Annotated in this window: 45 protein-coding genes, 1 tRNA gene and 1 pseudogene (1 of these 47 only partly in view); 34 read left to right on the top strand and 13 right to left on the bottom strand. The window is 40.6% G+C overall.

All coding sequences use genetic code 11. From position 1 onward, the window contains the following. From EZL74_RS02300 to EZL74_RS02285, 4 genes and pseudogenes are all read left to right on the top strand, one after another. Window positions 1-217, top strand: a pseudogene (locus EZL74_RS02300) (integrase core domain-containing protein); the annotation flags it as partial. Window positions 218-508: 291 nt separating this feature from the next. Further along, complete coding sequence (metG, locus tag EZL74_RS02295) at window positions 509-2,593, top strand: methionine--tRNA ligase (RefSeq protein WP_131474968.1); 2,085 nt, start codon at window positions 509-511, stop codon at window positions 2,591-2,593. A gap of 12 nt (window positions 2,594-2,605) precedes the next feature. Further along, a complete protein-coding gene (locus tag EZL74_RS02290) occupies window positions 2,606-3,295 on the top strand; it encodes an HAD family hydrolase (protein ID WP_131474967.1) in 690 nt (229 codons plus the stop codon). A 2-nt stretch (window positions 3,296-3,297) separates the two neighbouring features. Then, complete coding sequence (locus EZL74_RS02285) at window positions 3,298-3,924, top strand: chloramphenicol acetyltransferase (protein ID WP_131474966.1); 627 nt, start codon at window positions 3,298-3,300, stop codon at window positions 3,922-3,924. 79 nt (window positions 3,925-4,003) lie between these two features. Here the strand turns inward: EZL74_RS02285 and EZL74_RS02280 are convergent, their stop codons facing one another. Beyond that, entirely contained in the window at window positions 4,004-4,441 is a 438-nt protein-coding gene (locus EZL74_RS02280; RefSeq protein ID WP_161971679.1) for an HRDC domain-containing protein, read from the bottom strand. Between the two features lie 16 nt (window positions 4,442-4,457). Next, entirely contained in the window at window positions 4,458-4,790 is a 333-nt protein-coding gene (locus EZL74_RS02275) for a single-stranded DNA-binding protein (RefSeq protein WP_131474964.1), read from the bottom strand. Window positions 4,791-5,097: 307 nt separating this feature from the next. Here EZL74_RS02275 and EZL74_RS02270 point away from each other — a divergent pair, with 307 nt between their 5' ends. The 4 genes from EZL74_RS02270 to EZL74_RS02255 are packed head-to-tail and all read left to right on the top strand — an operon-like array spanning window position 5,098 to window position 8,888. Beyond that, window positions 5,098-5,448: a hypothetical protein gene (locus tag EZL74_RS02270; protein WP_131474963.1), complete on the top strand. Its 351-nt coding sequence runs from the start codon at window positions 5,098-5,100 to the stop codon at window positions 5,446-5,448. Window positions 5,449-5,458: 10 nt separating this feature from the next. Beyond that, window positions 5,459-7,846, top strand: coding sequence for a M20/M25/M40 family metallo-hydrolase (locus EZL74_RS02265; protein ID WP_240034543.1), 2,388 nt, complete (start codon window positions 5,459-5,461; stop codon window positions 7,844-7,846). Beyond that, complete coding sequence (locus EZL74_RS02260) at window positions 7,843-8,646, top strand: NAD(P)H-binding protein (protein ID WP_131474962.1); 804 nt, start codon at window positions 7,843-7,845, stop codon at window positions 8,644-8,646. Before EZL74_RS02265 ends, EZL74_RS02260 begins: the two co-directional genes overlap by 4 nt. Beyond that, window positions 8,643-8,888, top strand: coding sequence for a CBU_0592 family membrane protein (locus EZL74_RS02255; RefSeq protein ID WP_131474961.1), 246 nt, complete (start codon window positions 8,643-8,645; stop codon window positions 8,886-8,888). Before EZL74_RS02260 ends, EZL74_RS02255 begins: the two co-directional genes overlap by 4 nt. Window positions 8,889-8,915: 27 nt before the next feature. Here the strand turns inward: EZL74_RS02255 and EZL74_RS02250 are convergent, their stop codons facing one another. Continuing rightward, window positions 8,916-10,970 (bottom strand): M13 family metallopeptidase, encoded by a 2,055-nt coding sequence (locus EZL74_RS02250; protein WP_131474960.1) that lies wholly within the window; start codon window positions 10,968-10,970, stop codon window positions 8,916-8,918. Between the two features lie 140 nt (window positions 10,971-11,110). Here EZL74_RS02250 and EZL74_RS02245 point away from each other — a divergent pair, with 140 nt between their 5' ends. From EZL74_RS02245 to EZL74_RS02230, 4 genes are all read left to right on the top strand, one after another. Continuing rightward, window positions 11,111-11,785: an SCO family protein gene (locus EZL74_RS02245; RefSeq protein ID WP_131474959.1), complete on the top strand. Its 675-nt coding sequence runs from the start codon at window positions 11,111-11,113 to the stop codon at window positions 11,783-11,785. A gap of 74 nt (window positions 11,786-11,859) precedes the next feature. Then, the gene (locus EZL74_RS02240) at window positions 11,860-12,096 is read left to right on the top strand and encodes a FeoA family protein (protein WP_131474958.1); all 237 of its coding nucleotides are present in this window, start codon (window positions 11,860-11,862) and stop codon (window positions 12,094-12,096) included. Window positions 12,097-12,102: 6 nt separating this feature from the next. After that, window positions 12,103-14,205, top strand: coding sequence for a ferrous iron transport protein B (feoB, locus tag EZL74_RS02235; protein ID WP_131474957.1), 2,103 nt, complete (start codon window positions 12,103-12,105; stop codon window positions 14,203-14,205). Continuing rightward, window positions 14,205-14,330, top strand: a complete 126-nt coding sequence (locus EZL74_RS02230; RefSeq protein ID WP_131474956.1) for a FeoB-associated Cys-rich membrane protein — start codon at window positions 14,205-14,207, stop codon at window positions 14,328-14,330. Before feoB ends, EZL74_RS02230 begins: the two co-directional genes overlap by 1 nt. Here the strand turns inward: EZL74_RS02230 and EZL74_RS02225 are convergent. After that, a complete protein-coding gene (locus EZL74_RS02225; RefSeq protein ID WP_131474955.1) occupies window positions 14,327-16,204 on the bottom strand; it encodes an Nramp family divalent metal transporter in 1,878 nt (625 codons plus the stop codon). The two genes, EZL74_RS02230 and EZL74_RS02225, sit on opposite strands and share 4 nt — an antisense overlap. A gap of 3 nt (window positions 16,205-16,207) precedes the next feature. Next, the gene (locus tag EZL74_RS02220) at window positions 16,208-16,861 is read right to left on the bottom strand and encodes a metal-dependent transcriptional regulator (RefSeq protein WP_131474954.1); all 654 of its coding nucleotides are present in this window, start codon (window positions 16,859-16,861) and stop codon (window positions 16,208-16,210) included. 80 nt (window positions 16,862-16,941) lie between these two features. On the opposite strand from EZL74_RS02220, the gene EZL74_RS02215 reads away from it, so the two are divergent. The 3 genes from EZL74_RS02215 to EZL74_RS02205 all read left to right on the top strand — a co-directional run bounded on the left by EZL74_RS02215 (window position 16,942) and on the right by EZL74_RS02205 (window position 19,365). Continuing rightward, on the top strand, window positions 16,942-17,685 hold the full coding sequence (locus EZL74_RS02215; protein ID WP_131474953.1) for a transporter: 744 nt from the start codon (window positions 16,942-16,944) through the stop codon (window positions 17,683-17,685). A gap of 2 nt (window positions 17,686-17,687) precedes the next feature. Next, window positions 17,688-18,836 (top strand): lycopene cyclase family protein, encoded by a 1,149-nt coding sequence (locus EZL74_RS02210; protein ID WP_131474952.1) that lies wholly within the window; start codon window positions 17,688-17,690, stop codon window positions 18,834-18,836. Window positions 18,837-18,954: 118 nt separating this feature from the next. Next, entirely contained in the window at window positions 18,955-19,365 is a 411-nt protein-coding gene (locus tag EZL74_RS02205) for a BrxA/BrxB family bacilliredoxin (protein WP_131474951.1), read from the top strand. A gap of 66 nt (window positions 19,366-19,431) precedes the next feature. Here EZL74_RS02205 and EZL74_RS02200 read toward each other — a convergent pair whose 3' ends face one another. Then, window positions 19,432-19,779: a toxin-antitoxin system YwqK family antitoxin gene (locus EZL74_RS02200; protein ID WP_131474950.1), complete on the bottom strand. Its 348-nt coding sequence runs from the start codon at window positions 19,777-19,779 to the stop codon at window positions 19,432-19,434. 209 nt (window positions 19,780-19,988) lie between these two features. Here EZL74_RS02200 and aspS point away from each other — a divergent pair, with 209 nt between their 5' ends. From aspS to EZL74_RS02105, 19 genes are all read left to right on the top strand, one after another. Beyond that, complete coding sequence (aspS, locus tag EZL74_RS02195) at window positions 19,989-21,740, top strand: aspartate--tRNA ligase (protein ID WP_131474949.1); 1,752 nt, start codon at window positions 19,989-19,991, stop codon at window positions 21,738-21,740. A gap of 222 nt (window positions 21,741-21,962) precedes the next feature. After that, on the top strand, window positions 21,963-22,163 hold the full coding sequence (locus EZL74_RS02190; protein WP_131474948.1) for a cold-shock protein: 201 nt from the start codon (window positions 21,963-21,965) through the stop codon (window positions 22,161-22,163). Between the two features lie 206 nt (window positions 22,164-22,369). Continuing rightward, on the top strand, window positions 22,370-22,735 hold the full coding sequence (locus tag EZL74_RS02185; protein WP_131474947.1) for an NADH-quinone oxidoreductase subunit A: 366 nt from the start codon (window positions 22,370-22,372) through the stop codon (window positions 22,733-22,735). Between the two features lie 32 nt (window positions 22,736-22,767). After that, window positions 22,768-23,313, top strand: coding sequence for an NADH-quinone oxidoreductase subunit B (locus EZL74_RS02180; RefSeq protein ID WP_131474946.1), 546 nt, complete (start codon window positions 22,768-22,770; stop codon window positions 23,311-23,313). A 1-nt stretch (window position 23,314) separates the two neighbouring features. Continuing rightward, complete coding sequence (locus tag EZL74_RS02175) at window positions 23,315-23,833, top strand: NADH-quinone oxidoreductase subunit C (RefSeq protein ID WP_131474945.1); 519 nt, start codon at window positions 23,315-23,317, stop codon at window positions 23,831-23,833. 17 nt (window positions 23,834-23,850) lie between these two features. After that, entirely contained in the window at window positions 23,851-25,086 is a 1,236-nt protein-coding gene (gene nuoD / locus EZL74_RS02170; protein WP_131474944.1) for an NADH dehydrogenase (quinone) subunit D, read from the top strand. A 6-nt stretch (window positions 25,087-25,092) separates the two neighbouring features. Beyond that, window positions 25,093-25,623, top strand: coding sequence for a complex I 24 kDa subunit family protein (locus EZL74_RS02165; RefSeq protein WP_131474943.1), 531 nt, complete (start codon window positions 25,093-25,095; stop codon window positions 25,621-25,623). A 4-nt stretch (window positions 25,624-25,627) separates the two neighbouring features. Next, window positions 25,628-26,995, top strand: coding sequence for an NADH-quinone oxidoreductase subunit NuoF (gene nuoF, locus EZL74_RS02160; RefSeq protein WP_131474942.1), 1,368 nt, complete (start codon window positions 25,628-25,630; stop codon window positions 26,993-26,995). A gap of 83 nt (window positions 26,996-27,078) precedes the next feature. Next, on the top strand, window positions 27,079-28,134 hold the full coding sequence (locus EZL74_RS02155; RefSeq protein WP_131474941.1) for a 2Fe-2S iron-sulfur cluster-binding protein: 1,056 nt from the start codon (window positions 27,079-27,081) through the stop codon (window positions 28,132-28,134). After that, window positions 28,127-29,158 carry an NADH-quinone oxidoreductase subunit NuoH gene (nuoH, locus tag EZL74_RS02150; RefSeq protein WP_131474940.1) on the top strand — a complete coding sequence of 344 codons (1,032 nt, stop codon included), beginning with the start codon at window positions 28,127-28,129 and terminating at the stop codon, window positions 29,156-29,158. The genes EZL74_RS02155 and nuoH overlap by 8 nt, the downstream gene beginning before the upstream one ends. A gap of 12 nt (window positions 29,159-29,170) precedes the next feature. Continuing rightward, window positions 29,171-29,722: a NuoI/complex I 23 kDa subunit family protein gene (locus EZL74_RS02145; protein WP_131474939.1), complete on the top strand. Its 552-nt coding sequence runs from the start codon at window positions 29,171-29,173 to the stop codon at window positions 29,720-29,722. Next, window positions 29,722-30,237, top strand: a complete 516-nt coding sequence (locus EZL74_RS02140; RefSeq protein WP_131474938.1) for an NADH-quinone oxidoreductase subunit J family protein — start codon at window positions 29,722-29,724, stop codon at window positions 30,235-30,237. The genes EZL74_RS02145 and EZL74_RS02140 overlap by 1 nt, the downstream gene beginning before the upstream one ends. After that, window positions 30,237-30,557, top strand: coding sequence for an NADH-quinone oxidoreductase subunit NuoK (gene nuoK / locus EZL74_RS02135; RefSeq protein WP_131474937.1), 321 nt, complete (start codon window positions 30,237-30,239; stop codon window positions 30,555-30,557). Before EZL74_RS02140 ends, nuoK begins: the two co-directional genes overlap by 1 nt. Window positions 30,558-30,563: 6 nt before the next feature. After that, on the top strand, window positions 30,564-32,450 hold the full coding sequence (nuoL, locus tag EZL74_RS02130) for an NADH-quinone oxidoreductase subunit L (protein ID WP_131474936.1): 1,887 nt from the start codon (window positions 30,564-30,566) through the stop codon (window positions 32,448-32,450). A gap of 10 nt (window positions 32,451-32,460) precedes the next feature. After that, on the top strand, window positions 32,461-33,897 hold the full coding sequence (locus EZL74_RS02125; RefSeq protein ID WP_131474935.1) for a complex I subunit 4 family protein: 1,437 nt from the start codon (window positions 32,461-32,463) through the stop codon (window positions 33,895-33,897). Between the two features lie 7 nt (window positions 33,898-33,904). Continuing rightward, window positions 33,905-35,275, top strand: coding sequence for an NADH-quinone oxidoreductase subunit N (locus EZL74_RS02120; protein WP_131474934.1), 1,371 nt, complete (start codon window positions 33,905-33,907; stop codon window positions 35,273-35,275). Window positions 35,276-35,374: 99 nt separating this feature from the next. After that, window positions 35,375-35,848, top strand: coding sequence for a hypothetical protein (locus tag EZL74_RS02115; protein ID WP_131474933.1), 474 nt, complete (start codon window positions 35,375-35,377; stop codon window positions 35,846-35,848). 23 nt (window positions 35,849-35,871) lie between these two features. Next, on the top strand, window positions 35,872-37,161 hold the full coding sequence (locus EZL74_RS02110; protein WP_317125792.1) for a Y-family DNA polymerase: 1,290 nt from the start codon (window positions 35,872-35,874) through the stop codon (window positions 37,159-37,161). Next, window positions 37,152-37,586: a LexA family protein gene (locus EZL74_RS02105; protein WP_131474932.1), complete on the top strand. Its 435-nt coding sequence runs from the start codon at window positions 37,152-37,154 to the stop codon at window positions 37,584-37,586. Before EZL74_RS02110 ends, EZL74_RS02105 begins: the two co-directional genes overlap by 10 nt. Window positions 37,587-37,927: 341 nt before the next feature. On the opposite strand, the gene EZL74_RS02100 is transcribed toward EZL74_RS02105, so the two are convergent. The 7 genes from EZL74_RS02100 to EZL74_RS02075 form a co-directional block, all read right to left on the bottom strand. Then, window positions 37,928-39,439 carry a T9SS type A sorting domain-containing protein gene (locus tag EZL74_RS02100; protein ID WP_131474931.1) on the bottom strand — a complete coding sequence of 504 codons (1,512 nt, stop codon included), beginning with the start codon at window positions 39,437-39,439 and terminating at the stop codon, window positions 37,928-37,930. A 59-nt stretch (window positions 39,440-39,498) separates the two neighbouring features. Further along, the gene (locus tag EZL74_RS13330; RefSeq protein WP_131474930.1) at window positions 39,499-39,633 is read right to left on the bottom strand and encodes a T9SS type A sorting domain-containing protein; all 135 of its coding nucleotides are present in this window, start codon (window positions 39,631-39,633) and stop codon (window positions 39,499-39,501) included. A 149-nt stretch (window positions 39,634-39,782) separates the two neighbouring features. Continuing rightward, window positions 39,783-39,932: a hypothetical protein gene (locus EZL74_RS13080; protein ID WP_154669974.1), complete on the bottom strand. Its 150-nt coding sequence runs from the start codon at window positions 39,930-39,932 to the stop codon at window positions 39,783-39,785. Window positions 39,933-40,182: 250 nt separating this feature from the next. Beyond that, a complete protein-coding gene (locus tag EZL74_RS02090; RefSeq protein WP_131474929.1) occupies window positions 40,183-40,902 on the bottom strand; it encodes a hypothetical protein in 720 nt (239 codons plus the stop codon). A gap of 305 nt (window positions 40,903-41,207) precedes the next feature. Continuing rightward, a tRNA-Asn gene (locus EZL74_RS02085) sits at window positions 41,208-41,281 on the bottom strand. Window positions 41,282-41,364: 83 nt separating this feature from the next. Continuing rightward, window positions 41,365-42,708 (bottom strand): RIP metalloprotease RseP, encoded by a 1,344-nt coding sequence (gene rseP / locus EZL74_RS02080; protein WP_131474928.1) that lies wholly within the window; start codon window positions 42,706-42,708, stop codon window positions 41,365-41,367. Window positions 42,709-42,786: 78 nt separating this feature from the next. Then, window positions 42,787-44,347: the 3' portion of a M1 family aminopeptidase gene (locus EZL74_RS02075; protein WP_131474927.1), read on the bottom strand. Its footprint extends 359 nt past the window's final position; only the last 1,561 of its 1,920 coding nucleotides appear in the window; its start codon lies beyond the right edge, outside the window; it ends in the stop codon at window positions 42,787-42,789.

Here is a 44,347-nt window from a genome sequence, read left to right as displayed (position 1 = left end):
CATCATTAAAACAGAGTTCAACCTTTACAGTAGCTCATTAGGCTTTGATCAAACAAAACATAGAATAAGTAAAAGCATTAAGTCTTATAATGAACTAAGGCCACATGCCAGTTGTGATTATTTAACCCCTAACCAAGCACATTTACAATCAGAAATATTAAACAAGAGATGGAAAAACTATAATAGAAGTTTTAATCATGAAAAAGCAATTGTATAGCAACTTTAGGATTAAAAAGTATATTTGTATAGCTATAATAGGATTTATTTAATAACCTGTATAGTTATTTTAGGACGGGTCACTTTGTCGTATTACGCATGGTTGGGGTATGGATAAAGCATACCAAAGGCATAGATAATGTATGAGGAGTGTATGAAAACCATTATGTAAAATAAAAAACAGACTTGCCGTTTCTAATCAGAAATCACAATCTTTTTCCAAACTATAATGACTGCAAAAGTTATGATTTCGGTGTAAAAGACTTATTTTTGCACTCTATTCTTATCGATTATGTTAGAAAATCAAACCCGAGGCTTTGCCAATCTGAGCGAAGCTAAACGATATACCGTTACCGCGGCATTGCCGTATACGAATGGCCCAATCCATATCGGTCACTTGGCCGGAGTTTACGTGCCATCCGATATTTATGCCCGCTATCTGCGCCTGCAGGGAAAAGATGTGGCCTTCATTTGCGGAAGCGACGAACACGGGGTAGCCATCTCCATGAAAGCCAAAAAAGAAGGCATCACACCACAACAGGTAATTGACAAATACGACGGCATCATTCGGCAGTCTTTCTCCGATTTTGGTATTTCATTCGACAATTATTCGCGAACTTCCTCCAAAATTCACCACGAAACCGCTTCGGCGTTTTTTAAAAAATTATACGATAACGGCGACTTCATCGAAGAAGTGACCGAACAATTATACGATGCCAAAGCCGACCAGTTTTTGGCCGACCGCTTCGTAACCGGAACCTGTCCGAAATGCGAAAACCCGGAAGCCTATGGCGACCAATGCGAACGCTGTGGCTCTACGCTAAACGCCACGGATTTGATCAATCCGAAATCAACCATTACCGGAGAAACGCCTATATTAAAATCAACCAAACACTGGTTTTTGCCGTTGGACCGCTACCAGGATTTCCTGCAAAAATGGATTTTGGTAGACCATGCTAAAGACTGGAAAGTGAACGTATTGGGACAAGTAAAATCATGGTTAGACGATGGCTTAAAACCCCGCGCCGTAACCCGTGATTTAGACTGGGGCATCGACGTTCCGGTAGAAGGAGCTCAAGGCAAAAAGTTATACGTTTGGTTTGATGCGCCCATCGGCTACATTTCTTCTACCAAAGAATGGGCGGCTCGCGAAGGTAAAAACTGGGAACCGTACTGGAAAGATGCCGACACCAAACTGGTGCATTTCATCGGAAAAGACAACATCGTATTCCATTGCATCATTTTCCCGGCCATGCTCAAAGCGGAAGGCAGCTTCATCTTACCGGATAACGTTCCGGCCAACGAATTTTTGAATCTGGAAGGGAACAAACTCTCCACTTCAAAAAACTGGGCGGTTTGGTTGCACGAGTATTTAATAGACTTCCCAGGCAAACAGGATGTATTGCGCTACGCCCTGACAGCCAACGCACCCGAAACCAAAGACAACGATTTTACCTGGAAAGATTTTCAGGCGAGAAACAACAACGAATTAGCGGCCGTTTTTGGCAATTTCATCAACCGCGTGGTGGTGCTGACCAACAAATATTACGATGGTATTGTCCCTACACCGAATGAATTGACCGAAGTTGACGAACAAACGTTGGCCGAATTAAAAGCCTATCCGGCGGTAATTGCTTCTTCGATAGAACGCTACCGTTTCCGCGAGGCGCAAGGCGAATTGATGAATGTAGCGCGTTTAGGAAACAAATATTTAGCCGACGAAGAACCGTGGAAAATGGTAAAAACCGACCCGGCACGTGTACAGACACAAATGTATGTCGCGCTGCAGATAGCCACAGCACTGAGTGTTTTGGCCGAACCCTTTTTGCCGTTTACAGCGAAAAAACTCAGCTCTATTTTAAAAACCAATATCCCGTGGAGTTCCGTTTCGGAAACCTCAGACTTGTTACCGGCCGGTCACCAAATTGGCGAAGCTGAAATTTTATTTGCCCAAATTGAAGATGCCGAAATTCAGAAACAAATAGACAAACTCGAAGCCACTAAAAAAGCCAATGTAATGGAAAACCAAGTTGTTGAACCCCAAAAAGCCACGGCAACTTTTGAAGATTTTGCCCAATTAGACTTGCGTGTCGGCACCATACTGGAAGCTGAAAAAATGCCGAAAGCCAACAAACTTTTGGTGTTAAAAGTAGATACCGGCATTGACGTTCGCACCATCGTGTCGGGTATAGCCGAACATTTTTCTCCGGAAGAAGTAATTGGCAAACGCGTAACGGTTTTGGTGAATTTAGCCCCGAGAGCCTTACGTGGTGTGGAAAGTCAGGGAATGATCCTGATGACCAACGATGCCGAAGGCAAGTTGGTTTTTGTCAACCCCGAGGGTGAGGGCGTAAAAAATGGCGCTTTGATTAGTTAAAAAACACCAGCTATGAACTTAAAAGTAATTGCTTTCGATGCCGACGACACTTTGTTCGTCAACGAACCGTATTTTCAGGAAACGGAAGAGAAATTCTGCGCTTTGATGAGCGATTATTTATCTCATCAGGGCTTGTCACAGGAGTTGTTCAAAACCGAAATCGGCAACTTGGAATTGTATGGATATGGCATCAAGGGGTATATCCTTTCGATGATTGAAGCCGCAATGAAAATTTCAAACAACACCATTTCGGTCGAGGTCATTGAAAAAATTACGGAATACGGAAAAGAACTGTTACAGAAGCCTATCGAATTGCTCGAGGGCGTGGAAGAAACGTTGGAAGCCTTAAAAGGCAAATACAAACTGGTTGTGGCCACCAAAGGCGATTTGTTGGACCAAAGAAGAAAATTGCACAACTCCGGGTTGGGCCATTATTTTCACCACATCGAGGTGATGTCAGACAAAAAAGAGAAAGACTACGAAGATTTGTTAAAGCGTTTGGAAATCAAAGCCGAAGAGTTCTTCATGATTGGCAATTCGCTGAAATCTGATGTTTTGCCGGTGCTGAACATTGGAGGATCCGCCGTTCACATTCCGTTTCACACGACTTGGGAACACGAAAAAATCAGTCACAAAGTAGAACATCCTAATTTTAGGGCTTTAGAAAAAATAACTGAAGTACTGCCCATATTATTACCATAAAAGTGAGACAGAAACTCAACCTCGATACTTGGAACCGAAAAGAGCATTTCCTGTTTTTTAAACAAATGGAAGAGCCGTTTTTTGGCATTACCACTACTATAGACTGCACCAAAGCCTATGCAAAAGCAAAAGAACTGGGCATTTCCTTTTTTACCTATTATTTACATAAAACTTTGCTTGCCGTCAACGCTGTAGAAAATTTCCGTTACCGAATAATTGAAGATGAAGTGTACCTGTACGACACTATAGACGTTTCGGCGACTATTTTGAGGGACGATAAAACATTTGGGTTTTCGTTGATGACATTCGCGGAAGACTTATTTGAATTTGCAGAAATTACGCGAAAAGAAATTGAAAGAGTAAAGGCAACACCGGGTTTGATAACCCGTGATTTCGAAATTAATTTGATTCACTTTTCGGCTTTGCCCTGGATCAACTTCAGTGCTTATTCCCATGCCCGTAGTTTTACATTTCCCGACAGTTGTCCTAAAATTTCTTTTGGAAAAATGACCGAAGAGAACGGTATAAAGACCATGACAATGGCCGTTCATGTGCACCACGGTTTAATTGACGGCTATCACGTGGGAGAACTCATTCATCACTTTCAGGAAGAGATGAATCGTTCATGACTTTCGGATTTTGATACAAAATGTTCAAAAATAGAAAAGGCGGAGAAATGCTATTTCTCCGCCTTTATTGCTTCCGGTTTTAAAGCGCATTTAATACGGCTAGTATATCATCACCGTATTTCTCGGTTCTTGCTTTTCCGAATCCCGGCACCCTTTCCAACTCATGCATCGTTTGGGGATTCCTTTTAGCAACCGCGATTAAATGCGAATTATGACAAATTCTGAAAGCAGTCCAATCCAGTTTTTGAGCTAAATCATTCCTCCATTGGCGTAAAGCGGTGAAAATTTTGAGTTCTTGTTGCGACAAATCTGCTTCTGTAAACTTTTTCCCGTCAGCTTCCTGAGCTGATTTGGGCACATAAAAAACCGTGGCCGACCAAAAATCTGTAGTTCCTGTTGTGACAAAATTGGTCGAAGTTAATTTGACCTCAACACGATCCAGGAATTCATTCATTCGGTCTTGATCGGCCTGACAAAATTCTTTGTTGAGCCGAATGTTGAAGACTTTAATGTTCATGATTTCCGGTTGGCGTTTATTTTCCCAACAACAGGATGTCATTGGCCACAACCTCGGTAATGTAGCGTTTGGCACCGTCTTTATCTTCATAACTGCGGTGGGTTAGCTTGCCTTCTATGCAAATTTCTTTGCCTTTGGTGACATACTTTTCGATGATGTCAGCTACTTTTCCCCAAGCACTTACACGGTGCCATTCGGTTTGTTCTACTTTTTCTCCTTTGTCATTGGTGTAATAATCGTTTGTAGCGATAGTAATATTGGCTACTTTTTTGCCTCCTTCGAAGGTTTTTACTTCCGGTTCTTGTCCTACGTGACCGATTAACTGTACTTTGTTTCTCATGGCATTCATGGCGTTTCAATTTAAATGTTATTGTTATGTTACGTTGTCGGTTTCTCATTTCCGACGAGGCAAAGTTGCAGTGGTTGACGAAAATTATTCGGTTGTTATTCATTTACTTTCGGTTGTAACTATTTGTAACCGTTTGTAAACGGAAATATTTTCTTATATTTGGTTGAGAAAAAGACAACAAACACAAAAGACAATTCTCTATTAGCCCTGATGGGAGCGGCACCGAAGTAGAGCGGACAGCAGGAAAACAGCTAACAGATAAAGCCCAAGCCATTCGCTCCTAACTTGCAACAGTAATTAAAAAAACATGCAAAAAACTTGTTTAGAATGTGGCGAAAAAATTGTGGGTCGCGAGGACAAAAAGTTCTGCAGCGACGGTTGTCGGAATGCCTATAATAACAAAATCAATAAGGACAGCACCAATTACATGCGGAACATCAACAACAAGTTGCGCAAAAATTACCGCATTTTAATGGAGTTGAACGTGGAAGGAAAATCGAAAACCACCAAATCAAGATTGCTGAGTAAAGGTTTTGATTTTGATTTCTTTACTAATATTCTGAACACCGCAAACGGCAACACTTATTATTTTGTGTACGACCAGGGGTATCGTTTGCTGGAAAACGACTTCTTTATGTTGGTCAAAAAAGAACACTAATTTTATCCTGATGAGAAAAAACTACGCTTCTGTTTATTCGCTTTTGGTGCTTGCGGCACTTATTTTTGGGGTGTATTACTTCATGATGCCGCAGTGCTATGATAAAACCGAAGCACCGCTTTCGGAATTTTCCACTCAGCGTGCGTTGGAAACTGTCAAAAAAATGTCGGCTAAACCCCATTTTGTAGGTTCGGAAAACCATGAAGTAGTAGCCAATTATCTGCAAATGGCTTTGCGAAATTTGGGACTGGAGCCATCTGTTCAGGAGGGTTTTACCATGACCGAAAAGGGAACTTTGGTCAAATCGAAAAATATTTTGGCCCGCATCAAAGGGTCTACTAATGGCAAAGCTTTACTGCTCTTATCACATTACGACAGTGCCCCGCATTCATTCTCAAAAGGCGCCAGCGATGACGCCAGTGGTGTGGCTACGATACTGGAAAGCATACGGGCTTTCTTGCACAACAAAACAGCACATAAGAATGATGTCATCATACTGTTTACAGATGCGGAAGAACTGGGTTTAAATGGTGCTGCACTATTTGTAACACAACACCAATGGGCCAAAGAAGTGGGATTGGCACTCAATTTTGAAGCGCGCGGTTCTTCGGGTCCGAGTTATATGTTGATGGAAACCAACCAAGGCAACGCCAAAATGGTAGAGGCTTTCAAAGCCGGAAAAGCAACATATCCTGTTTCAAATTCACTGATGTACAGCATTTATAAAATGTTGCCGAATGATACCGATCTGACCGTCTTCAAAGAATCGGGAAAAATACAGGGGTTTAATTTTGCTTTCATCGACAGTCATTTTAATTACCATACCCAACAGGACAATTACGAGAATTTAGATCGAAATACGCTCGCGCACCAAGGAAGCTACCTGTTTCCGCTGTTGCAGTATTTTTCAAACGCCGATCTCACCGACTTAAATTCAACCGAAGATCAGGTTTATTTCAACGTTCCGTTTGGATTTGTGACGTATCCGTTTGCCTGGATTTTACCGATGCTGGTCATTGCTTTCATTTTGTTTGCGTTGTTTATTTTCATCGGTTTAGGCAAAAGAACGATGCGGGTAGATGAAATTATCAAAGGATTTATTCCGCTTTTCGGAGCAATGGCAACCGCCGGTTTGGTGACTTATGTGGGTTGGAAGTTGCTGTTGCATTTTAATCCGCAATACAACGACATTCTCCAAGGATTTACCTATAACGGTCACGATTATATTTATGCGTTTGTGAGTTTGACCTTAGCGATTTGTTTTCTTTTTTATCAAAATGACAGTAAAAGAAATCCTGAAATGAGTCAACTGGTTGCCCCTTTATTTCTTTGGATTTTGATCAATCTGGGCATCGCCTTGCAGTTGCCGGGAGCCGGATTTTTAATCATACCGGTGCTGAGCAGTTCGTTAATGTTAGGTTTTTTTGTGCTTACGCAAAAATCACGCTGGCTGCTCAATGTCTTCTTAGCGGTTCCAACCGTAATCATTATTGTTCCGTTTATCACCATGTTCCCGGTTGGGTTAGGATTGAAGATTATGTTTGGCAGTTCCATACTGACCGTTTTGGCCTTTACGTTATTGTTGCCGATTTTCGGTTCGTTTTCACAAAAAGGAATTTGGGCCGGACTTTGTTTTGCAGTAGCACTGGGATTTTTCATCAAAGCCCATCAATCTGCCGATTATACAAATAAAAAAGCCAAACCCAATAGTTTGGTTTATCTCTTGAATACCGATACAAACAAAGCCAATTGGGCGACATACGACACTAATTTAGATGAATGGACGAAAAGTTTTTTAGGCGAAAATCCTAAGCCTGCTACGACTCTTAATTCGGATAAATTATACAGTAAATACGGTTCGGAATTCACCTTCATGGCCGAAGCTCCGGTTAAAAACATCAACAAACCCACCATCGAATTTTTACGCGATACCATTAAAGGCAACCAACATTTATACAAAATCAGGATTACCCCAAACAGAAATGTCAACCGGTACGATATTTTTTCCAACAATAGCATTCAGTTGCATAATTTCAGAGCAAACGGGGTGCAGTCCATCAACTTTAACAGCAACATTGCCTCTAAAACCACTGGTAAACTGCTGACGTATTATGTAACAGGCAATCTTCCGCTGGAAATTGAATTTTCAATCAATGCAAAAGAAAAACTGGATTTGGAATTACTCGAAAGTTCCTTTGATTTGATGAGTCATCCACAGTTTAATTTGGCCAAACGAAAAAACTGGATGATGCCGACGCCTTTCGTATTGAACGATGCCGTAATTCTCAAGCAACAAATAAAACCATCGCCCAAAGCAGTGGAGGTGAAACCTGCTTTCAAGAGAAATAAGGCGGTCAAAGACAGTTTAACCATTGCTGTTGACTCACTACAACCATGAAACAAATCAGCATTTTAGGTTGCGGGTGGCTGGGATTGCCATTGGCAAAATCATTACTGAAAAAAGGTTTTTCGATAAAAGGATCCACTACATCGGTAGCAAAAATTCCTGTTTTGGAAGCAGCCGGAATCAAGGCTTTTCAAATAGAGGTAAAAGAATCCATGATTGAAGGTGCTATCCAATCATTACTCGACCAAAGCGAAATTCTGATTATTGATATTCCGCCAAAGTTGAGGGGATTAGCTGCTGAGAATTTTGTAAAAAAAATGGAAAATCTGACTTCCTTTATCGAGCAATCTTCCGTTGAAAAAGTGATTTTCGTGAGTTCAACCGCCGTATATCCGGACGACAACAATATTGTTACCGAAGAAACCCAACCCAAACCCGATACCGAAAGCGGTCGGCAATTACTGGAAACGGAGTTGCTTTTACATCGCAATTCTAACTTTAAAACCACAGTAGTTCGCTTTGGTGGTTTGATAGGCGAAGACCGTCATCCGGTTCATTTTTTGTCCGGGCAGGACAACATTGAAAATCCTGAAGCCCCCATAAATCTTATCCATCTGGAGGATTGCATCGGTATCATTGAAAGCATAATCGAAGAAAAATGTTGGGGACAAACGTTCAATGCTGTAGCGCCATTTCATCCGACAAGAAAATACTACTACACTCAAAAAGCTCTTGAATTAGGATTACCTTTGCCCGGGTTTAGTGAAAATAGGATTTCTGCCGGAAAAATAATTCAGGGGAACCTCATAGAATCTGAACTGAATTACACCTTTAAAAAACCTAATTTATGAGTACAACAGATATTGTCGGGACGATTGGAGTCAGCTTAATATTGATTGCCTATTTCCTGAATATTTTTTCGTTAATCAAAAAAGACGGAAACTTGTTTTATGTACTGAACATTTTCGGTGGCGCGATTGCCTGTTTTTCTTCTTATCTGATTTCGTTTTGGCCCTTCGTGGTTCTTGAAGGCACTTGGGCTGTTATCAGCATTATTGCTTTAGTAAAAAGTATAAAAAAACCTCAAGCATAACTTGAGGTTTTTTTGTGGTTTAAATTCTTACCAAATTTTTACTTGCTTATCCGGTGCCAAATACATACCATCACCCGGTTTAATACCAAAGGCTCTTTGGAACGTATCTAAATTTAACAAAGGCACATAAGCTCTGTACATTCCCGGTGAGTGTGGGTCAGTCTTCACCTGATTTTTGATGGCTTCATCGCGCATTTTGCTTCTCCAGATGGTAGCCCAGGAGATAAACAAACGCTGTTCAGGCGTATAGCCGTCAATCAAGCCCGGATTTCCGTTTTCTTTTAAATACAACTGTAATCCGTCGTAAGCAGCATTGATTCCGCCCAAGTCACCGATGTTTTCACCCAAAGTAAATTTACCATCAACGTGAATTCCGGGAAGTGGTTCCAAAGCCGAATATTGGTCGGCCAAAGCAGTTCCCAAAGCCGTAAATTGTTTCAAGTCTTCAGCAGTCCACCAATCTACCAGATTACCTTCCGCGTTGTATCTTGAACCTTCGTCGTCAAATCCGTGAGAAATCTCGTGACCGATAACTGCTCCGATTCCACCGTAGTTCACCGCTTCATCCGCCTGATAGTTATAGAAAGGAGGTTGTAAAATAGCTGCCGGGAAAACAATCTCGTTGTAAGAAGGATTGTAGTAGGCGTTTACTGTTTGCGGTGACATTCCCCATTCGGTTTTATCTACCGGTTTGCCCAATTTCGCCAAATCTTTTTTCCAACTCCATTGTGAAACGTTTTTGATGTTGTCAAAATAAGTACCGCCTTCTTCCGGACTTTTTACTGTTAAAGCAGAATAATCTTCCCATTTATCAGGATACCCAATTTTAATGGTCAGTTTATCCAACTTTTCGATGGCTTTGGTTTTAGTTGCCTCAGACATCCAAGCTAAATTATTGATTCTTTTTTTGTAAGCTCTGATGATGTTTTGAATCATTTTTGAAGCTTTTTCTTTGGCTTCAGCCGGAAACATTTTTTCGACATACAATTTTCCTAAGGCTTCACCTACCGTTCCGTTAACTACCTGAAGTGCTTTTTCATGACGCGGTCTTTGTTTCAATGCCCCGGTTAATGTTTTACCGTAAAATTCCCAATTCGCGGTTTCAATATCGGTTGATAATTGTCCTGCCGAACTTCTGAGCAGCATCCAACGCATGTAAGCTTTCCACGATTCTACTTTGTTTTCGGTAAAAATAGTTTGCAAAGCAGCCATGTATCGGGGTTGCGATACGATGATGGTGTCTAATTTGGCAATGCCTACTCCTTTGATATAATCATCCCATTTCACCACCGGCAACATTTTCTGCAAATCGGCAATTGCTGTAGGATTGTATTGTTTACGGGCATCTCTTCGTTCTACGCGGTCTAATCTGGGTTGAGACATTTGGATTTCAAGCGCCAAAATTCTATCGGCATCTGCCTTGGCTTGTTCCGGTTTTTCTCCTAAAAACTGCAGCATTTTGGCTACATGCAGTACGTATTTTTCACGTTTTTCTTTTGAATCTTTGTCGTCGGAAACATAGTAATCCCTATCAGGAAGTCCCAGTGGGCCGGGTCCTAAGCTTACTATATTACGGTTACTGTTTTTTTCATCCGCTCCGATTCCAACACCAAAGAAACCTACTCCGCCTCCTACAGCTTCCTGCTCCATCATCAGTTTTTGCAAATCCTGAATGTTTTTCACTGCATTAATTTTAGCCAAATACGGTTTTAAAGGAGTAATCCCCTGTTTGTTTCTGGCCACAGTATCCATCACTGATTTGTACATGTTGATGGCTTTACCCTGATCGGTATTGGAAAGGTATTTTGGATTTTTGGCAGCATCTTTTAAAATAGCCAAAGCGTCTTTGTCTGTGTTTTGACGCAATTCATCAAAACTTCCCCAACGGGTTTTATCAGCAGGAATTTCGGTATTTTTCAACCAGGTTCCGTTTACAAATTTGAAAAAATCAGTTGAAGGACTCACCGTTTTATCCATTAAAGAGGTATCGATGCCGGGGGTCTTTTTTTGTGCGTTGCTTTCCGAAACTCCGGCAAGTACCAGAGCGGCCAACAACGTTTTTGAAATAGCATTTATTTTCATAAATCGATTTGTGTTTGTTAAGGTTGTAAATTTATAGATTCTGAAGCAAAAGAAACTTTTTATCAGGAAAAGATAAGTCTTTATTAACTTTTAAATGTTACAAGCTAGCACTTGCTTTTGTATTTTTGCAAAAAAAAGACATGTTGCCCATCCTAAAGAAATACCGAATTCTCATTGGAACTTTTTTGGTTTTTTCCGTCATTACCGTTTCCTTGTTTTACCATGTTCTCAAACCCGGCAAAGTGTTGCCAATATACAATCCGGCGGATGTAAACCCGGAATTGGTTGACAGTACGATGCAGTATGTTGAAAAATACCACACCATAGGCGATTTCTCATTCATCAATCAAAACGGGAAAGTCATCACACAAAAAGACTACGAAGGGAAAATTTACGTGGCCGATTTTTTCTTTACCACTTGCGGTTCCATTTGTCCGAAAATGACCGCTAATATGGTTGATGTGCAAAAGGCCATTTTAAACAACCCAAAAGTTATGTTGCTTTCGCATACCGTAACTCCCGAAATTGACAGCGTTCCTGTACTCAAAAAATATGCATTAGAAAAAGGAGTGGTTGATTCGAAATGGAACTTGGTTACCGGCGATAAAAAAGACATTTACAGTCTGGCCCGAAAATCGTATTTGGCAGTAAAATTGGGCAAACCCGATGAATTGTATGATATGGTGCATACCGAAAACTTTGTACTGGTAGATGCTCACAAAAGGGTTCGCGGATTTTACGACGGTACTAAAAAAGAAGAAATCAAACGACTCTTAGACGACATTGATTTGCTTTGCAAGGAAGATAAAAATTAGTTAAACTGACATTTATCAGTTGATATTCTTTTTTTATGCCTATTTTTGCAATCTTAATTCAATCTAAATAAGCATTGAAAACCACTGTTGATTTATTACCCATTGGAGCCAAGGCAACGATTCTTAATGTTGATTTGGATAAAATTCCGCTCAAGCTCCTAGAAATGGGCTGTTTGCCCGATAACGATTTGGAAATTATTCAAATTGCACCGCTGGGCGATCCCATATATTTGAATGTAAACAACGGCTCTCATTTGGCTATCCGAAAAGAAACCGCTCGTGAGATTGAGGTTGAAATTCATGAGAAATAACAAAAGATGAGCATTCAAAACATCACAGTAGCTTTAATCGGAAATCCCAATACCGGAAAAACCTCGGTATTCAATCAACTTACGGGTCTGAATCAACAAGTGGGAAACTATCCCGGAATTACTGTGGAAAAAAAATTGGGTTTTTCTAAACTGCCCAATAATATCAAAGCCAATATTCTTGATTTACCGGGAACATACAGCTTAAACGCCAGTTCGATTGATGAAAATGTTGTCATCGAGTTGTTGCTGAACAAAAACGACAAACTCTACCCTGATGTAGCCGTAGTAGTTACAGATGTTGAAAATCTGAAACGAAACTTATTGCTTTTCACCCAAATCAAAGATTTAGAAATCCCTACGATTTTAGTCATCAACATGACTGATCGAATGAAACCCAAGGGAATTACATTGGACATTCCGTATCTGGAAGAACAATTAAAAACCAAAATCGTTTTGGTAAGTACCCGAAAAGGAATTGGGATTGAAGAATTAAAAAAGCAGATTGTTGAATACAAATCGTTATCTACAGAACCTTGCCTGAATGCTTCGGTTATTGATGTAGAGTATTTTGATAAACTTCGAAAAGCTTTCCCGAACCAATTGCTTTACAAACTTTGGCTGGTCATAACGCAGGATGTTAACTTTTTGAATTTGGATCGAAATGAAATCCGAAGTTCGTTTACCAAATCGCATTCCGATTTAAAACGACTGCAGCAAAAAGAAACCATCAAGCGCTACCAATTCATCAATGAAACTTTAAAAATAGGACAAAAAATAGATACCGCAAATGCCACTGATTTGCGTTCTAAACTAGACAAGGTCCTGACTCATAAAATTTTTGGCTATGCTATTTTCTTTGGGATATTATTACTCATTTTTCAATCTATATTTGATTGGTCGAGTGTTCCTATGGAGTTCATTGACCAAACATTTGCCGACTTGGCTGCTTATGCCAAAAACCAACTGCCGCCGGGTGAATTTACCAATTTAATAAGCGAAGGAATCATTCCGGGTATTGGTGGCATCGTGATTTTTATTCCGCAAATCGCTTTCTTATTCCTCTTCATTTCGGTGCTCGAAGAAAGTGGTTACATGAGTAGGGTAGTATTCCTGATGGACAAAATCATGCGTCGCTACGGTCTTTCGGGCAAAAGCGTTGTGCCTCTTATCTCGGGAACAGCCTGTGCCATCCCGGCCATTATGAGTGCCCGAAATATTGAAAACTGGAAAGAGCGATTGATTACCATGTTGGTTACTCCGTTTATTACCTGTTCGGCTCGTTTACCGGTTTATGCCATCATCATTGCTTTAATCATTCCCGAAAAAAGACTTTTGGGATTATTCAGTTTACAAGGTGCCACCCTGATGATTTTATATCTTCTTGGTTTCGGAATGGCGATCTTTTCGGCTTTTATTTTAAACAAATCTCTGAAACTGAAAACTAAATCGTATTTCGTGGTAGAAATGCCCAATTACAAATTGCCGCTGTTCAAAAATGTAGCCATCAACGTAATTGAAAAAACAAAGGCATTTGTTTTCGGTGCCGGGAAAATAATCTTAGCCTTATCTGTTATTCTATGGTTCTTGGGCTCTCACGGTCCTAAGAAAGATTTTGTAAAAGCAGAATCGATAGTGCTGGAAAAAGCCAAAATTGAAAAACAAACCGATGCCAATTACATTGCCGACGAAATCAGTTCCTACAAACTGGAGCACTCTTACATAGGCATCATTGGAAAATCGATAGAACCAATTATACGCCCTTTGGGTTATGATTGGAAAATTGGGATTGCCGTGGTAAGTTCGTTTGCCGCGCGTGAAGTTTTCGTTGGGACCTTAGCCACTATTTATAGTGTCGGAAGCCACAACAGCGAGGAAACCACCATCAAAAACCGAATGGAAGCCGAAGTATATCCCGATGGTAAAAAGGTTTTCAACTTCGCTACCGGGGTATCTTTATTGCTGTTTTATGCCTTTGCCATGCAATGCATCAGCACCTTGGCTATTGTAAAAAAAGAAACCAATTCCTGGAAATGGCCATTGATCCAGTTGGTATTTATGAGCGGTTTTGCTTATATAACTGCGCTTATTGCGTTTCAAGTTTTAAAATAATGAACATTCAGGAAATATTAGTTTACGTAGCACTTGGCATTGCCATTGGTTTTTTGGGACAAAAATTCATCGGCTCCAAAAAATCTAAAAAAGGGTGTGGCAAAGACGATTGTAGTTGTCATTAGAATTTCACCAAGAAAAGCGGTATGTCAATTCGGTGACGCACATTATTTACTGTCGTACCAAAAATTAAGTCTTTAAATCCGGTGTGACCGTGGGTTCCCATAATTAACAAATCATAGTTGCCTTCGTTGATGATTTTCGGGATGATTTTCCCGGGTTTTCCAAAGCCTAATTTGGTTTCTACTTCAAAACCTTTCTCTTGAATCATGTTGTGGTAATCCTGCAATAACTTTTCATCAATAGTAGTTTCATGATCACTGATTTTATTTCCGTAGAACATGGCTCCTACGGTTTCGACTACGTGAATTAAGGTATACTTAGCCTCTTTTCCACCCAAATCTAAAGCGTGTAAGATGGCTTTTTCATCGGCAGTGGAAAAATCAACCGAAACGGCAATATTTTTCTTTTTGTAATTTTTATGCTTCTCTATTTTCAGCAATAAAGTGTGAGGCGAATGGTTATCAATTCCTTTTTTACTTTTCGCCACAAAAGGTTCAAAGATGATGTAGAGTAACAAAATCAAAAAACCAATGGTCAAAGGAACTACCGTAAACCAGAGCACTGTTGGATTTTCAGAACTTTCGAGCCAGCCTTTGATTTCATCAAAAACCAATTTGGCATTCAAGGAAACAATTGTAGTAGCAATTAACCATGCGGCAATTTGAGTAGTTTTACTAATGTGAAAGCCTTTCATTTTGGTCTTATCGCTCACAAAATGAATCAAAGGAATAATAGCAAAACCGAGCTGTAAACTCAAAATCACCTGACTTAAAATCAAGAGTTTTCCGGTGACGCTTTCGCCAAAATACATAATCGCAACTACAGCAGGAACAATAGCAATTAACCGAGTAATGATGCGACGTACCCATGGCTGAATCCTTAAATTCAAATAGCCTTCCATGATGATTTGTCCGGCGAGAGTTCCGGTAATGGTTGAGCTTTGTCCGGCAGCTATAAGTGCCACTGCAAATAAAATAGGAGCCCACTGTGTTCCTAGCAACGGAGCTAATAATTGATGCGCATCCTGAATCTCGGCCACGTTAAACATTCCGTTTTTATGAAATGCGGCAGCAGCCAAAATCAAAATAGCGGCATTGACAAAAAAAGCCAGATTCAAAGCAATGGTGCTGTCGATAAAATTATATTTCAGTGCCTGCTTGATGCCTTTATCACTTCTGTCAAATTTTCGGGTTTGTACCAAGGAAGAATGCAGGTACAAATTGTGTGGCATCACTGTAGCACCAATAATTCCGATGGCAATATACAGAGCATCTGAATTGGGTAAACTCGGCACCAAACCTGCAAATATTTTTCCCACTTCGGGCTGCGCAAATATCATTTCAAAAACAAAAGAAAACCCAATGATGGCTACCAAAGCAATGATAAATGCCTCCATTTTTCGGATGCCTTTATTGATTAAAAACAACAGTAAAAAAGTGTCTAAAACAGTAATTAAAACGCCTTCCATCAACGGAATGCCGAAAAGCAAATTAATACCGATAGCCATTCCCAATACTTCTGCCAAATCACAAGCGGCTATGGCCACTTCGGCTAAAAAGTAAAGTACGTAATTAACAAATTTTGAATACGTTTCGCGCGAGGCCTGAGCCAAATCGTGCTGAGTAACTATTCCCAATCGGGCACTCAGACTCTGCAGCAACAAGGCCATGATATTACTCATCAGCAAAACCCAGATTAAAGCGTAGCCAAACTGACTTCCACCTGCGATATCCGTAGCCCAATTGCCGGGATCCATATACCCAACACTAATCAAGTAGGCAGGTCCAAGAAAGGCCAATATTTTTCTGAAACCAGTGGCTTTCCCTTCGGTAGCTACCGACTCATTTACTTCCTCAAGTGATTTTGATTTGCTCATACTTTAAATCGTTTTAACAAAAAGATTACCGGCTATTTTATTGGTGATTAAAAGTTTGTTTCCGTTGATTTCTATAGTTAACGAGTTGTCGAAACTTTCCTTTTCAATAACTTTTATTTGGGTTCCCAATGCTATTTTTTGCTTGTCTAAATATTGTAAAAAACTTGTTGACGAATCTTTTACACCCACACATATCCCGGTTTTGTTAATAGCTAATTCGGAGAGCAACTGCTTTTCTACTTTGGGGAGATTTCCATTTCTGTCCGGTATCGGATCACCGTGTGGATCTTTGGACGGAAAATCTAAAAACTCATCCAGTTTATTAATCAGTTTATCCGATTGGATATGTTCTAACTCTTCCGCAATTTCATGCACTTCATCCCAGGTAAAGTTTAATTTTTCGACCAAAAAAACTTCCCACAAACGGTGCTTTCTCACAATCATTTTGGCGGCAAAGAAACCCTTTTGCGTGAGCGAAACCCCTTGGTATTTTTGGTAACTCACCAATTCTTTTTCGGCCAATTTTTTCAACATATCGGTCACCGAAGAAGCTTTGGTTTGCATTTCGTGTGCTATAGCATTGGTAGAAATATCCGCTTTGGAAACTACTGACAAATGGTAAATAATCTTCAAATAATTTTCTTCAGAATAAGTCATACTCTCGTTTTTGATGTGACAAAAATAGTGATTGTTTTGGAAATAGAAATATATTTTTAGTTTTGTCTAAAAATTAATTTATGGAACCAAAAATATTACTGCTGGTATTCTGCCTAACAACAACCTGTTTTGCTCAAAAATCAAAACCTATAGAAGCCGATCGTCCCGATCAAACGGAAACACCGGCTATTGTGCCCAAAGGAATGTTTCAGGCTGAAACAGGCTTTACATTTCAAAAAAATAATTTGCAAAACCAAAGCTGGAACTTGCCTTCAACACTTTGGAAATACGGCTTAAATGAAAATTTGGAAGTCCGCCTGATAACCGAATTGGTTTACGAAAAAACAAATGATGAAAAGTCTTTCGGTCTATCTCCTGTTTGGATTGGATTTAAAGTCAGGCTTTGTGAAGAAAGTGGCCTCATCCCCAAAACATCTTTCATAGGACATATGTCTTTACCTCATGCAGCTTCATCAAATTTTAAGAAAGATTTTTCAGCCCCGGAATTCCGATTCACTATGCAGCACACCCTTTCCGACAAGATGACTTTGGGCTACAATCTGGGTTGTGAATGGGATGGCATCACACCGTTGCCCACCTATGTATATACCTTGACAACAGGATTGGCAGTTACGGACAAGCTGGGCATTTATACCGAAGTATTTGGATTTGCGTCGCAAGCAGAGAGCGCCAATCACAATCTTGACGGAGGTATGACCTATTTGATTACCGATAATTTTATGGTAGATTTGTCTTCGGGTGTGGGTCTTACCGATATCGCTCCTGAATATTATTTTGCATTAGGATTTTCATTCAGATATTAAATATGAAACACTATCATTACATTTTTACAGGTACAGGCTTAGCGGCGCTGATGACGGTTTATGAAATGATACGCTCCGGAAAATTTGAAGATAAAACGATTTTATTGTTAGATGAAAATCCGAAACAAACCAACGACCGTACTTGGTGTTTTTGGGATGAAAACAAGAACTTTGATACTATAGTTTCTAAAAAATGGGACACTGCTTATTTCAAAAACGAGAATTTTGAAAGAGCCATGATGTTAAACCCTTATCAATATAAAATGGTGAAAGGGCTTGACTTTTACCGTCTGGTTTTTGATTTAATTGCCAAACAAAAAAACATCCATTTTGTGAATCAAAAAGTAATTGATTTTCAAGAATTGGACAACCTTTGTGTAGTGAAAACCGAAACTGAAAGTTACAGTTGCAATCAAATTTTCAATTCCGTTTTTAATCCGCAAAAAGTTAAGAATCAAACCAAATATCCGCTGATACAACAGCATTTTGTGGGTTGGTTCATCAAAAGCAAAGAGGTCATTTTCAATCCGGAATGTGCAACTTTCATGGATTTTTCGGTCACTCAAAAAGGCAATACTCGATTCATGTATGTACTGCCCACTTCAGAAACAGAAGCCTTATTAGAATATACTTTATTCTCAAAAGAATTGCTGCCCAAAGAAGAATATGAAACCGAAATAAAAAACTACCTTCAAAAACTGGGAGTAACTAATTATGAATTAATGGAAAAAGAACAAGGCAGTATCCCGATGAGCTGTTATCCTTTTTGGAACCAAAACACAAAAAACATCCTCAATATCGGTTCGGCCGGTGGCTGGACAAAAGCCAGTACGGGTTACACATTTGCCTCTACCATAAAAAAATCAAAGGCTTTGGTACAATTTCTCATCACAGAAACCGACCTCAGAAAATTTCACAAAACCACTAAGTTTTGGTTTTACGATTTACTGTTGCTGGATATACTCAACAAAAAAAATGAATTAGGTTCCCGTATTTTTTCAGCCATGTTTCAAAAAGGAAATCCAACCGTAATCTTCAAGTTTTTGGACGAAGAAACCTCTTTTTGGGAAGATTTACACGTAATCTGGAAATGTCCTAAAGGTCTTTTTATTAAAGCTTTCCTGCAAAGAATACTTCGCTTCAGGTTTTGAAATAAAGACATCGAAAATCTTTATGACTTCTTTAAAACATCACTTTAGAATTCTCATTATCTTTGCAACAGATTTTTAAAATCTAATTTCGTATATCTAAAATCTAATAGTCAAAATTATGTATCCAGAAGAAATGGTATTACCAATGCGCGCCGAGTTGGCCGAAGTTGGTTTTCAGGAATTATATACTGCCGCCGAGGTTGAAAATGCACTCAAAGCAGATGGAACTACTTTAGTCGTAATTAATTCGGTTTGTGGCTGTGCTGCACGTAATGCACGTCCGGGCGCGAGAATGAGTCTAGACGGAGCTAAGAAACCAGACCATTTGGTAACGGTTTTCGCCGGAGTTGATAAAGAAGCCGTTGATGCTGCCCGTCAACACATGTTCCCTTTTCCTCCTTCATCTCCAAGTATGGCCTTGTTCAAAAACGGTGAATTAGTACACATGTTAGAACGTCACCACATCGAAGGCCGTCCGGCTGAAATGATTGCCGAAAACCTGAAAGATGCTTATGCTGAATTTTGTTAATTCAAACGAATCATAAAAAAAGGAACTCATTTGAGTTCCTTTTTTTATTTGGAAATAAAATTAATGCTAATTTCTGTTTACCAATGCGTCTTGTTTCCAGGCTTTTACAGAAGCAATTCTGCTGTTTGAATAATCCACTTCGCTTAGCGCTTTGTCATTCCAAAAAAACCATTTTCCGGTTTTTTGTCCGTTGGTATATTCTCCCATTGATGCTTTGTTACCTTGTTGATCATAAGCAACCCATTTTCCTTCCAGTTTTCCGTCTTTGAAGTATCCCTGTTGCTGTATCTGACCGTTATTGTAGTAGTAAGTTGCCTTAACCAAATTGCCTTCTTGTTCTAATACTGGCTTTACCGCTTGCGCAAATGTGAATCCTGAAAAGATTAATGCGCCTAAAATTAATAGCTTTTTCATAGTCGTAGGTTTTAATTGCTTGATATTATGTTTCAAAGTTACTCTTTAATTTACATTAAAAAAACTTTTACTTAACAATTTGGTAACATTGAGTAAAAATTTAACATTGGAAATCTGATTCCGGAGCTTAATTTAAATCAAAATACAAGCCTTTCAGCAGCAATAACTTGAAACAATATGCTATTTTTGCACTCAAATTTTAAATGAAAATGTACAGAAGTCATACCTGTGGTGAGTTAAATGCGTCACACATCAATACCGAAGTAACCTTAGCCGGCTGGGTTCAAAAATCAAGAGATAAAGGATTCATGAATTGGGTGGATTTGCGCGACCGCTACGGAATTACGCAATTAATTTTTGACGAAAGCCGCACAGACAAAGCTGTCTTCGAATTGGCTAAAACCCTGGGACGCGAATTCGTGATTCAGGTTAAAGGAACTGTTATTGAGCGTGAAGCCAAAAACAAAAATATCCCAACCGGTGACATCGAAATTTTGGTGTCCGAATTACACATACTGAACGCCGCCGTTACGCCACCATTCACCATTGAAGACGAAACCGATGGCGGAGAAGACATCCGAATGAAGTACCGTTACTTGGACATCCGCAGAAATCCGGTAAAAAATGCGCTGCTTTTCCGTCACAAAGTGGCTATGGAAGTGCGCAAATATTTATCAGACCAAGATTTTTGTGAGATAGAAACCCCTTATTTAATCAAATCTACTCCGGAAGGAGCCCGTGATTTTGTGGTGCCAAGCCGCATGAATGAAGGACAGTTTTACGCTTTGCCACAATCGCCTCAAACCTTCAAACAGTTATTGATGGTAGGCGGTATGGACAAATATTTCCAAATTGTGAAGTGTTTCCGCGACGAAGATTTACGCGCTGACCGTCAACCCGAATTTACCCAAATCGACTGTGAAATGGCCTTCGTAGAACAGGAAGACATTCTAAACGTTTTCGAAGGATTGACCCGCCATTTATTGAAAGAATTAAAAGGCATCACTGTAGATAAGTTCCCGAGAATGACTTACGAACACGCCATGAAAACTTACGGAAACGACAAACCGGACATCCGTTTCGGAATGGAATTCGGTGAGTTGAATGCGGTGGCCCAACACAAAGAATTTGGCGTTTTCAACTCGGCTGAATTGGTCGTTGGTATCGCCGCTCCGGGTTGTGCATCCTACACCCGCAAAGAAATAGACGCCTTAATTGACTGGGTGAAACGACCACAAGTAGGTGCTTCGGGCATGGTCTATGTAAAATGCGAAGAAGATGGCTCGTTTAAATCATCCGTCGACAAATTTTACGACCAAACCGATTTGGCCAACTGGGCAAAAGCCACCGGAGCCAAAGCCGGCGATATGATTTTTGTGCTTTCGGGCCCGGCCCATAAAACCAGAGCCCAGCTTTCTGCACTTCGTATGGAATTGGCAACACGCCTAGGATTGCGAAATCCGGAGGAATTTGCACCGCTTTGGGTAGTCGATTTCCCGTTATTGGAACAAGACGAAGAAAGCGGCCGATGGCACGCCATGCACCATCCGTTTACGTCACCAAAACCGGAAGACATGCAATTGTTAGCTACTGATCCGGGCAAAGTAAGAGCCAATGCCTACGACATGGTCTTAAACGGCAATGAAATTGGGGGTGGTTCCATTCGTATCCACGACAAAGCCACGCAGCAATTGATGTTTAACTATCTCGGGTTTACCGAAGCTGAGGCCTACAACCAGTTTGGCTTCCTGATGGATGCCTTTCAGTTTGGCGCCCCACCTCACGGTGGATTGGCATTCGGACTCGATCGCTTGGTAGCCATTTTGGGCGGACAGGAAACCATACGCGACTTTATTGCGTTCCCGAAAAACAACTCAGGGCGCGATGTCATGATCGATGCTCCTTCGGCAATTGACAAGGCTCAATTGGACGAATTACATATTAAGTTGAATTTGAGCTAAATACTGTCAAATTCACAGAATTTTAAGAAGCAATTGTTGAAATAATTAAAAACAATTGCTTTTTTTATTAAATAATTTAAAATATCTCAACTAATTCATTATTGAGTTTTTATTGTTTTTACTGATTTTATATTTTTTTTATAATTTTTTAACATTGAAATGCTTGTTATGTCGCAATAAAAATTATCTTTGAACATTATTAATATTTTTTATTTCAACACAATGCGCACAGGTACAGTAAAATTTTTCAACGAGTCAAAAGGGTATGGTTTCATAACTGATGACGAAACAGGAAAAGACATCTTCGTACACGCCACCGGAATCAAAGCAGACAGCTTAAGCGAAGGTGACAAAGTTTCTTACGAAGAAGAAGAAGGTAGAAAAGGTAAAGTAGCCGCTCAAGTAGCTGCTATCGAAGACTAATATATATTATTTTTTGATTACCTAGAATGGCTAAACGTCCCGAAAAATTTCGGGACGTTTTTTTATGCTTTTTCCTCATTATTTATAATCAGTTTAAATAAATGCTTTGTCGGGATAAAATACAAACGTTTAGCCCCTGATTTTTGCGAATTCAATAATGCGATGTATATTTGTGGCTATTTTAATTACTTCAAAATTTAAGCCTTATGCAATCCAATCAATTAGATTATTTGCCAATCCTAATGCAGGCTGGTTTAGCTATCGGATTTGTGGTGATGACCATCATCGGTTCAAGCTTTTTAGGTCCGAAAAGACATTCCAAAAGCAAGGATAAAAATTTCGAATGTGGTATCGAATCCGTGGGGAATGCCCGGATTCCTTTTTCTGTAAAATATTTCTTAGTAGCCATTCTTTTTGTGCTTTTTGATGTGGAAGTAATTTTTCTCTACCCTTGGGCGATTAACTTTAAAGCCTTGGGGGTTGAAGGTATGATCAAGATGGTTATTTTCATGACCTTGCTTTTAGTCGGTTTCTTCTACATCATCAAGAAGAAAGCGCTGGAGTGGGAATAGCTTTAATTACGAATTATAAATTCAAATGATTCATGAGTGATTCAAAACCAAATATGGTAGCGCCACCGGAAGGCGTGGTGGGTGAAGGATTCTTCGCTACCAAACTGAATGATGTTGTTGGTTTGGCCCGAGCCAATTCGCTTTGGCCCTTACCCTTTGCCACCTCTTGCTGCGGAATCGAATTTATGGCCACGATGGCTTCGCACTACGATTTAGCACGATTTGGTTCCGAAAGAGTAAGTTTCTCCCCGCGTCAAGCCGATATGTTGATGGTTATGGGTACCATCTCTAAAAAAATGGCTCCCATTTTACGCCAAGTATACGAACAAATGTCGGAACCGCGTTGGGTTATCGCCGTGGGGGCTTGCGCTTCTTCAGGGGGGGTGTTCGACACGTATTCGGTGTTGCAGGGCATTGACAAAGTGATTCCGGTTGACGTTTACGTACCGGGCTGTCCGCCAAGACCCGAACAAATCGTGCAAGGGGTCATGCAGTTGCAGGAACTGGTGAAAAACGAGTCGGTTCGCCGCAGAAACTCACCGGAATATAAAGAATTATTAGCTTCTTATAATCTATAATATGGCTTTAGAAACAGCGCATATACAAGAAAAATTGTCTCAAGCATTCGGCAACCATGTGCTGAACTTTGAAATGAAACGCGACATTTTCACCTTTGAGGCAACTCCGAGTACGATTCACGAAGTGATTCGCTTTCTCAAAGAACAAGAAGATTTAAACTTCCATTTCTTAACCGATTTGACCGGAATTCATTTTCCCGACAATGATGCCGAGCACCAATTTGCTGTGGTGTATCAGTTGCACAATTGGATTGAAAACGTTCGCATCCGCGTAAAAACCTTTTTACCCGACCCCGCAGAAGTGGATACGGTAACCGATTTGTTCTTGTGTGCCAATTGGATGGAACGAGAAGCGTGGGATTTCTTTGGGATTAATTTCAAAGGCCATCCGCAACTCAAACGCATCTTGAATATGGAAGAAATGGTGTCCCACCCGATGCGGAAAGAATTCCCGATGGAAGACGGGGGACGAACCGACAAAGACGACCGCTTCTTCGGAAGAACACCGGCCAATTGTTAAACCAAACAGCATTTTCAATGTCAGATTTATTGTTATCCCCGGAGCATCGTTATGCTAAAATTATCGAAAAGACTCGCAACGAAGACGGTAGCGAACTCTCTATACTAAACCTCGGCCCCACTCACCCGGCCACGCACGGAATTTTCCAAAACATCTTATTGATGGACGGTGAAAAAATTCTGGATGCCGAGCCAACGGTTGGCTACATTCACCGTGCCTTCGAAAAAATTGCCGAAAATCGTCCGTTTTACCAAATCAACGTGTTGACCGATCGTATGAACTATTGTTCATCGCCCATTAACAACATGGCCTGGTGGATGACCGTAGAAAAGCTTTTAAATATTGAAGTGCCGAAACGCGCCCAATATTTGAGAGTGATTGTCATGGAATTAGCGCGTATCGCCGACCACTTAATCTGTAATTCGATTTTGGGTGTGGATACCGGAGCCTATACCGGTTTCTTGTACGTATTCCAATTCAGAGAAAAAATATACGAAATCTACGAAGAAATTTGTGGAGCCCGTTTAACGACCAACATGGGACGCATTGGCGGATTTGAGAGAGAATGGTCTGACGAAGCTTTCAAAAAATTAAACATCTTCTTAGAAGAGTTTCCGGTAGCTTGGAAAGAATTCGAAAACCTATTCGAAAGAAACCGCATCTTCATTGACCGTACGGTAAATGTAGGTTCGATTACTGCTGAAAAAGCGATGCAATACGGAATGACCGGTCCAAATTTACGCGCCGCCGGAATTGATTACGATGTTAGAAAAGCGGCTCCGTACTCGTCTTACGAAGATTTTGAATTTGATATTCCTGTTGGAAAATCAGGAGACACGTACGACCGTTTCTGTGTGCGCAATGCCGAAGTATGGGAAAGTTTGAGCATCATCCGCCAAGCTTTGGCCAAATTACCGGAAGGTCCGATTCATGCCGATGTTCCCGATTACTATTTGCCTCCGAAAGAAGAAGTATATACCAATATGGAAGCACTAATCTATCACTTTAAAATTGTGATGGGCGAAGTGCCGGTGCCGGTAGATGAAATCTATCACGCTGTTGAAGGAGGAAACGGAGAATTAGGATTCTATTTAATCTCCGACGGAAGCCGAACACCATACCGCTTAAAATTCAGAAGACCTTGTTACATCTATTACCAAGCGTATACCGAAATGATTAAAGGCGGCATGCTATCGGATGCCATCGTTATCTTATCAAGTTTAAATGTAATCGCCGGCGAATTAGACGCTTAAAGAATTATGGAAAGATCACATATCAAACAGGAAATAAATATTACGGAGTCGTTGATGGCTCGCATCAATGAGCTCATCAGTCACTATCCGGCCGATAAAAAGAAATCGGCATTATTACCGGTGTTGCACGAGGTGCAAGATGCGCACGACAACTGGTTGAGCATCGAACTGCAAAACAAAGTGGCTGAGATTTTAGGCATTTTACCCATCGAAGTCTATGAAGTGGTGACTTTTTACACCATGTTCAACCAAAGACCGATTGGGAAATACATGTTCGAATTCTGTCAAACCGCAGCCTGTTGCCAAAACGGCGTGGAAGATTTGATGGACTACACCTGTGAAAAATTGGGCGTAGGCATCGGCGAACCGACCGCTGACGGGATGTTCGAAGTTCGCGGCGTGGAATGTTTAGGCGCTTGCGGTTACGCTCCTATGATGCAGTTGGGCGATTTCTACCAAGAACATTTGAACAAAGAAAAAATCGACCAGTTGATTCAGGATTGCAAAGACGGAAAAATCACTTTACACGATAAATAATATCATGGGAAGAAAAATATTATTAGACAAAATCAACGTTCCGGGCATCAAAACCTATGAAGTGTACCGCAGAGAAGGCGGCTATGCTTCAGTGGAAAAAGCCCTGAAAAAAATGACTCCCGATGAAGTAGTCGAAGAGGTAAAAACTTCGGGCTTACGCGGTCGTGGCGGTGCGGGTTTCCCGGCAGGAATGAAGTGGAGTTTTATCGATAAAAAATCGGGCAAACCACGTCACTTGGTGTGTAATGCCGACGAATCAGAACCGGGAACTTTCAAAGACCGCTATCTGATGGAATACATTCCGCACCTATTAATCGAAGGGATGATTACGTCGAGTTATGCCTTAGGGGCTAACTTGTCCTACATCTACATCCGCGGAGAATACATGTGGGTGTACAAAATTTTGGAAAGAGCCATCGCCGAGGCCAAAGCGGCCGGTTGGTTGGGGAAAAATATATTAGGTTCGGGCTACGATTTGGATTTGTATGTCCAAATTGGTGGCGGTGCCTACATCTGTGGAGAAGAAACTGCTTTGATTGAAAGTTTGGAAGGCAACCGAGGGAATCCTCGTTTGAAACCGCCATTCCCGGCAGTGCAAGGGTTGTGGCAAAATCCAACCGTAGTAAATAACGTAGAAACAATTGCAACGGTGCCTTGGATTGTCAACAATTCGGGGGCTGATTATGCTGCTATCGGAATCGGACGCTCTACGGGAACCAAATTGATTTCGGCTTCGGGAAATATTAGAAACCAAGGCGTTTTCGAAATCGAATTGGGTGTTTCCGTATACGAGTTCATGAATTCCGATGAATATTGTGGCGGAATGCAAACCGACCGTCCTCTGAAAGCTTTAGTGCCCGGAGGTTCTTCGGTGCCGATTCTTCCGGCGCATCTTATCTACAAAACAGCCGCCGGCGAAGACCGTTTGATGACCTACGAAAGTTTGTCGGATGGAGGTTTTGCGACCGGTTCGATGTTAGGTTCAGGCGGATTCATCGTATACGACGACCGCGCTTGTATCGTACGCAACACGTGGAATTTCTCGCGTTTCTATCACCATGAATCGTGCGGACAATGTACGCCTTGTCGCGAAGGAACCGGCTGGTTGGAAAAAGTATTGTGGCGTATCGAAAACGGACAAGGACGCGAAGAAGACATTGAATTGTTATGGAGCATTCAGTCGAAAATTGAAGGAAACACCATTTGTCCATTGGGTGATGCGGCTTCATGGCCGGTGGCAGCAGCCATTCGTCACTTCCGAGATGAATTTGAGTACCACATTCGTTTCCCTGAAAAAGTAAAAAACAGAGATCACTTTGTGGCTGAACCTTTTGAAAAAGTAAAACATTTAGTGGCAAAACAAATAGTATAAAAGTTGAGGGTTGCCAGTTGGTGGTTGATGAAGAAAATCCAAATAACCAACAACCGACAACCAATAACTAACAACCAATATTTATGAAAGTAACCATAGACGGTCAGGAAATTGAAGTAGCGCCGGGGACCACCATCCTGCAAGCTGCTCGTATGATTGGAGGCGAATCCGTGCCGCCAGCCATGTGTTATTATTCCAAACTAAAAGGAACCGGAGGTAAATGCCGTTGCTGTTTGGTCGATGTGACCAAAGGAAGCGAAGCCGATCCACGTCCGATGCCAAAGCTTGTTGCCTCTTGTGTAACGGGTTGTCAGGATGGTATGGAAGTGGCCAGTAAAAAATCGGACCGAGTAGCCGAAGCGCGCAAAGCCGTAACCGAATTCCTTTTAATCAATCACCCGCTCGATTGCCCGGTTTGTGATCAGGCAGGCGAATGTGATTTGCAGAATTTAAGTTTCGAACACGGAAAACTGCAGCACCGCTTCATTGAAGAGAAAAGAACGTTCGAACCGGAAGATATCGGCGATAAAATCCAGTTGCACATGAACCGTTGTATTGTGTGTCAGCGTTGTGTGGAAGTGGCTGATCAATTGACGGATAAAAGAGTACACGGCGTATTGAACCGAGGCGATCACTCGCAAATTTCGACTTGTGTTTCTGCGGCTATCGACAACGAATTCTCAGGAAACATGATTGATGTGTGTCCGGTGGGTGCTTTGACGGATAAGACCTTCCGATTTAAATCGAGAGTGTGGTTCAACAAACCGTTTAATGCGCACAGAGAATGTACGACTCCGGGTTGTTGCGGAAAAGTTACCTTATGGATGTTCGGCAACGAAATTCAAAGAGTAACGGCGCGCAAAGACGAGTTTCATGAAGTAGAAGACTTTATCTGTAACACCTGTCGTTTCGACAAAAAAGAGGTGGCGGATTGGGTCATTGAAGGCCCTCGTCAATTCGAGAAAGACTCGGTAATCAACCAAAATAAAAAATACGACACCACTGAAAAAGTGGTGATTGAAACCGAAAAAGGCATCCTGATGGGTCGCGATGTCGATCGTAAAAAAATCAGTATGGCCGAGATTGATTACAACGAAAAAATTGATGGTAACCCTATAAATTCGAAAAACAATGGATAGTGGATTTATCATAGAAAAAAGCGTTTTAATCGTAGTGGTTTTTGCCGTAACCATGATTATGGCCATGTATTCTACCTGGGCAGAACGTAAAGTAGCAGCTTTCCTTCAGGATCGTGTGGGACCAAACCGTGCCGGTTGGGGTGGCTTATTACAACCGTTGGCCGATGGGATGAAATTGTTTGCCAAAGAAGAATTCGAACCCAATACCCCTAACAAATTTTTATTCTTTGTCGGGCCCGCCATTGCCATGAGTACGGCCTTGATGACCAGTGCGGTCATTCCGTGGGGCGATAAATTGGAAATCTTCGGAAGAACCGTATACCTTCAGGCGACTGATATTGATGTGTCGTTATTGTACATTTTCGGAGTAGTTTCTGTGGGGGTTTACGGCATCATGATCGGAGGCTGGGCGTCCAACAACAAATTCTCCTTGATGGGAGCGGTTCGTGCCGCTTCGCAAATGGTCTCGTATGAAGTAGCCATGGGATTGTCGATGATTGCGTTGTTGATGATGACCGGAACGTTGAGCTTAAAAGAAATTTCCGAGCAACAAGCCGGAATGAACTGGAACGTGTTCTACCAACCGGTAGGATTCTTAATCTTCCTGATTTGTGCTTTTGCCGAAACGAACAGAACGCCTTTCGATTTGGCAGAATGTGAATCCGAGTTGATTGGGGGTTACCACACCGAATACTCTTCCATGAAAATGGGATTCTATTTGTTTGCGGAATACGCTAACATGTTTATTTCCTCAACCATTTTGGCGGTCCTGTATTTTGGGGGGTACAACTACCCGGGCATGCAGTGGATGGTGGAGAATGTTGGCGTAAACACGGCCAATGTTTTAGGAATCGGAGTATTATTTGTCAAAATATGTTTCTTCATCTTCTTTTACATGTGGGTGCGTTGGACCATACCGAGATTCAGATACGACCAGTTGATGAACCTGGGCTGGAAAATTTTAATTCCGCTTTCGATCATCAACATCATCATTACAGGAATTTGCATTTTAGCTTTTAAATAAGATACCGCAACTATGTCAACAGCAATTCAAAATATATCGCTTTCCGGCAAAAAGAAACAGGTTTCCAATAAGGAAATGACGTTTCTGGAGCGATTGTATTTGGTAGCCATCATCAAAGGATTGATGATTACCATTAAACACTTTTTCAGAAAAAAAGCCACCATCCACTATCCGGAGCAAGTGCGTACGTTTAGCCCGGTGTACCGTGGCCGACACATGTTGAAACGCGACGAACAAGGGCGTGAAAACTGTACGGCTTGCGGTTTGTGTGCCTTGTCTTGTCCGGCAGAAGCCATCACCATGAAGGCCGCTGAGCGCAAAAGAGGCGAAGAGCATTTGTACCGTGAAGAGAAATATGCCGAAATCTACGAAATCAACATGTTGCGTTGTATTTTCTGCGGTTTGTGCGAAGAGGCCTGTCCGAAAGACGCTATTTACCTAACCATTTCAAAAGAATTGGTACCGGCGCAATACGACCGTGAGGATTTCATCTTCGGGAAAGACAAATTAGTGATGCCGTTGGAAATGGCTATAAAAAATACTCAACTTAAAAACGCTAACTAATGTCGCCTATATTAATTACCTTCTACTTTTTAGCAGCCATTACGTTGGCCACGGCGTTTTTAACCATTTACAGTAAAAACCCGATTCACAGTGCTATTTACTTGGTCCTTTGTTTCTTCTCTATTGCCGGTCATTACCTGTTGTTTAACGCGCAGTTTTTGGCCATCGTGCATATCATCGTGTACTCGGGGGCCATCATGGTGCTCTTCCTCTTTACCATCATGTTGATGAACCTCAACAAAGAAGATGAAGTACACAAACCCCGCATTACGCGTTTGGGAGCGATAGTGGTTTTCATCCTGACCAGTATAGTTTTGGTTACGATTTTCATCAACTCCAAAACCATCATGGGCGATTACGACACTTCGGGCGAAGATTTCCAATCCATCAAAAAATTAGGAAATGTGTTGCTCAACGAATATATGGTGCCCTTCGAATTCGCTTCTATTCTTTTGTTGGTTGCGATGATTGGTGTAGTCTTATTGTCTAAAAAAGAAAAAACGGAGAAAAAATAATGAACAATATTTTAAATGAAATAGGGATAGAAAACTACATCTTCCTTTCGGTACTGCTGTTCTGTATCGGTGTTTTCGGAGTGTTGTACCGCAGAAATGCCATCATCGTGTTCATGTCGATTGAAATCATGTTGAACGCTGTGAACTTATTGTTTGTGGCCTTTTCCACCTACCATCAGGATGCCGAAGGTCAGGTATTTGTATTTTTCTCAATGGCAGTTGCCGCGGCCGAAGTTGCCGTTGGTTTGGCCATCTTAGTTTCGGTGTTCCGCAACTTGGGATCGATTGATATTGATAATTTAAAGAATTTAAAAGGATAACCCGGAATGGAAACAAATTTAGCTTTACTCTTACTCTTATCTCCGTTTGTTGGCTTTCTTTTCAATGTATTCTTTGGAAAAAAAGTAAGCCGAACGGTTTCGGGCGCCATCGGAACACTGACCGTTATCGTGTCTTTCTTATTGAGCATCTGCTTTTTTGCCCAATTGAACCAAAACGGAAAACCATTCGAAATTTCCTTATTCGACTGGATTTCGGTACATAATTTCAAATTAGACTTCGGTATTTTGTTAGACCAATTGTCGTTGTTGTGGTTGTTGTTCGTGACCGGAATCGGTTCGTTGATTCACCTGTATTCCATCAGCTATATGCACGATGACGAAAACATGCACAAGTTCTTCGCCTACCTAAACCTGTTCGTTTTCTTTATGATTACGTTGGTTGTGGGCAATAACTTATTGGTGATGTTCATCGGTTGGGAAGGCGTTGGATTGTGTTCGTACTTGTTAATCGGATTTTGGTATAAAAATCAGGATTATAACGATGCAGCTAAAAAAGCGTTTATCATGAACCGCGTGGGTGATTTGGGCTTCCTTATCGGCATGTTTGTAATCGCCGCCTTGTTCTCTACCTTAAATTATACCGAATTAAAAACTGCTATCGGACACGGTGGTGCCAATGCCGTTATGCTGGGTCTGGCTGCGTTGTGTTTGTTCATCGGAGCCACCGGAAAATCAGCGCAATTACCGCTATACACTTGGTTACCCGATGCGATGGCAGGACCAACTCCGGTTTCAGCATTAATTCACGCCGCAACGATGGTAACTGCCGGTATCTTTATGGTAACGCGTATGAATTTCCTATTCGATTTAACCCCTGAGATTCAAAATATTATTGCCGTAGTCGGAGCGTTGACCGCTTTAATCGCGGCTTCTATCGGACTTTTACAAAATGATATCAAAAAAGTATTGGCCTACTCTACCGTTTCCCAATTGGGCTTGATGTTCCTGGCTTTAGGGTTTGGAGCATATAACGTAGCGGTATTCCACGTGATTACACATGCCTTCTTCAAAGCGTGTTTGTTCTTAGGTTCGGGTTCGGTAATTCACGGTTTGCACGGTGAACAGGACATGCGAAACATGGGCGGCTTGCGCAAAGCGATGCCGATTACGTTTTGGACGATGATGATTTCCACCTTAGCCATTGCGGGTATCTTCCCGTTTGCCGGATTCTGGTCAAAAGATGAAATTTTGATGGTGGCCTTTGAACACAACAAAGTATTGTATGTGATTGCGTCAATAGCGTCTATCATGACCGCCTTCTATATGTTCCGTTTGATGTACCTGACGTTCTTCCGAGAATTCCGCGGTACCGAGGAGCAAAAACACCACTTACACGAAAGCCCGAGTTTAATCACCATTCCGTTAATCGTCTTAGCGATTTTAGCGGTGATTGGGGGTGCCATCAACTTGCCGGGCAGCGCTTGGTTAAACCATTTCTTAGAACCGATTTTGGCTGCCAAACACGAAGAGCATGCGTTAGGTACTCATGAATTTATGCTGATGGGTATTGCTTTAGCCGGAGCTATAGTGGGTATCCTTTGGGCGAATGCCAAATACATCAAACAAGGTTTTGTGCCGAAAGCCGATGCCGAAATCACCGGATTCAACAAAACCATTTACAACAAATATTACGTGGATGAATTGTATACCTTCCTGATTGTAAATCCTATCAACGGTTTGGCCAACTTCTTCCGTACTACCTTAGAACCTGCTTTAGGGAAAGTTGTCTACAGTTTGGGCACCGCTGCCAACGGACTGGCTACACAAGGAAAAAAGCTGCAAAACGGAAACATCGGGTTGTACCTTTTTGCTTTTGTGATTGGCGTTTGCGCCATCATCACCTATTTATTTATAACGCATATCGCTCAATAATTTTTACATAATGGATGTAACTACTATATTATTATTACTGCTGATGGGTTCCATCGCTACTTTTTTGGCGGGAGATAAATTAGCTTCCAAAGTCGCTCTGTTGTTCAGTTTGGGGGCCTTGGGTTTGTCTTTGTATTTGTTAAACTCATTGAATCAGGGCGCCAATATCAGCTTCACCGGAAGTTGGATAGACTATCCTAAAGTAGCCTTGGCATTCAAAGCCGATGGTTTGGCAATGGCGATGGTATTGTTGACTACCGCCTTAACCCCGTTGATCATTTTATCCTCATTGGGCAACCCGTTCAATAACAGTAAAAATTTCTACGCCTTAGTCTTATTCATGTCGTTTGCCATGACCGGTACTTTTCTGGCGGCTGACGGATTGTTGTACTACATCTTCTGGGAATTGGCCTTGATTCCGATTTACTTTATCGCCTTGATTTGGGGTAACGGCGATGCTGAAGACCGTAAAAAAGCGGTTTTGAAATTCTTCATCTATACCTTAGGAGGTTCGTTATTTATGCTGATTGCTTTCGCGTATTTGTACTCCAAAGCCGGAAGCTTCCTGTTAGAAGACCTATACAAACTTGATTTATCAGCTACCGAAGAATGCTGGATTTTCTTGGCTTTCTTCTTGGCGTATGCCATTAAAATTCCAATTATTCCCTTCCACACCTGGCAGGCAAAAGTGTACCAAAAAGCACCAACCGTGGGTACTATGTTGCTTTCGGGGATCATGTTGAAAATGGGATTGTACAGTGTGATTCGTTGGCAATTGCCTATCGCGCCGCATGCTGCTAAAGAATACATGCCTATTTTAATCGGATTGAGTATTGCCGGTGTAATTTATGGTTCGATAGTGGCTTTGCGCCAAAAGGATTTGAAAAAATTATTGGCTTATTCGTCGTTGGCACACGTTGGCTTAATTGCTGCCGGTTGTTATACCTTAACTCAGGACGGATTAAGTGGGGCCGTAGCCCAAATGATTGCGCACGGTTTTGTGATCGTTGGGTTGTTCTTTGCGGCTGAAATCATCTACAGAAGATACGAAACGAGAACCATCGCCGATATGGGCGGTATCCGTTCGCTAACGCCAAAATTCACTTCGATGTTTATGATTTTGGTATTGGCTTCCGTAGCCTTACCGGGAACGTACAACTTCGTGGGAGAGTTTACCGTATTGTACAGTTTGAGCCAAGCCAATATTTGGTACGCTGTTTTGGGCGGAACGACTATTATTTTGGGAGCCTATTATATGTTGAAAATGTTCCAGAATGTGATGTTGGGAGAAACCAATGCCAAGGCTTTTGCGGATGTCACCACCACCGAAGCTATTACTTTGGTTGCCATCATCGCCTTTTTATTATTCTTTGGCTTGTACCCGAAACCGATTACGGATTTGGTAGCTCCGAGTATAAAAGAAATTCTAACTATTATTAATAACTAAGTCCATAATGAATACATTAATTGCCATATCAGGTTTAGGTGTTTTTTGCCTTATCGCTGAAATCTTTAATTTAAGAAAGCTCTTGGTTCCCGTTGCGGTTTTGGGATTAGTAGCTATTCTTGGACTTACCGTTTCCGAGTTCCATACGCCGAACACGTTCTACAACAACATGATTGTGGTGGATAAATTCTCGGTTGCTTTTTCGAGTTTATTCATCGTCCTGACGATATTTCTGGTGGCCTTGAGCGGTGATTTTTATAAAGACCATCCGAGTAAGTTATCCGACTTTTTGGCCATTAAAATTTTCCTTTTGGCCGGAGCCGTGGCTATGGTTTCATTCGGAAACTTATCGATGTTTTTCCTTGGGATTGAAGTATTGTCTATTTCTTTATATGTCTTAGCTGCCAGCCGAAGATTAGACATAAAGAGTAATGAAGCCGGGATGAAATATTTTCTTTTGGGTTCTTTCGCTTCAGGAATTATTCTTTTTGGAATTTGCTTAATTTATGGAGCAACCGGTTATTTCGACATCGCCGAAATCAAAGATTTATCTTCAGGAGCAGGTATCCCTGTTTGGTTTCCTATTGGTATTACCTTAATGATTATCGGTATGTTATTTAAAATAGCTGCCGCTCCTTTCCATTTCTGGGCACCCGATGTATACGAAGGTTCACCGACTATGACAACAGCGACCATGAGTACTTTGGTCAAAGTTGTGGCTATGGCTACCTTATACAAAGTGTTGAGTGGCATGACTACCTCACTAACCCTAACGTTTGAGATGGTGATTGTCGTGATTTCAATACTATCCATGACCGTGGGTAATATCATGGCCTTGCGTCAAAACAACGTAAAACGTATGTTGGCGTTCTCCGGAATTTCGCATGCCGGTTTTATGCTGATGGCCATATTGAGTTTGTCAACCGCAGCCGGAACACTTTTATATTATACCGCCGCGTATGCTTTGGCCGGTATTGCTTCTTTTGCCGTAATCATTTACGTAACCCGCAACAAAGACAATGAAGACACACTCAACTTTAACGGTTTAGGAAAAACCCATCCGTTGTTGGCCGCTGTATTAACTGCTTCGCTTTTATCTATGGCCGGTATTCCGATTTTTGCCGGATTCTTTGCCAAGTTTATGTTGTTCAGCCAAACCATACAAGCCGGTTATTTGGTAGTTGTTATTGCCGGAGTAGTCAACTCCATCATCAGTATTGGTTATTATTTTAAACTGATTTTGGCGATGTACACCAAAGAAGCTGCCGAAGAAAAACAAGCCGTGCCTTTTGTGTACTACTTTGTGGCTGTAACTGCTATTTTACTTAACATTCTGATGGGACTTTATCCGTCATTAGTAATTAATTTACTGAACTAACAGTATTTATACTGCTGTAATACCAAAACCATCAAGACACTACTTGGTGGTTTTTCTTTTAAATAAAACCCTATATTTGGGTAACCAATTTATTCCCGTATGGAAACCCAGACCAAAGTATCGGCAGTGCTCAGAAAAATTCCTTATGATATTATTGCTTTCTTCTTTTTTGCTGTTGCTGTTTCGGTCTTCAGTTTTTATTTGAATTTGGATATCAATAAAAAACTAAAAGCCAGCCTGATTCCTTACACCGGTTGGGGTTTCGGAAGAGGTTATATGTTTTTTTTGTTTTTTATCCCAATCTGTCTTCTTTCGTTCAAAGGTACGGTAGTCAAAACGCTTGGAATCCTGCGTATATTCATCATTATTTCTGTGCTGATGCAGCTTTTTGACGGCGTTCAAGACTGGCTTCAAGTTGCCCCCGAAGATTACACCAATCCCAACCCCTATTTGCGTTATGATAAGCTAACGCCGATTTATACTATTGGAGTGCCACTGTTTTGGTTAGTATTGATGCTGATAATGCTGGTTATAAGCTATCTCCAATTCAAAAATGAAAAACGGCTAAATTAACCTTTGTTCATTTCAAAAAATAATTGGCTATTGCGTACTTTTATACCATGTATGCTTTAGTCGATTGCAATAACTTTTACGCCTCCTGCGAACGCGTGTTCCAACCCAAACTCATGGGTAAACCCATTGTTATTTTATCCAATAACGACGGCTGCATTATTTCGCGCAGCGATGAAGCCAAAGCGCTCGGCATACCTATGGGAGCACCCGAGTTCAAGGTGCGTCAGGAACTAAAAGATAAAAACATACACGTATTTTCTTCCAACTATCCTTTGTATGGCGATTTGAGCAGCCGTGTGATGAAAATCTTAGAAGGATTTACACCGCATGTTGAACCCTACAGCATTGACGAGGCCTTTATGAATTTTGACGGAGTACCGGTAACCGATTTTCACGATTATGGACTGCAAATCAAAACCCGTATCCTGAAATGGCTGAGCATTCCGGTTTCGGTAGGTTTTGCTCCCACCAAAGCCTTGTCGAAAGTAGCCAATAAGATTGCTCGTAAGTACCCCGAAAGAACAAAAGGTGTCTACGTTATTGATACTGAAGAAAAGCGCTTAAAAGCCCTGAAATGGACGAAAATTGAAGATGTGTGGGGCATTGGTTTTCGCCTGAGCCAAAAAATGAAAGCCAAAAACATTGCCACGGCCTACGATTTTACTTTACCGCAACACGAAGCCTTCATCAAAACCACTATGGGTGTTACCGGACTTCGGCTGAAATACGAACTCGAGGGGAAATCGGTTTTGGAGATGGAAGTTCCTAAAGATAAAAAGAGCATAGCCATTACCCGCAGTTTTGCCGGCAACATCACCTCCCTCGACGAGATGAAAGAGCGTGTTTCTACTTTTGCGACCGTTTGTGCCGAAAAGCTTCGCAAACAAAAATCCTGCTGCCAAAGCGTCATTCTGTATTTGCGCAAAGACAAATATAAAACCGAAAGAGCGCGATATAACTTTTATTCTATGGAAACCCTGCCCTTTGCCAGTAATTCTTCTATTACCATCAGTAATGCAGCATTAAAAATGCTCAAATCTATCTTTGAAGAAGGCGAAATTTATAAAAAAGCCGGGGTAATCGTAACCGGTATCATCCCTGAAAACCAAAAGCAGTTCCAGCTGTTTGAAGAAGAAAACCCCAAGCATCTGAAACTGATGCAGGTTATGGATGCCTATCAAAAGAAAACCGGAGAGCGCAAAATACGCTTGGGTTGCCAGGACTTGCAACGCACCTGGAAAATGAAACAGGAACATTTGTCTAAAAAATACACCACTGATTTTAAAGAAATACTACAGATTCCATGTCGCTGAAAAAAAAACTCACTTTCTTTATCCCCGATAGTGAAAACCCTCAGGAGCTTCCCTATTTTGATAGTGGTATCAAAGCGGGTTTCCCTTCGCCCGCAGCCGATTTTGACGAAACCAAAATCAGTCTCGACCGGGTACTGGTTAAAAACACCGAAGCTACTTTTTATGCCAAAGCCGACGGAACCTCTATGAGCGGTGCCGGAATTGATGATGGCGACATTATGATCATAGACCGCAGCCTTGAACCCGCCGACGGCAGAATAGCCGTGTGCTGCATTGACGGTGAGTTTACGGTAAAACGACTTGCCATAAAAGAAGACGGCCTGTACCTTCTGCCCGAAAATCCCTCCTTCCAACCGATAAAAGTAGAGGAAAACCATAAACTCATCATTTGGGGAATTGTTACTTATGTGATAAAAAGTGTGTAGCCCACATACTGTTTTACATAATTGTTTTCATACACTCCTCATACATTATCTATGCCTTTGGGATGCTTTAGCTATACAGTAACTATTGAATAGACGGATAGATAATAGACGAAGTGACCCGTCCTAAAATAACTATACAGGTTATTAAATAAATCCTATTATAGCTATACAAATATACTTTTAATGTATAGCTATTTTAGGACAAGACAAGTTTCTGATTTTTTTGAATTTGATTAACAAACCCTCAAATCGCTTATTCTAAAACATTTGAGTTCATATCAAGCATAAAAAAAGACGAACCGTTTTAGCTCGCCTTTTAATGATTTTTATTACTACTATGTTTAATCTTTTATTATTTTTTTAATTGTCATTTCTTTATCTCTTGTAAACTGCAAAAAATAAATTCCATTTGAAAGATTACTTAAATCGATCGTGTTTTCACTCTGAAAACAGACAATCGGAATAAGAACTTGCTGTCCTAAGTAATTAAAGACAGTTACGCTTTCATAACCAAATTTAGAGTTATTAAAAGAAATGATTCCCTTGGTTGGATTTGGATATACTCTAATATTTTTATTGACAACAAACTCATCATTATTTAAATCTAAACCAGAGTTAAATCTTGCTATTACAGTATAAACATCATTGCCAATCTGAGTAAATCCAGTCGCTAATAATTTACCATCAGACTGCAATAAAATAGAATTAAAACGATTGTTATTATTACCAAAACTTCCCAAATTATAACCACTAGTATTAAAAGTTACATCCAATATTCCACTATCAGTATATCTTGCAATAAGGAATTTATCATTTGGAAGAGGAGAGTTACCAACAATTACAATTTTATTATCGGGCTGGATGAGTAATGATAAAGAAAGTGATGAATTGCCATATGTAATTGTAGAAATTCCGTCTGTTCCAAATAAAGTATCTAAAACACCCGTATTATCGTACCGGGCAATAACTGTTGATTGATCAGCATGTCCAGTAACAACAATTTTACCATCCTGCTGAATTACCATTCCTGATATTATCTCAACACTATAAGGGTTTAGATTAGTTAAGACTTTACCGTTTATTCCAAAATCGGTATCTATGTTGCCATTGCTATCGTAACGAACTAAACAAAAACAAATATTTATTGAGTTTATATTCGCTTGACCAGCGGCAACTATTTTACCATCATTTTGAATGCTTACAGCATTAATTTGACTTTGATTCGCGCTTGTGGTAATCGTTGTTGTAGCTAAACCATTAAAACCAAAATCCATGTCAAGACTTCCATCAGTATTTAATCTGGCTATAGCAAACTCATTGCCACAATTTCCTCCAACAACAATTTTATCATCTAATTGTACTTTTACAGAGAATGCATTCATGTTGTTGTTAAATATTGCTATTCCATTATTTCCAAACATAGGATCAAGATTCCCATCCGTTGTTAATCTAACTACCAATAAACTTATACTGGTAGGTGAATTCTCGATGTAGCCTGCTATTACTATTTTCCCATCTTGCTGCAAAATAAGCGAGTGTCCGTAAGTCTTATTATTAACATTAATACTTATAAATCCATTAGTACCAAAACTGGTATCTATTGTCCCATCGTCTTTATGTCTACTCAATCCTATTTGGGCAACTCCTGAAGCTGGTACCCCATAGCCGCCCATCATAACTACATATCCATTTTGTTGTATAACAGATGAAACAGGAATAAATAGCCCTGGATTATACGTAGTAAGAACACTGCCATTAGTGGCATAACTAGAATCGATTACACCTGGCTGGCTAAATACTTTAACAGCTGATGTCAAAAGCGTTAAAATTAATATAAATTGCAATTTTTTCATAAAGGGCTATGATTCTGTTTGATGTCAAATTTACCAAATATATCCGACAATTAAACTTATTACTTTTTTACTAGTTTTACCTGAATACTTGAATTTTCATTATCTATTTTGGCAATATAGTAGCCCGCTGGTAAATTGGAAATGTCTATCTGATTAATTACCTTTGGACTTATTGACGAGATGTAAATCGTCAAGAAAAAGTGTACTGATTTAGGTCAATACTAAGAGAGGACGTGTCCCTTTGAGAGTAATTAACCATGACAGTCACATTTTTCCAAAGCAACTTACCATAATGGAAAAGACGTTATTGATGAGATAGGTTTTGAAAATCACACAACAATAATTATTTTTCAAGGCGAGTTTTTAAACAAATTTTCAGAAACTCCCATGCAGCAGTAGCATCCACCCTAAATGCCAAAATTATTACAGCGAATATAATTGCTGTTTGCCACCATCTTGGTAATGGGATTTTGATGTATTGTTTTTTATTCATGATGTGGATTTTTAAAGTTCATATACAAAGAGAGAAATTCTCATTTTTATATTTAAGACATGAACTGTGATGATGGTGACAAGTTCTGAACTACTGATTTAAAAAAACAGAACCGTTGATTTCACCTTTGTTTTGGCAGTTCTCAAGCGTTTGTGACACAAATTAAAATACTCTTAGATGGAGTGTTTAGCAACAAAAAAGCCCGATACTTTCGTATTGGGCTTTACATCTTAATTTCTACGATGACATACTAGTAATAATAGTGCAAGACACTGTCTGTACTACTTCCCGCTGTATGTGTTACCGGAAAATCATTAGAATTATAAGTATACTGTTGATTTGTTGTATAAACTGTCCCTCCGTTTTCGGAGTAAGTAGACTGCAATATGTTATGCTTATTTTGATCAAAACCAATTACATTTTTGAATGGATTATTTTTAGTATCGTAGATATATGAAGATACTTTTATAACAGCACCCGTATCTTCAATACGACTGCTTATTTCCCCATTGTTCATCGTTATGGTATTATGAGACATAACATTGTCCTGAGTGCTTAAATCACCACTATACTTTATGGTAGAAATAGTCCCATCAGAATTGTAGGTGTAGATTTCCTTTGTTCCGGTTTCGTTATAATAGTCCAATTTCACAGATGTTGCCAAACGATTATAGGTATTGAAAGTATAAATATCTCTTTCTGTCAGCGTATTGGAAATATCAAAAAATTCCACTTTGGTAATTAAATCTCCTGTGTAGGTATATACCGCCCTCCTGATATAATTAGTAGTGGAAAGAACAGACTCAGCCATTTTATTACCATTGTAGGTGTAGTTATAGGTAAAGGTCCCTGCAGGATTCGTATCTACAATTTTCTTAACCAATATAGCATCGGGCGCTGTTGAGCCATCATCGGATGAACAAGATTGAAATAGTACAAAGAACATGCACAGCAGCACTAGTCTTTTCATAAGATTGGTTTTGAATGTTTAAACAAAAATAACCAAATAGTAATACAAACCAACTGTTCTACCATACGGGACGGACTAAATCAGACTTTTTAAATGGTATTGTTACAAGAGATGTAAACAAAAAAGCCCGATACTTTATAAACAGCATGCCCATAGACTAAGGACGTATGAGACGAACTGAAGTTCGTGTACCTGAAGCCCACCGGGCTTCCTCCTTTTAATTTCAAATCCCTCTTGGGCTCACTCGCTCAGAGTTGGTTGCAAAATAAAAAAGCCCGATACTTTCGTATCAGGCTTTCATTTTGCTCCCCCTCTTGGGCTCGAACCAAGGACCCTCTGATTAACAGTCAGATGCTCTAACCAACTGAGCTAAGGAGGAAGATGTTGTATCTTTTAAGCGGTTGCAAAGATAGAACGAATTTTATTTTTTGCAAATAAAATTGAATAAAATTTCAAAAAATATTACTTGTGAAAAATTGCCTTGTAAATATCGTTCCCGTTAGCAAAAAGCAACAAGGAAATAAGTAATACAAAACCAACCAGTTGCGCCTTCTCCAAGAACTTATCGCTGGGTTTTCGGCCCGAAATGATTTCGTATAATAAAAACATTACATGTCCGCCGTCAAGAGCCGGAATCGGCAATAAATTCATCACGCCAAGCATGATAGACAGCAAAGCGGTAATACCCCAAAACGCTTCCCAGCTCCAAGTGTTCGGGAAAATATTGAAGATGGCGGCAAACCCTCCCACTCCTTTATAGGCTCCAGTACTCGGATTGAAGATCGCTTTAAGCTGTTTGCCGTAATTGCCCAATTGGGTACATCCCTTTTCAATTCCGACAGGAATTGATTCGAAGAACCCAAATTTTTGACTGCTCACTTTGTAGTATCCCAATTTTTCGAGAGATGCTATACTGATACCGCCCAGTTGTACGCCCAATTTCCCTTCGTTGGTCACCTTAACCGTCAGAGGAACTTCTTGTTCGTCTCTGAGTACTACAGCGGGCAATTCTTTACCTTTATTGTTTTCGAGTATAGGCTTTACCTCATCAAGGTATTTGGTTTTTTGACCGTTGAGCGACAATAAAATATCTTTAGGCTTCAGATGCTGATTGGGAGAATCAGAAGGAACAGCCCCGATGGTAAACGGCATACGCAATTCGGCCAAAGGCATTTTAGGTCCGGATAATAATTTGTCGATAAAGTTGATTGGCATCTTAATTTCCTGTTCAACCCCGCCTCGGTCAACCACTACTTTTTTCGACATCAATATTTTTTCTGATATCGTTTGGTCGAATTTGTCAATTGGTTTTCCGTCTATGCTTACAAACTTATCACCGGTCTTGAACCCTATCTGCTGCATGGTAGGGTTTTGAATCCACACTCCGTCTTTTACTTCGCTGTTAGCAATGTACTGTTCCCCATAAAAGAAGGTCATTCCGATGTAAATGATGAAAGCCAAAATGAAATTTACCGTTACCCCACCCAGCATGATAATCAAACGTTGCCAAGCCGGCTTAGAACGGAATTCCCATGGCTGGGGTTCCTGAGCCATTTGCTCTGTATCCATACTTTCATCTATCATACCCGAAATCTTAACATAGCCTCCCAAAGGCAGCCACCCGATTCCGTATTCGGTTTCCCCGATTTTCTTTTTGAGTAACGAATATTTTACGTCAAAGAACAAATAGAACTTTTCTACTCTTGTTTTAAATAATTTAGCCGGAATAAAATGCCCCAGTTCGTGCAGTATGATTAGTATTGATAAACTCAGTAAAAATTGAGATAATTTGATTGCAATTTCCATTTCTTATTTTGTCAGTTTCTTTTAAACGCACAAAAGTAAGGTTTTCACCTTACTCCTGCATAGTATATTGAGCGAAGATTACTTTTTTATGAATTTTTTATGATAGATACCTTCAGCTGTTTGAATGTCAATGTAATGAACCCCCGATGACAACGAGTTTACTGAAAAATCCAAGGTGGTACTTTCCAATACTTTTTGTCCCAAACTGTTGTAGATAATCGCTTTTTGCAAACCGAGATTGGCCGGCATTTGAATGTGTAAAAATTCGGCACTAGGGTTGGGATATACCGCTACAGCCTTGTCCATTTCAAAACTCTGATTGCCCAAAGTCATAGTAGAATTGCGTGAAATCAAATGCTTTTCGGGGTCAAACTCGACACCTGTGATGGTAAAAGGAACGTTCATGATGAATTCCTGCCCGTTAACCGTATTGTTTAACACCAAATCTGCCATCTCTCCGTTGGCGCCGTATACTCTTACCGGAACCGGCATTTCAAAATAGGTTACCGAAGGATGTGACTGGGTTTGGTTGACTACAAACTTAGCCTGACCTGCACCCCAATTTTGAGCAGTAATGGTATACGTAGGATAGCCTTGATTGTAAATCCAGTCGTTGAAAAATTCGGTTAAGCTTTGCCCGTATACCGCCTCCAAATGTCCTTTTAAATCGGTAGTCACGGCATATTTATATGCCAGATTCGGATCGGCTAAATAATTCTTAACTCCCTGAAAAAATAGGGCATCTCCCAATTTGAAACGCAGCATTTCCAAGACCATAGCGCCTTTGTCATAACTAAACTGGTCGCTGAAAATCCGATTGACATTCGTAGCCTGAGTATCGGTCAGATAAACAGCTCCGCCCGTAGTAGAAGTAATATTATCAATCATGTTTCCTTTCTCGAAAATAAAAGAATCCAATCCGTCAAAATTTTCGATCACCAATGCCGCCAAGTAGGTGGCGAATCCTTCATTGAGCCAGACATCTTTCCAAGAACCACAAGTAACTTTATCGCCAAACCACTGATGCGCCAATTCATGAGCAATCAATTGACGGCTGAAATTGACCATAAACGAAACTGTGGTATGCTCCATACCGCCACCCCAGCCAAACTGAGCATGTCCGTATTTCTCGTTGTGAAACGGATAAATTTCAAACAAACTCTCGTACAAATCCAGAATCGCCGGCGTTTCATCCAATTGAGGTTGTACTGTGGCTAAGTTTTCGGGATAAATGTAATTGATGATTGGGTACTGATTGGGTGCCGTACCTCCCGTTTGGGTATAAACACTGTAATTTGTACAAGCAATAGCAATCAAATAAGCCGGTATAGGATAGCCATGGTGAAAGTGCGTGGTCTTATTCCCTCCCGAAACCACAGGGGGTGTGGTTTGTATTCCGTTAGAAACACTGGTATACTGTGACGGTGCCGTGATGTACACATCGATGCTGTCAATCTTGTCGTTCAAATCCTGTTTACAAGGCCACCAATCGCGGGCTCCGAAAGGTTCTGAAAGCGTCCAAATGATTGGGGTTCCGTTGTGTTGGCTTTGCACAAAAGAAAAGAATCCATTGTTAGGAGGAACGCCAGAATAACTGATTTCAACTGTTGCCGAAGTTCCGGCCGTTTGAGTAGCAGGA

The organism is Flavobacterium silvisoli (genome assembly GCF_004329815.1).
In the GTDB taxonomy this organism is placed as follows: domain Bacteria; phylum Bacteroidota; class Bacteroidia; order Flavobacteriales; family Flavobacteriaceae; genus Flavobacterium; species Flavobacterium silvisoli.
Note: the sequence above shows the minus strand (reverse complement) of the source record. Positions and strands in the feature narration are given on the sequence as shown.

Bases quoted from the DNA above. Each gene is read 5' to 3' on its own strand.
- nuoH (WP_131474940.1), top strand. From the start codon at position 28,127: ATGGATAGTGGATTTATCATAGAAAAAAGCGTTTTAATCGTAGTGGTT.
- rseP (WP_131474928.1), bottom strand. From the start codon at position 42,708: ATGGAAATTGCAATCAAATTATCTCAATTTTTACTGAGTTTATCAATA.
- EZL74_RS02180 (WP_131474946.1), top strand. From the start codon at position 22,768: ATGAGTGATTCAAAACCAAATATGGTAGCGCCACCGGAAGGCGTGGTG.
- EZL74_RS13080 (WP_154669974.1), bottom strand. From the start codon at position 39,932: ATGAATAAAAAACAATACATCAAAATCCCATTACCAAGATGGTGGCAA.
- EZL74_RS02250 (WP_131474960.1), bottom strand. From the start codon at position 10,970: ATGAAAATAAATGCTATTTCAAAAACGTTGTTGGCCGCTCTGGTACTT.
- EZL74_RS02220 (WP_131474954.1), bottom strand. From the start codon at position 16,861: ATGACTTATTCTGAAGAAAATTATTTGAAGATTATTTACCATTTGTCA.
- EZL74_RS02265 (WP_240034543.1), top strand. From the start codon at position 5,459: ATGAGAAAAAACTACGCTTCTGTTTATTCGCTTTTGGTGCTTGCGGCA.
- EZL74_RS02105 (WP_131474932.1), top strand. From the start codon at position 37,152: ATGTCGCTGAAAAAAAAACTCACTTTCTTTATCCCCGATAGTGAAAAC.
- feoB (WP_131474957.1), top strand. From the start codon at position 12,103: ATGAGCATTCAAAACATCACAGTAGCTTTAATCGGAAATCCCAATACC.
- nuoF (WP_131474942.1), top strand. From the start codon at position 25,628: ATGGGAAGAAAAATATTATTAGACAAAATCAACGTTCCGGGCATCAAA.
- nuoK (WP_131474937.1), top strand. From the start codon at position 30,237: ATGAACAATATTTTAAATGAAATAGGGATAGAAAACTACATCTTCCTT.
- EZL74_RS02165 (WP_131474943.1), top strand. From the start codon at position 25,093: ATGGAAAGATCACATATCAAACAGGAAATAAATATTACGGAGTCGTTG.
- EZL74_RS02270 (WP_131474963.1), top strand. From the start codon at position 5,098: ATGCAAAAAACTTGTTTAGAATGTGGCGAAAAAATTGTGGGTCGCGAG.
- EZL74_RS02245 (WP_131474959.1), top strand. From the start codon at position 11,111: ATGTTGCCCATCCTAAAGAAATACCGAATTCTCATTGGAACTTTTTTG.
- EZL74_RS02190 (WP_131474948.1), top strand. From the start codon at position 21,963: ATGCGCACAGGTACAGTAAAATTTTTCAACGAGTCAAAAGGGTATGGT.
- EZL74_RS02120 (WP_131474934.1), top strand. From the start codon at position 33,905: ATGAATACATTAATTGCCATATCAGGTTTAGGTGTTTTTTGCCTTATC.
- metG (WP_131474968.1), top strand. From the start codon at position 509: ATGTTAGAAAATCAAACCCGAGGCTTTGCCAATCTGAGCGAAGCTAAA.
- EZL74_RS02215 (WP_131474953.1), top strand. From the start codon at position 16,942: ATGGAACCAAAAATATTACTGCTGGTATTCTGCCTAACAACAACCTGT.
- aspS (WP_131474949.1), top strand. From the start codon at position 19,989: ATGTACAGAAGTCATACCTGTGGTGAGTTAAATGCGTCACACATCAAT.
- EZL74_RS02260 (WP_131474962.1), top strand. From the start codon at position 7,843: ATGAAACAAATCAGCATTTTAGGTTGCGGGTGGCTGGGATTGCCATTG.
- EZL74_RS02230 (WP_131474956.1), top strand. From the start codon at position 14,205: ATGAACATTCAGGAAATATTAGTTTACGTAGCACTTGGCATTGCCATT.
- EZL74_RS02255 (WP_131474961.1), top strand. From the start codon at position 8,643: ATGAGTACAACAGATATTGTCGGGACGATTGGAGTCAGCTTAATATTG.
- EZL74_RS02275 (WP_131474964.1), bottom strand. From the start codon at position 4,790: ATGAATGCCATGAGAAACAAAGTACAGTTAATCGGTCACGTAGGACAA.
- EZL74_RS02185 (WP_131474947.1), top strand. From the start codon at position 22,370: ATGCAATCCAATCAATTAGATTATTTGCCAATCCTAATGCAGGCTGGT.
- EZL74_RS02145 (WP_131474939.1), top strand. From the start codon at position 29,171: ATGTCAACAGCAATTCAAAATATATCGCTTTCCGGCAAAAAGAAACAG.
- EZL74_RS02115 (WP_131474933.1), top strand. From the start codon at position 35,375: ATGGAAACCCAGACCAAAGTATCGGCAGTGCTCAGAAAAATTCCTTAT.
- nuoL (WP_131474936.1), top strand. From the start codon at position 30,564: ATGGAAACAAATTTAGCTTTACTCTTACTCTTATCTCCGTTTGTTGGC.
- EZL74_RS02225 (WP_131474955.1), bottom strand. From the start codon at position 16,204: ATGAGCAAATCAAAATCACTTGAGGAAGTAAATGAGTCGGTAGCTACC.
- EZL74_RS02205 (WP_131474951.1), top strand. From the start codon at position 18,955: ATGTATCCAGAAGAAATGGTATTACCAATGCGCGCCGAGTTGGCCGAA.
- EZL74_RS02140 (WP_131474938.1), top strand. From the start codon at position 29,722: ATGTCGCCTATATTAATTACCTTCTACTTTTTAGCAGCCATTACGTTG.
- nuoD (WP_131474944.1), top strand. From the start codon at position 23,851: ATGTCAGATTTATTGTTATCCCCGGAGCATCGTTATGCTAAAATTATC.
- EZL74_RS02175 (WP_131474945.1), top strand. From the start codon at position 23,315: ATGGCTTTAGAAACAGCGCATATACAAGAAAAATTGTCTCAAGCATTC.
- EZL74_RS02210 (WP_131474952.1), top strand. From the start codon at position 17,688: ATGAAACACTATCATTACATTTTTACAGGTACAGGCTTAGCGGCGCTG.
- EZL74_RS02200 (WP_131474950.1), bottom strand. From the start codon at position 19,779: ATGAAAAAGCTATTAATTTTAGGCGCATTAATCTTTTCAGGATTCACA.
- EZL74_RS02100 (WP_131474931.1), bottom strand. From the start codon at position 39,439: ATGAAAAAATTGCAATTTATATTAATTTTAACGCTTTTGACATCAGCT.
- EZL74_RS02280 (WP_161971679.1), bottom strand. From the start codon at position 4,441: ATGAACATTAAAGTCTTCAACATTCGGCTCAACAAAGAATTTTGTCAG.
- EZL74_RS02155 (WP_131474941.1), top strand. From the start codon at position 27,079: ATGAAAGTAACCATAGACGGTCAGGAAATTGAAGTAGCGCCGGGGACC.
- EZL74_RS02090 (WP_131474929.1), bottom strand. From the start codon at position 40,902: ATGAAAAGACTAGTGCTGCTGTGCATGTTCTTTGTACTATTTCAATCT.
- EZL74_RS02290 (WP_131474967.1), top strand. From the start codon at position 2,606: ATGAACTTAAAAGTAATTGCTTTCGATGCCGACGACACTTTGTTCGTC.
- EZL74_RS02125 (WP_131474935.1), top strand. From the start codon at position 32,461: ATGGATGTAACTACTATATTATTATTACTGCTGATGGGTTCCATCGCT.